Raw genomic sequence first — 55,420 nt, forward strand, 5'->3', positions numbered from 1 at the left:
CGGCGGCCTGGCGGGCGTGGTGCCGCCTGCACCACCGGGCAGCATCTTCGTGCTGGGTGCCACGGGCGGGTTCGCCGCGCCGCCGAGGGACCGCTTCGAGGTCGTGTTCGGCCGCAGGGAACCGGACGTGCACGTGTGTATCGGAGCGGACGACCCGCGCATGAGCCGCCTGCAGGGCAGGCTGGTCTGCACGGGGACGGAGTGGTGGCTGCGCAACGAGGGCAAGCTGCCGATTCGGCTGCCGCAGTCGCGGTTCCTCCTGTCCGGCAACGAGGTGCCGGTGACCGAGGGCTACAGCCCGCTGTTCATCCGCACGTCCAAGCGCCGCGAGCACCTGCTGGAGGTGCGGGTGGTCGGCACGGGCAGACGCGACACGCTGGTCGGTGCGGACGACGAGACGTCCACGGCTGGTGCGGACATGTGGCCGATCGACGACAACGAGCGGATCGTGCTGGCCGCACTCGCCATGCGGTACCTGCGGCAGGAGCCACATCCGCAGCCGCAGTCGTGGAAGCAGGTCGCGGCCGACCTCAACGGTGCGTCCACCACACACTCGGAATGGACGGAGAAGAAGGCCGCGAACGTGGTGCTGAAGGTGCGGCAGCGGTTGGAGCCGTACGTCTCGGGGCTGAGGCTGGAGGACTGGGGCGACCCGGCAGGCAACATGGTCAACCAGCAGCTCATCCACGAACTGCTGCAGTCCGCGACGCTCCGGCCACCCGACCTGCGCCTACTCGACCAGGACGACTGACCTGTGCGCTCGGTCAACCCGCCGCCCCGCGCACGCTCGTCAAGGCGCCCCCGGGAGCCGGCGTCGATGAACGCTAGGCAGGCCCACCCGTGCTCTGCCACCAGGAGAGCATGTCGGCGGCTTCCCACCCCTGGAACGCCATCACCAGGATGTTCGTGCGGTCCGAGGTCCAGAACAGCTGCAGGTTGCCGGGGTTGCTCCGCACCGAAGCGCACGACAGCCGACCCGTGTCCCCACCACGCGAGTAGGGCGCGTCGGCGTGGAAGTCCGGCGGGTTCTGCAGGCAGTCCCGTCCGCTGACGTCCTGCTGCCCCAGGTAGGCGGCGTCCATCGACGCCTTGTCCGGGAACTGGTAGTAGAACACGATCGTCGCGCCGGGCGTCGGGCCACAGACCACCGCGGCAGTGCTCGCCCCGGCCCGGTTCACCTTGATCTGACTGGCAGGCGGGCGCATGCAGTTCTTCCTGGCGTCCTCCGGGATGTGCCCGAGCAACGCCGACTCGGCCACCGTGGGGAACGGCGGCCGCGACTTCTTGTTGGCCGCGTCCACGACCTTCGGCAGCGGGATCCCGTAGGTCTGCTCGAACCAGTCGACGAGGTCCTCCGGCTTGGGCCCCGTCGCGCGAACCATGACGAGCAGCGGCTCGACCGTCCACTCCAGCACCGCCTGGCCGCGTTCGTCCAGGTAGCACAGCATGGTGCCGAGGTCGACACTGCGCAGGTCGTAGGCCCGGTTGCCGAGGAAGTTCGCGGGCAGCGGGGAGTCGATGCACAGCGACCCGCTCGGCGCGTTCACGGCGCGGACGTGCTGGTCGTACGTGCGGCGCATCGCGTCGACGTTGCCGAACCGGTAGTACGACACGGCGTTCGCGCCCTGCTGGGTAGGATCGCAGTCGATGCCTGCCACCAGGTCGCGGAACGACGAGAGCGTGCCCGCCTCCGCGCGGCCGCACCTGGCCAGCTCCACGAGGTCCACAAGGGACTTCTCGCCGTCGGTCGGGTAGGCGGGGATGCCGACCCAGCCCGTCCACGACTGGGCGAGGCGCCGGTCGTCCGCCTCGCGGACCTCGGTCTCGGCGATCGTGCGGTCGCGGTCGTTCGTCCACACGAGACGTGTGGTGCCGCCGTCCGTGTAACACAGGACGCGGCCGACCTGGTCGCCTCCGTTGGGATAGCGGTGTTCCGCGCCGGTGGCCTTCGTGCAGTCGCCGTTGTCCCGTGCGACACCGGACTTCTCCGTCTCGATGGAGTAGGCACTGTCCATAGTGGCCTGGTCGGCGAAGAGACTGAAGCGCACGAGCTGGTCGCCGTCGTGGCACAGCAGTGTTTCCCCTGCGCCGGTGATGTCCGGCGACGGCCCGGTGGAGTCACAGTCGCCCCGCAGTACCGGGGGGACACGGAAGATCGGGCTCTCCGCGTCGTCGGCACCCGTGTTGGTGACCAGGACGACGACGACCGTCGCGACGACCGCCACCGCGGCGGCGATCGCGACGACCGGCTTCCACGGGAGCGCGCGGTGCGGTCGCGTGCGCCGCACACCGCGGACCCGGCCGCCGGTGACCGCGAGCGTCAGCTCGTCGGCGAGTTCCGTGCAGGTGCGGTACCGGTCCTGGGGACGCTTCGCGAGTGCCGTGGCCAGGACCTTGTCGAGTGCCCTCGGGAGTCCGGGCTGTGCCTCGCTGACGGGTCTGGGGTCCTCGTGGCCCTGTGCCCAGAGCAGGGCGCCGACATCGGAGTGCTGGTGCGGTGGGCGGCCGGTCAGGCACTGGTAGAGCACGACACCGAGCGAGTAGACGTCCGCGCGGGGGTCGACGGGGGCGTGGCCGCGGTCGCTGCCGGGGATCAGCTCGGGCGCGAGGTAGCCGGGCGTGCCGACCTGCCTGCCGACCTCGGTGAGCCGCTCGCCGAGTGCCGGGGCGGCGATACCGAAGTCGCACAGCATCACGCGACCGGTGGGCTGGTGGATGAGGATGTTGCTCGGCTTGACGTCCCGGTGCACGATGCCTGCCGCGTGCGCGAAGTCCAGGGCGGACGCCACCTCGCGGATCATGTGGACGGTCCTGGGCAGGTCGATGGGGCCGCCGCGGAGGAGGTCACGCAGGTTGGGACCCTCGATGTAGGGCATGACCAGGTAGAGCAGCTCGCCGTCGGTGTGAGCCGAGTAGACCGGGACGATGTTGTGGTGGCCGAGGTTGGCGGTGCGGAGGATCTCGTGACGGAAGCGCTCGCGGAAGCTGTCCTCCTCGGCCAGCATCGGCGCGATCACCTTGACCACGACGGGCCGGTTGCCGAGATCCTTCTCCTCGGCGAGATAGATGACGCTCATCTTGGTTTCGGACAGCTTCCGGATCAGCCGGAACCTCGGCAGTTTGTCACTGAGTTCCGGCTGGCTGGGAAACTGGTCGTCAGTGATGTCGTGCAACCAGGAACTCCCCGAACTGGATGTCACCGTGCAAACTCATGATGCCAGGCGCCTCGCAGGGGTCGTCGCCTTGTCGGTACTGCTCACCGGATGTACCAACGAGGTGGCAGGCTCGCCGATCGGCACCGGACAGGTGGTCGACTCGAACCCGTCGACGTCGGCGCCGCCGGGGAGTGCGGATCCCGGCCCGCCGCCGACCCAGACGATCCCCAACCTCCCGAAGGCCAAGGACGGCTCGGACGTCACGGCCTGCTACGACGGGACGTGCGAGGTGGAGCTACGCGCGCCGGTGACCATCCCGATGGACCCGGCCACGGGCATCGCGTCGTTCACGCTGGAACGTGTCGACGACGTCGACGGCGCGTACCTCACGGGCGTGACGGCGGACGGCAACGGCACACTGAGCGCCCAGCTGTACGCCGACCCCGGCGGCAACGCGACGGTCGTACTGAACGGCTTCACGATCGCCGCGCTGGCGACCGTCAACGGCATCGCCGTCCTACGAATGTCCCCGCCGTGACCGTGTGCGCCCCGACGTACCGAAGGACTCCTTCCTGACGCCCAGCGTTACGAAGGACGCCTTCGTAACGCTGGGCCCCGGCAGGCCGCGCCAACCGCACTCGTGGCAGCCCAGGCCCCACACGAAGACCGCGCAACCGCACGAATGTCCCCTTGGCTCGACCCCACCAGCGAAAGTTATCCACAGCCCAACGCTGACCAGGGCTTTTGTCATTGCCCCCGAGTAGACTGGCGTGGCGGGGTGCCCCCGGGATCGGGTGGGGGCTGCCCAAGGCGACCATCTGCGTTGGCGTTGATCAAGACGCGTTTTCGCCTGTCGTGACGCGACCGCATTGTCGGCCGCTACCCTTCTGAATAAATCTCACGTTTGACCTTCTCCGGTTGATTGGTTGGCTGTACAGTCAGGCGTCTCCAGAGGCCTCATCACCTACTACTTCCGGGACAAGCAACAGCTCGCCCACGAACTCCTGGCCCGCTACCTCGACGGCATCGCCGTGCTGACGAACGTCACGGGCACCCCCGACGAACGACTCGCCGCGATCATCGCGGCACACTGCTCGCCGTGGACCAGAGCCTCCCGCAGCAGCGCCTGGTCCTCAGCCTGATGACCCACCCCGTCTTCGCGCGGGTCGAGAGCCAGAAGGACACCCACCTGACCGCCGCGGAGGACACCGTGCGTGAGCTGTTCGCCGCCCGCGGCGCCGCCGACCCGGCGCTGGAGGAGGTCATGCTCCGCAGCGTGCTCGGAGGCGTCATCTTCAAGGCCACCGTCTACGCGGACGGCTACCCGCTCGAGCGAATGCGCCGCCGCCTCCACGAGATGTACGACCTGCCCGCGCCCGACCACGCCCTGCTCGACGAGGACCCGCCATCGGTCGGCCGCCTGCGGGCACGAACGAACCCACCGGAGGACAAGTGAACGCTGACGCACTAGCCGCCACACTCGACAACCCGTCGGGCTTCGGGACGGTGATGAGGGGGATGTTCCGCAACGGCAGGGGAAGGAAGGCGCACGCCATCTGGACCTCCGCGCAGCGCAAGGGCGTCTACGAGACCGTGGAGCTGCGCTTCGCCACCCACGACTCCTACGGCTACGCGGTGATGGCCTTCTCCGACAACGGCCCCATCGAACTGCCCACCCGTGAAAGCCTTGCGGCACATGCGGACCGCTTCCCGCTCGGCACGATCCGCTACGAGTCCATGATGTACTCCTCGCTCATGCCGCTCGGCTGGCACCCCAGCTCGTACGACCACGCGGTCGACGGGATCGCCGACCCCTACCCGGGCGTGCGCGTGTTCACCGCGGTCACCAGCCCCAAGGGCGCCGACCGCCCACTGATCGCGCACTGCGTGGTCGACGGCAAGGACTACATCTACCCCGTCCCCGGCGACCGGCTGCGGTGACACGGTGATCGACCAGCTGCGACAGCAGATGGGCGGCATGTTCTGGGTGGTCACGATCGGCGCGCCGGTCATGCTCCTCGTGCTGGTCCTCCAGATCGTGCTCAGTGCCCGCACGAAGGTGAACAAGGTCAGGCAGGTCCTCCGCTCCGGCGCGGTCACGACCGACCCTGCCGCGCCCACGACCGGTCCGCTCGCGTTCGGTCTGGCGTGCGGTGCGCACATGGCGGTCAACCAGGGCGTCGCGTGGAACGACATCGAGGGCACGGCCTTCCCGAGGATGGAGCTGAAGGCCAACCTGGCCGAGATGTGGGGCGTGTACGACCACACCGACTGGCGCCGCGTGACCGAGGCCAAGCTCACGCCGACCACCGACAACCCGGAGCACGTGGCGATCGAGCTGCGCTGCCAGAGCGGCGCGGCGGACTTCCGCCGGGCCATCGACCAGGCGGCGCACAGCGTCCCGGCGCTGATGGCCGCCGCCGAACGGGTCACCCGCTACGAGGACCGCTTCCGCGTGGACGGCCTGATCACGGGCGTGGTGTCGAGCGTCCGCGTGTACGACTGGGGACGCGCGGTCAACCTGGCCCGCTGGGGCCTGCGTGCCGGCTACTGCGACCGCGCCGAGGCGGAGAACGTCGTGCTGCGCGTCGCCGAACTGTGCCGGGCCCACTACGCGTCATGGGCGGACCTGTCGGCGGGCTTCGCCCTCGGCCGTCTGTTGTTCTTCGACGATGAGGACTTCCCGATCCACTACGTGACCGTCCGGGAGACACACCGCAACCTTCTCGAGGACGTGGACAGCCCGTACCGCACAATGCCCTGGCCTGCCGGAATCCGCGCGTGAGTGCCGACCCTCCTCCACTGGCGGGCCACTGGTCAGAGGGCGTACACATAGTACGAAGTGCGCCTGGCAGGCCTGAGGAAACGCAGAAGATGGAATCGGAGAACGACCGTTCGACCCGCAACCTGGGCGAGCTGCTGCAGGAGTTACGCGTCGTGCAGGCGGGCGTGCAGTTCCTGTTCGGCTTCCTGCTGGCGGTGGCCTTCACCGACCGCTACGCGAAGGCCTCCGGCTTCGAACAGGCGGTCCACCTGATCGCGGTCGGATTCGCGACGGTGGCGGTCGCCTGCCTGACCGCCCCGGTCGCCTGGCATCGCCTGCTCTTCCGCAGGGGCCAACGCCCACAGATCCTGAAGGTGGCGAACGTCCTGACGGTGGTGGGACTGGCCTGCCTGGCCGTGGCCATGACAGCCACGGTTCTGCTGCTGTTCGAAGTGGTAGCGGGCCCCACGGCAGCGGCCTTGGTCACGGCCGTGACGGCGATAACCTTCGCAACCCTGTGGTTCGTGCTGCCCCTGAGAACACGCAATGACACATGAGCGCAACTCGAACGGGCCCTGAGCCACGACCTGTCCACAACCGACGAGTAATCCACAACCCACCAGTAACAACCCGCCACCGTCACCCCCCGCCGGTAGACTGGCAAGGCGGGACGCCCCCGGGATCGGGTGGGGGTTGGGCATCGCGCGCGCGAGATTTTCGGCCTGTTCGCGCTCGGGCGGCCCCCGAGATCAGCTCAGCTCGTCGTACCACTCACTGATCGAGTCATGACCCTCGTCCGGCGCGTCCTCCAAGGTGTCGAACAACCCGGAAGCCTCCCCGTCATCGTCCCGACTCTCGTACCCGCCATCCGAGTCGTCAGCCTCGTCGGAATCGGTCGTATCGGGCATATCCCCGGGCGAGCTGTTGTGGTCGGGCGAGTCCCCAGGCAGCTCCCCAGGCACATCGCCGCCGTCCCCATCGTGGTCGTCACTCGTCCCATACGGCTCGTACCCATTGTCGGTCGAGTCGTCAGAACCGTCCGGAGCAGGGTCCTCCTCAGGCCCGCCAGTCGGCCCAGGCGAAGGCTGAGGCGAGGGCGAGGGCGAGGGCGTAGGAGCGGGCGAAGGCCCCGCATCAGGCCCAGCCTGCTGAGCCCCCTGACCATGGGCGTTCCACGTACCCATCCCACTCGGATCGCTGTAAGCGTCCTCAGCAACCCCGTCGTCGTTCTCGTCGAGAAGCGCCGTGTCAGCGACCCCGTCACCATCGGAGTCCCACATGACGTCGTCGACCCGGCCGTCTCCGTCGAAGTCGAGCGCGACACCGTCAGCGACACCGTCGCCGTTCACGTCGACGTCCGCTTCCGAGTGATGAACGTTCGGCGCGCTCTCGCCGGTACCGAACGAGTACTCGATGTCGGGCATGTCTTCCCCCGGGGTGGGTCCTGTAGCTGGAACATAGATGCGCGGGGCGGCGCGATGGTTCCCAGAGGAAGTGTGCCAGCTGCACGTTTGCTCACGCGAAGGAAACTTCCGAGGACCCCGACGAGGCCCTCGGAAGGTCTCAGGCCGCCAAGTGCTGCTGCGCGGTCAGCCGCCGCGTCACACCGATGACCGCGTACGCGGGCGGCAGCCCCCGCGCCGGGCTCGGTGGCTCGATCCAGCGCCAGAGCTGCCCGGACACGGTGTCAGGGCCCGTCGGGATCGGCAGGTGCGCCCCGTGCGGCGCGACGTCGACCCGGACGTGGGAGAGGTCGGCCGCGATGGTGGGCCGAATTCGGTCGAGTGGCTTGGTCAGGAAGGTCCAGCGGCGGCCGTCCGGGTCCGCGAAGACCGGTCCGGACAGCATCGCGATAGTCAGCTCGGCGTGGACGTGCGCCCCGAGCGGTGCCGGCATGGTGACGGCGTCGAGTACCTGGCCGGTCGCGACGATGAGTACCCGGGTGCCCACCTGTACGGAGACCGGCCAGCCGAGTAACTCCTCGTAGGTGTCACGGCCGTGGGCGAGCTCTCGGAGCCACGCCGGCGCCGGCCGGTTCGTGATCGAGATTGTCATGGTAATCCTCGTATGGATTAGGCGGTGCCGAGGCTGGGCCCCGACACCGACCACGTTTCCATGGCGCGGACGACCGCCGGTGGAATTCACGTTGAGTTTCGATTCATGCGCAACCGAAATTCATGCCGGTTCAGTGGGCGAAAGCGGAGTTCAGATCACCGTTCGTCAGCGTGGTGACCGTCCTGTCGTAGGTCCCGGCCCGCAGGATCTCGGTGGCCGCGTCCCGCACGAGCGAGTACGCCGCGGTAGTGATCGCGGGCCCGACGCTGATCCGCCGCACCCCGAGTTCCGCCAGCTCGGCCACCGAAGGAGCCCCGGCCCAGACCATGATGTTGAGCGGCGCCGAAATACGCGAGACCAACTCACGAATGATGTCGGGATCGACGACGCCCGGCACGAAGATCCCGTCGGCTCCGGCGTCGAGATAGCGCCGAGCCCGCTCGACGGTCTCGTCGACCCCGCCGACGCCTTGCAGGAACGTGTCGATCCGGGCATTGACGAAGACGTTCCCGCCTGCCGCCCGGGCGTCGGCGATGCGCTGGACCTGCGCGGTGGCGCCGTCCTCGATGTTGATCCCGACGACCCCGACGTCCACGACCTTCTTCACGGTGTCCGCCGTGTCCCCGTACCCGCTCTCGATGTCGGCCGTGACCGGCAGGTCGACGGCCCTGACGATCCGCGCGACGGCGTCGACGGCGTCGTCGACGGCGAGCCGGTCCCCGTCGGGTACTCCGAGGCTCCAGGCGACCCCGGCGCTGGTGGTGGCGATGGCCTCGGCCCCCGACTGCTCGATGATCCGCGCGCTGGCGGCATCCCAGGCGTTGGGCAGGACCAGCGGTCCCCCGGAAGTGTGACGATCACGAAAGTTCATGGGGAGACCCCATCAGGCACGGGCTCTCCCCATCTGGCCGTTTTCGGACACGTACGTGTGCGTGTCCGAAAACGGCCAGTCAGGATCCCGTGTGGCGGGCAACCTGGACACATGCGGACGCACACGGTGATGGACAGCCCAGTGGGACGGTTGACGCTGGTCGCCACCGACGGAGTCCTGAGTGGCCTGTACATGGACGAGCAACGTCACCGCCCCATGGCGGACCTGTTCGGCACTCGCGACGACACGAAGTCGATGGCGGTGAAGGAACAGCTGGAGGCCTACTTCGCGGGCACGCTGCGGGAGTTCACGGTGCCGATGACGTTCACGGGCACCGTCTTCCAACGTCGGGTATGGACAGAGCTGCGCACGATCCCGTACGGCGAGACCACCACGTACGGGGAGCTGGCGGAGCGCCTGGGCCGGCCGACGGCGGCACGAGCGGTGGGCCTGGCGAACGGCAGGAACCCGATCGGCATCATCGTCCCGTGTCACCGGGTGGTCGGCTCGACCGGCAGCCTCACCGGCTACGGCGGCGGCCTCCCGCGCAAGCGCTACCTGCTGGACTTCGAGATGGGCATCCCGTCGCTGCTGTGACCAGGCTCAGAGATACTGCCCGGTCCCGCGAATCCCGTGACCCTCGGCGGCGGCCGCTTCGGCCGACCCGGGCGGCAACCCGCGCCGCATCTGCTCCAGCTGCGCGCGAGCGGCCATCTGCTGCGCGAAGAGGGCCGTCTGGATCCCGTGGAACAAACCCTCCAGCCACCCGACCAGCTGGGCCTGCGCGATGCGCAGCTCGCCGTCCGACGGCGTGTTCCCCTCGGTGAACGGCAGCGACAGCCGCTCCAGCTCGTCCCGCAGCTCGGGGGCCAGCCCGTCCTCGAGCTCGGCGATCGACCGCTGGTGAATCTCGCGCAAACGATTGCGTGACGCCTCGTCGAGCGGTGCGGCCCGCACCTCCTCGAGCAACTGCTTGATCATCGTGCCGATGCGCATGACCTTCGCGGGCTGCTCGACCATCTCGCCGACCTGCTCACTGCCGTCGGGCAGAGCGGCACCGGCCGGAGTCCCGTCGGGGCCTATTACCACCATCGGCTGCTCGCCGCCCTGGTCAGAGTTCATCTGCACGGGTTCGAGAGTAGCCGTGACCCGCACCCCGCAAACGTGCGCCCCAGGCGCGACCGTACGGTGTGGTGCCATGGCGTTCGACGTCGCTGCGATTCGGGGTTGGTTCCCCGCGTTGGGTGACGGCTGGATTCATCTGGACGCCCCCGCGGGCATGCAGGTACCGGAACAGGTCGCGACCGCGGTGTCCACCGCCCTGCGCGCGCCGGTGTCCGGCCCGGGCGGCGTCTTCCCGGCCTCACAGCGCGCCGAGGCGATCGTCGACGCGGCGCGCCGGGCCATCGCCGACGTCGTCGGGTGCGATCCCGCCGGAGTCGTGCTCGGGCCCAACCCCGCCGTCCTGCTCCAGCGGCTCGCCGAGTCGGTGGGCGCGGCGTGGGTGATCGGCGACGAGGTGATCGTCTCCCGGCTCGACCACGCCCAGAACATCGCGCCATGGCTGCGGGTCGCCCAGCGTGCCGGCGCGACGACCCGCTGGGCCGAGATCGACATCGAGACCTGCGAGCTGCCCGCGTGGCAGTACGAGGGGCTCATCAACCACCGCACGAAGGCCGTCGCCGTCACGGCCGCGTCCGGGGTGGTCGGCACGCGTCCCGACCTGGCCAAGATCACAGCCCTCGCGAAGGAAGCGGGCGCGCTCGTCGTGGTCGACGCGTCCTCGGGTGCGCCGTTCGTGCCGCTCGACATCAAGGCCGTCGGAGCCGACGTCATCGCCGTCAACGCGACCGCGTGGGGCGGCCCGACCGTCGGTGCGCTCGCGTTCGCGGACCCGGCGCTCATCGAACGGCTGCCCGCGTGCTCGCTCGCGCCGAACCAGACCGGACCGGGCAGGCTGGAGCTGGGCCAGCACGCCTACCCGCTGCTCGCGGGACTCGTCGCGTCCGTCGAGTACCTCGCGTCCCTGGACGACGCCGCCACCGGCACCCGCCGCGAGCGCATCCAGACCTCCATCGGCTCCGCGAAGTCCTACCAGGCGGCGATGCTCGGCAAGCTGGTCTCCGAGCTGCGCGGCCTGCTGCACGTCACGGTCATCGGCGACGCGATGCGCCGCATCCCGGCGCTCGCGTTCACCGTCGCGGACATCAAGGCGTCGACCGTGATCGCGCACCTGGCCGACCGCGGCATCTGCGCGTTCGCCGACGACGTGCCCAGCGGCGTGTTCGCCGCGCTGGGCGTCGCCGAGGTGGGTGGCGCGGTCCGCCTCGGCCTCGCGCACTACACGACGTCGGTGGAGATCGACGCGCTCGTCGAGGCCGTCGCGGCGCTGACGTCGATCAGCTGACGCGCATGACGACCTTGCCGTGCACGTCGCCCGCCTCGAGCATGCGGTGCGCGTCGCCCGCGTCCTGGATCGGCACGACCGCATGGGTGATCGGCCGCACGGCGCCGGACTCGACGAGCGGCCACACGTTCGTCACCACCTCGCGGCAGATCGCGGCCTTCTCCTCGACAGGGCGGTAGCGAAGGGACGTCGCCGTCACGGTGCCGTTCTTGGCGAGCAGCTTGCCGACGTTGAGCTCACCCTTCACACCGCCTTGCATGCCGATCACGACGAGCCTGCCGAGCCGCGCGAGCACGTCCACGTTGCGGGGCAGGTACTTCGCGCCCATGTTGTCCAGCACGACGTCGGCGGAAGGCCCGAGCACCTCGACGAAGTCCTGCTCGCGGTAGTTCACCAGCACGTCGGCACCAAGCTCCCGGCATTGTTCGAGCCGCGCCGCGGAACCGGCGGTCACGGCGACCCGCGCGCCGAGCGCCTTGGCGACCTGGATCGCGTGCGAGCCGATACCGCTCGCGCCGCCGTGCACCAGGATCGTCTCGCCCGACCTCAGGCCGGCGACCATCACGACGTTCGACCACACCGTGGCTGCGACCTCCGGCAGGCCGGCCGCGGTCTCGATGTCCACAGTGGACGGAACGGGCATTACCTGACCGGCGGGCACCACGACTTTGGTGGCGTAGCCGCCACCCGCGAGCAACGCGCAGACCTCGTCGCCGACAGCGACATTCGTGACACCTTCGCCCAGCGCCGCGACCCGCCCGGAGCACTCGAGTCCCGGCACGTCGGTCACACCGGGTGGTGGCGCGTAGTTTCCTTGGCGCTGAAGCAGATCCGCCCTGTTCACGGCGGTCGCGACGACATCCAGCACAACCTCGCCTGGGCCGGGCTGTGGATCGAGCTGCTCCGTCCAGCTCAAGACTTCCGGACCGCCTGGCTCCCTGACCGTGATCGCGTACATGGGAAGACGGTAAACGAGCCGGATAACAGTACGTAACCGGGTCTTGACCAGCAGCGTAGTTCGGACAAGGGTGTGCAAGCCGGGCGTGCTGATCGGGGTTCGGGGGAGATCACAGCGCCGGTGTCTGAGCCCGTGAGGAGAGGAACCTTCATGCCGTCCGCCAAGACGACATTCCGAGCCGGTGTCGCGTTACTCGCGGCCGCGACCGGTCTCGGCATAGCGGCTGTGCCAGCGTCAGCGCAGACCGCGTCCCCGATCCCAGACGGTCCGGCCCTGGCCCGTCAGTTGGTCAAGAAGGTCGATGTGGCGGGTACCAACCGTCACCTGATCGCGTTGCAGCGACTGGCCGACCGAAACGGCGGCAACCGTGCCGCGGGCAGCAAGGGGCACAGCGACTCCGCTGAGTACATCGCCACCAAGCTGGAGGCGGCCGGGTACGTGGTGGACCGCCAGGAGTTCTCGTTCGTGTTCGACGAGACCCTGAGTCAGTCGCTCACCGTCAATGGTGTGGCCGTGCCGGTCATCCGGATGAGCTACAGCCAGTCCACCCCGGAGGGTGGCGTGACAAGCACCCTTGCGGTGGTGCCCCCCGACGCCACGCCGGGCTGCGAAGCGGCCGACTACACCGCGGCGGGAGCGGCCGGGAAGGTCGCGCTGGTAAGCCGCGGTTCGTGCCCGTTCGCCCAGAAGGCGGCCGCGGCCGCGGAGGCGGGCGCGGTGGCCGTGCTCGTGTACAACAACGTCCCGGGTGCCGTGAACGGCACGCTGGGCGCGCCGGACGAGAACAGCGCGCCGGCAGGCGGCATCTCGCAGGCCGACGGCCAGGCGCTGGCATCACAGAACGGCGCGCCGGTGACGCTGGACCTGCAGGGCTTCATGGAGGACCGCACCACGTACAACGTGATCGCGGAAACCCAGACGGGCCGGCACAACAACGTGGTCATGGCAGGCGCGCACCTGGACAGCGTCGCCGCGGGTCCCGGGATCAACGACAACGGCACCGGCTCGGCGGCGCTCCTGGAGACCGCACTGCAGCTGGGCAGCTCGCCCAAGGTCAACAACGCGGTGCGTTTCGCGTGGTGGAGTGCCGAGGAACTGGGCCTGGTCGGTTCCGAGTACTACGTGCAGAACCTCGACTTCGAGCAGCAGCTCGACATCGCTCTGTACCTGAACTTCGACATGATCGGCTCACCGAACGCGGGCTACTTCGTGTACGACGGCGACAACTCCGATGGCGTCGGTTCAGGCGCGGGCCCGTTCGGCTCGGCACAGATCGAGAAGGCGTTCACGGACTACTTCGACTACACGGGCGTCCCGACCCGGGGCACGGACTTCGACGGCCGCTCGGACTACGGCGAGTTCATCCTGAACGGCATCCCGTCCGGTGGCCTGTTCACGGGTGCAGAGGTAGTAAAGACGGCCGAGCAGGCCGACCTGTGGGGTGGAATCGCAGGCGAGGCGTACGACAAGTGCTACCACTCGGCGTGCGACAACCTGGGCAACATCGACCGCGTGGCCCTGGACCGCAACTCGGACGCGATCGCGTTCGTGCTCGGTTCGTACGCGATCAGCACGGAGGACATCAACGGCGTCCCACCGCGCGCGGCACGAGCCAAGACCCGCGCGGCGCAGGCCCGCGTGGCACAGCGTTCCGTGGCCGCGGATGACCACCACGGCGCGCTGAGCTAGTACAAGGCGCGTGGAAAGGGGCCCGTACCTCCCCGGTACGGGCCCCTTCGTCGGTAAGAAGTGGTGGTAGGTCCGTTGGTACCCAGACCGGCGTGGATCCCTTCCGGGCATCTCCAGAGAGCTGTCCTGATGGGAGGGATCAACATCGTCGGGGCGTGCCGGATGTGCGTTGTGCGCACGAGCCCGCCCGAACCCTGGTGCTGCTCCGCAGTCGCGACCGAGCCGAGTTCGTCAGCCCACCCGCGGGGTCGCAGCGAACGGCGATCCACCACGTCCTGTCCTTGACATCGCCACGGCACCACCTGCCCCTTCCCGGCTTCGCGTTTCGGTTCAACCGTGGTTCAAGCATGCACCCGTGTGCCCCCGGTCACAACCCCAAAGCAGGGTCCTGAACTGGTGAAACGCACGGTCACTATCCGAAACAGACAGTCTCCGTGAGGCCCCTGTGAGTGGCGTCGACCACCCACACGGGCGCCCCGCCCCCACCCACACGCTACGCTGACACCCGAGGGAGGCGTGGCAGAGCGGCCGAATGCACCTGTCTTGAAAACAGGAGTCCTTCACGGGACCGGGGGTTCAAATCCCTCCGCCTCCGCACAGTCTGACCAGCCTTTTCACGGTCACCCGCGCAGACTCGCGACCCCTGCTCAAGATCATGTGGTCGCGGTGTGGTCGCATCCTGCACCGCCTGCTCTGCGCGGCGCTCCGCGGCGGCAGCGTCCAGGGCGTCGCCCATCGCGTCCGCGGCCTCGGTCGCGACCTCGTGCGTGAGGTGCCCGTACAGGTCCGACGTGATCCCAATCTTGCTGTGTCGCAACATCTTCGACACGATCGCCAGCGGCACACCTGCCGCGATCAGCAGCGTCGCCGCACCATGCCGCAGGTCGTGAATGCGGATCTTGGGCAGGTCGGCGGCGGTCGTGATCGCGCGGAACCGGTTGAGCACCGTCTCGGGCCGCAGCGGTTCGCCGTTCTCCTTGGCGAACACGAGGTCGTCGCCCTCGTACTCGTCGCCCCACTCGGCGCGCTCGACCGCCTGCCGGGCGGCCTGCAGCTTGAGCGCCTCGACCACCCGGCGGGACAGCCCGACCCAGTCCGCCGACGCCATGGTCTTCGGCTCGCTGATCACCAACCGGCCACCGACCACCGACAGGGTGCGGCGGATGTACATCCGGCGGCCGTCGAGGTCGACATCGGACCAGCGCACCGCGAGCGCCTCACCGCGTCGCAGACCGCACCCGGCGATCACCTCGAACAGCGTGCCGAGCCGGTCGCCAGACGCTCCCTCGAGGAAGGCCGCGAGCTGGCCGGCCGACCACGGAATGCGCTCCTCGCTGTCGACGGGCTGCCGCACGACGTGCTCGACGACGTTGTGCGGCAGGCGCCGCTGCTTCACCGCGTCGGTGAGCGCGCTCGACAGGCACGACAGGATGCGGTTCACGGTGACCGCGCCACGGCCGGCCTCGACGAGATCCTCGGCGAAGTCCCGCACGTGATCGTGATCGAGGTGTTCGAGCCGGTGCGGGCCGAGCGCCGGGATGATGTCCTGCTCGACGTACCGACGGTAGTCGTCCATCGTCTTCGCCTTGCGCTGCAAGGCTTTCTCAGTGAGCCAGCCGGTCAGGTAGGCGGCGACCGTCTCGCGGTCGTTCACCTTGACCCGCAGTCGGGTGCGGTCGAGCACGTCGTCGAGCGCCTTCTGCGCGGCCCGCTTGGTCTCGTGGCCACCGCGCCGCAGCGTCTTCCGCTTGCCGTCCACAGTGGGCACATCAACGGCGTAGTACCAGACGCCGTGCTTCGCGTTCGACGCCAGCTGTGGGCACGCCGTGCCGAGCTGCTTCCCGTCCACGCGGCACGCGCACCGCCGGTAGACCCGACCCTTGCCGCTCATCTGCCCAACGCCTCCCTGAGTTCCTGTTCGAGCTGCTGCGTGAAGTTGCGCTGCCGGGACGCGGCACCCGTCGACCCCGGGTCGCCCACGTCGCCGACACGGTCACGCCGTTCCTCGGTCGCGGTCTGGCCGTAGAGGCTCTGCGCCGCCTGGATCACCGTCCGCACGATCTCCCTGTCGGTGGCGTCCAGGCCGAGACGGTCGGCGATCTCAGCCGCGACCGGATCAGCCCTCGCCGGGTCGTCCAGGTTCCAGTCCGGAACCTGGCCCCGCGCCAGGGCGCCTGCGAGGCCATCGCGCGGGATGAACGCGCGCTCGCTGAAGCGGACATCACCGGCGCCCTTGATCAGCTCATGGATCGGTACGACGAGCACGATGGCGAGCTGCACCAACTCGGCGAGCGTCGCCGACTCCCGTTCCCCGCTCTCCAGCGCGAATACCCGCCCCTTGGTCCAGCGGTCCCCAAGGGTGCTGAGCATCCGCGCGAGTTCAGCCTGCGTGACCCCCCGCTCGGTGCGTCGACGGCGGACGACCTCACCGACGGCCGCCCCGATCGAGATGACCGAGTCGTCCGTACCGGCCGCCCCGATCCAGCCGGGCAGCGCTTCCGCGTGCGGAACCTGAATGCCCGTTGTCTTGCCTCGCGCCTTGCCCATGACCGGCACCGTACCGACTCGACAGGCCGGATGGCAATGACCGTAGGGTATGAACTTGACGGTCGGGTTGACACGAACTCTGACGGGTGGCAATCTCAGAGACCTGATCAACCGAACTGTCAGGAGGTGCCGTGCTCACGAAGCTACGTGCGTGGCGCACAGCCCAGGGCTACACACTCGCGGAGGTCGCCGGCCTCACAGGTCTGTCCGAGGCGATGCTCAGTCGTGTCGAGACGAGACAGCGGAACCTTGCCCCGCGCCAGCGGGTCGTTATGGCCCGTCGGCTCGGCGTCCAGGTCGCCGAGCTGTTCGAGGTCGAGCCGCTGGAAGTGTCCGCGTGACCGGCCGGACCGCCGCCGAGATCCTCGCCGACGCGGGCCCCACTGTGTCCATCCCCGAGGCTGCCACCGTGCTCGGGATCTCCCGCGGGCACGGCTACGCGCTCGCTGGCCGCGGCGAACTCGAAGCGGTCGGCGTTCGCGTGCTCCGACTCGGCGCCCGCTGGCGCGTGCCGACCGCCGACCTTCGCCGCGTGCTCGGCGTCGACACGGCGGCCTGACCCGAGATGTCCACACCCCACCACCAACGCAGCACCCGCCGCCCGGCCAGCGGCACCACCAACCAGCACGCCGCCCGACCACATCACCACCGCGGCCAACCAACCCCGGCAGGCTCCCACCCTCCACTGCCCGGGCCACGGAGCAACAAGTGTCCACACGCGACAGAAGGCGCCCCGCTCACACGGGACGCCTTCCGCTGAACCCCACCACACCGCAGCACGACCAACAGGCCCCAACCTACGGAGCGCGTGTCACGGACGACCGCGCCGAGTTCGAGGCACGCCGCGCCGCCGCCATGCCCGCCAGGCACGCGCAGCGGCTCCGCAACCTCGCCGCCAGCCCCGACGCCCGCCAGCGCCTCGCCGACACACCGGTGTTCGCGCCCCTGTTCCTCGAACCCCAGGACGGTGATCGCAGTGAGTGAGATCGCCGACCAGCTCCGCGCCCGCCGCGCCGCCTCGTACCGCCTGCCACCTCTCGCCTGCGGCCACCGAGACCCCCTCGACTGCCCGCAGCCACAGTGGACCGCCGCCGCACGCGCCGCCTGGTACCACCTCAACCGGCTCGGCCTCGTCGACCGGGACGGCTTCGTCACCGCGATCCTGGCGGGCGCCGCATGACCGACTCACCACGCCTCCACGTGATCGACGGGTATGGCGCCCACGACGACCCGATGCCGCCATGGTCCGAGCCTGCGGAGCAAGCCGTGCTCGGCGCCGTGCTGCAGTCCGAGCACGCGCGCGCCGAGGTCGCCGAGATCGTCGAGCGCAGCGACTTCTTCAAGCCAGCCCACGCCGCCATCTACGCCGCCGTCCACGACCTGGCCGGCTCAGGTCGGCCAGTCGACGCCGTCACCATCGTCGACGAACTGGAGCGGCGCGGTGAACTCCGTCGCGTCGGTGGCGCCCCCTACCTGCACACCTGCATCGCTGCCTGCCCCGCGCCGGTGAGCGCAGGCCACTACGCCGAGATCGTCCGCGACAAGGCCGAGGACCGGCGGCTCATCATGTCCGGCCAGCGGCTCACCCAGCTCGCCAGCCGGCCGCCGGGCGACGAACGTCGGCAGGCCGTTCACGATGAGTTCGCCGCGGTGACCACCGCCCTCAGCCGCGGCACGGCGGGCGCGGGGGAGCACCTCGACCACCTGAACCGGTTCGTCGACGGCGCCGCGTTCCTCCTCGACGCACCCAACGACATGCCCGCCGTGTGGGGCAACGGCAACGACGTCCTGTGGGCTGAGGGCGAGGCCCTGATGATCTGCGGCGGCAATGGCGTCGGCAAGACCACCCTCGCCGCACAGCTCGTGCGCTGCCGCCTCAACCTCGACACCGACGTTCTCGGCTACCCCGTGAAGCCCGGCGCCCGCCGCGTGCTGTACCTCGCCATGGACCGCCCCGCCCAGATCCAGCGGGCCCTACGCCGCGCGTTCGACCCCGAGGAACGCCAGGTGCTCGCCGACGCCCTCGTGTTCTGGAAGGGACCGCCGGTCGCCGACATGGCCGAACGGCCGTTCCTGCTCCGCCAGATGTGCGAGCAGGCCGACGCCGACACCGTGATCGTCGACAGCCTGAAGGACGCAGCGATCGGCCTCTCAGCCGACGAGGTCGGCGCAGGCTGGAACCGCGCCCGGCAGGCCGCCGTGTCCTCCGGGATCGAGGTACTCGAGCTGCACCACCTCGTGAAGCGCAACGCCAACGGCGGCCGCCCCGAGTCCATCGAGGACGTCTACGGGTCCGCGTGGCTCACCGCCGGCCTCGGCTCCGCCATCCTGCTCGACGGCGCCCCCGGCGACCCCCTCGTGAAGTTCAAGCACCTCAAGCAGCCCATGAACGAGCTCGGCCCCTGGGAAGTCGTGCACGACCACGACCACGGCGTCAGCAGCATCCGCGGCCAGGTCGACCCGCTGCAGATCCTCCGCGCCCAGAGCAGCATCACCGCGAAAGCCCTCGCCGAGATCATGTTCGACGGCGCCCCCAAGCCCGCGCAGGTCGAGAAAGCCCGCCGCGCCCTCGAACGACTGTCCACCGCGAAGCTCGCGTGGAAGGTCTCCCCAGGCGGCACGCAGCCCGCCGTGTACTACGCCGCCGCCACCCCGGACGTCGACGAACCATGACCCACACACGGCACCTCACGACCTCACGAACGACCTCACGCCCCACCCCGGAGCGTGAACCCTCACGCCACCCAACCCGACCTCACGCCGACAGCAAACCCGCAGGTCCAGACCTCACGCGCAACCTCACGCACCTCACGCCCGCACCACCTCACGCTCTCTCCCCCCTTTAGAAGGGGGAGAGCGTGAGCAGACCCAGCCAGCACCACCAGAGAGGACCCCGCCACCGTGACCGACCGAACCGACGACCCCGACCTACTCGCCCTCTACACCACGCTGGCCGAGCAGCGGGGCGTGTCCATCACCGCGGTTCAGGCTCTGTCTGTCGCCGATATGCACGTCGAGGTGATCCTGCTCCGCGCCATCGCAGCCCTCGAACGCCTCGCCCACAACGACACCAGACCCGGGAAAGAGCCCGCCGCGGTCCTGAGGCAGACCATCGCCCACCTCGAAGCCCTCTCACCCCTGACCCTGCACCAAGCCGTCGAAACCAAGCTTGAACAGTTCCTCGACAACCCGGAACCAACCCGATGACCGACCACCCCAAGGGCGTACGGCGGACGTACGCTTCGCGCGCACATGACGACGATGGGCCCCACGTCGGACCTGCTCAACCCCAGAGGTTGACCCCTGGTGGCGAGCATGAGGGGACGCCGGGGCCGATCGAGCGCCGGTACCTCGCGGACGGGTTCGGCCGCCGCCTGCGGCAGCTACGGCGCCGTGCCGGCCTGACGCAGCAGCAGCTCGCCGACCGGGCGGACCGGACGCGCGGGCACGTGAGCCGCCTGGAGCGCGGGTTGCGGCGCCCGGAGTGGCGGACGCTGCTGCTGCTGTCGCAGGCGCTCGCGCCGACGAGGGCCGAGCAGAAGGCGATCAGGGTCGAGCTGCGCATGCTGGCCGGCGACAGCGCGCGGGAGTGGCGCCGCGGTGGCCGGCACTACGTGGCGTCGGTCGAGGCCGAGCTGCCCGCGGTCATGGCCAAGGTCAACCGGCAGCTCCGGGTCGCGGGGCTCGACGAGATGCCGCCATTGCCCGGCGCCGGAAAGTGACCCGGCTCAGGAACCCGCCAAACCTGCAGGTCGCGCAGGGTGGGTCTGGTCCCACAAGACGGATGTCCTCGGCCGGGCGACCGCCGGTGACCTTCTTGGGGGCGTCCCCAAAAGCACGGCCACGTCGTGTCCGGTGTTTGCGGCGGCAGCCTAGGCGCGGTGGTCGTGTACAGAATGGTTGTTTTGTAGCCGAGTTCGAGGACTGCTGGGATGACCGTCGGCAGCGAGTTTCGGCAGGTCGGCCAGGTTACCGGCGCCGGTAACCTAGACCTTCTCCGGGCACTCGACGTTGGCGGACTTGACGATGCGGGTCTCGCGCTCGAACCGGCTCATCGTCTCCGGCCAGTCGACCCACACGTCGCTGTACACGAGTTCGCCCGGGGTCCATCCCGTGTCGAGCAGGGCACACAGCCGTTCGTTCGAGGTTGGCTCGTTCGACTTCCCGCCGCTCAGGATCGATCCGACGACCACTATGGCCGCGACGACACCGACCAGGGGCAGGAAGACCCGGGCGGGCGTGATGCGGAACTGGCGCTTCGGCGTGCTGGCCGGCTGGTCGGTGTTCGGGTCGCTCATGGTGTCCTTCCGATGTGGTGGCCTATCTGGTGAATGGTCGCGATCGGGGCGCGCACGTTACGGGTCAGCTGGCCGCAGTCCGGGCATCGGAGCGTGTCCGACGTCTCGGGTGACCAGACCCGCACGTACCGGCCACAGACGGCCTCAACGACGAGGACACCGTTGATCACCCGCGGACGCGTGCACCACACCGGCACGTGCGCGATGCGTCGCAGGAACAGGCCGCGCAACCACAGGTCGTCAACGTTCGTCGGCATCGGTGGTCCGTCCTGCGCGGCGCTGCCAGGTGAGGCACTCGGGGCACAGTGTCGATGTCGGCCCTTCCGTGCCGGTCGGGTCGACGGGGATGCCACACAGGCCGCGGTCGGTGTCGGCGTAGTGCACGACGAGAGGCGCGTTGACCGATGGGCGCCACGCACGTTGGGTCATGTCGCTCAGGTCCACCGCTTGTGCCTGACGTCGACGTGCACGTCCATGACGTCCTGTGCCCACTCTTCGGTGGTCCCGGTCCCGAAGCGCTCGATGCGGGCGCAGTTCCACCCTTCCACCGGGCAGGTCAGCCACAGCGTCCCCTCGTACCACACGGTCAGAGGTTCCTTGCAGACGATGCGCCCGGGTGCGGACGCCAGCGCGGGTGCACGTGCAGGCACAGCCATGTGACGGACGCTACGTCTGCCCTGACCTCGCACGTTTCCCCGCAGGAAACTGGGGTAGGTATCGTTCGGGGTATGGCTGACTCGATCGGTTTGACCATCCGCAGGTTGCGCCGCTGGCGCGGGCTCACCCTCGACCAGGCCGCGGGTCTCGCTGGCCTGTCCAAGGGCTACCTGTCCAAGATCGAGAACGGGGTCAAGCCCGTCGACCGGCGCTCAACCCTCGTCGCGATAGCGGGCGCCCTGCGGGTCTCGCTGGCCGACATCACCGGCGACGGCCTGGAGATCCGCGACCCCGACGCGGATAGCACCGTCCCAGCCATCCGGCAAGCACTCCTCGACACCGACCTCGACGGCGCCGACCCGCCCGTCGGGGACCTGGCCGAGCTGACCGCCGAGACCCACCTACTCGCGGCGCTCCGGCAGGCCAACGAGGTCGCCGAGGTCGGCCGGCGCCTGCCTGCGCTCCTGACCGCGCTGCACACCCACGTGCCCGCACCGGACGGCCTCCGCGCCCTCGTCACAACCACCCACACGGCCGCGCTGTTGACGAAGGAACTCGGCGCCCCGGACCTGTCCTGGATCGCGGCGGAACGCGGCTACGAGGCCGCCACACGGCTCGGTGAACCTGCGTGGGTGGCGCTGGCAGAGTTCGCCCGAACGCAGGCGCTGAGCGCTCTCGGTGCGCACGCGCGGGCCGACAAGCTGGCACACCGCGCACTCGACACCGTGCCGGCCGGGGCGACTGCCATACGTGGCGCGCTGATCCTCACGACGGGGCACACGGCGGCCGTGCTGGGCGGCGACCCCTCCGCGCCGCTCGATGAAGCGACCAGCCTGGCCGAGCACGTCGAGGACGCCAACGAGCACTTCCTCCTGTTCCAACCAACCAACGTCGTGCTGTGGCGGATGTCTGCCGCGCTCGAGCGCGGCGACCACGCGACCGCCGCGACACTGGCCGACAGGATCAACCCTGCCGCTCTGGGGATCGACTCTCGGCGAACGACCTTCCTCATCGAGCGTGCCCGCGCCCTGTATGGGCTCCGGCGTCCGGACGAGGAGGTCATCAGCCTGTTGCTGCGTGCGGAGAAGCTCGGCCCCGTCCGCGCACGCGCCAACCCGTTCGCCCGGGAGATCGTGTCCACAATGGTGACTCGCGCTCGCCGCGAGTCCGTCGCCCGGGAGGCGCGCGGCCTGGCGTCACGCATGGGCCTGTTGAGGTCCGCCTAGGGGACCCGCCGCGTGACACGGCGGCCGGACCGTCGGCCGCATGCAGGACTTCGGGAAGGTGCTCGCGCAGGCGGAGCAGGCCATCCGGGCGGCGATGGTGCAGGGCGTGCACGAGTCGTGCGAGGACCTGCTCAGCGTGTCCCGCGACGAGATCCCGTACGACCAGGGCGACCTGTCGAACTCCGGACTCGCCTCGACCGAGTCCACCAGCACCGGCGCGCACGGCGCCGTCGGGTACGACACCCCGTACGCGGTCGTCCAGCACGAGGCGGTTGACTTCCGCCACCAGGACGGCCGCAAGGCCCACTTCCTCGGCGACCCGCTGCGCGAGTACGCCGACCGCTACCTGCAGCACATCGCCGGCACCATCGGGGACGCGCTGAGCTAGGCGCTGACCAGCGGATTCACGCAGGGTGCGTGACACTCGTCCCTGATCGTCTGGGCATGGCTCTCCTGGTCGGTCAACTGCTCGCGGACATCAGCGCGGACGCGGCGAAGTACTTCGCGACGGTGAAGCGCGTCGAGGCCGAGCACGACCGGCTCACCAAGAAGCTCGGCGGCGAGAAGCCGGCCATCGACGCCGACCCGAAGCCGTTCGAGAAGACGTCTGAGAAGGTCGCGAAGTCCAGCAAGGACACCGCGAAGGCGATCGACTCGGCGTTCAACGCCGCGTGGCGGTCGGTGGTCTCCGACCTGCAGCGTGTCGAGAAGCAGGCGTGGGAGTCCGGCGACGGCATCAGCGACGCGTTCACCACCTCCCTCGCGCAGGCCCGCGCAGAGCTGGAACGCCTCCACCGAGAGGGCAAGACCACCGGCGCCGGCCTGGAAACCGAACTCGGCGACGCCCTGCGCAACATCAAAGCCGACGTCAGGGAACTCGGCCCCGCTGGCCGCGAGGCTGGCGCAGAGATGGGCGGCGGACTGCGTGACGGCCTGTCCGAGGCGCTCGGCATGGTCGGCGGCGGGGGCCCAGTCGGTGACCTGATCGGTTCCCTGGGCGGCGGCGGGAAGGCCGGGTTCCTCGGGCTCGGGCTCGCGGTCGGCGGCGCCCTGATCTCCGGTATCCAGCAACGCTGGGCCGAGTTGAAGGTGGGTGCGCTGATCGCCGCGCAGACAGGCGCCGCGGCGAGCGAGGCCGGCCGGCTCGGGTCGCTCGCGGGCGACATGCTCGCCAGCGGGGTCGTCGACTCCCTCGAGGACGCGGGCGCCGCCATCTCGGCAGTGGTCAACGTGCTGATCCCCGCCGACGCCACCGAAGCGGCGATCGGCCGTATCGCGTCGAAGGTGTCGACGCTGTCCACGGTGATGGGCGAGGAGTTTAGCCGGATCTCCCGCTCGGCGAAGACCATGCTGCTCAACGGCTTGGCCGACAACGTGGGGCAGGCGCTCGACATGATCGGGCAGGCCAACGCGCAGGGCTTGAACATCGCAGGTGACCTGCTGGACACCATGGACGAGTACAGCGGCCAGTTCGCGCGCCTCGGCCTGGAAGGGCCGGAAGCGCTCGGCCTGATGTCACAGGCCCTGCAGGGCGGCGCCCGTGACATGGACTTCGCGGCCGACGCGTTGAAGGAGCTGGCGATCAACACGCGGGACCTGTCGCGGCCGGAGACCCTGCGCGGGTTCGAAGCGCTCGGGTTCAACGCCGAAGACATGGCCCGCAAGTTCGGCGCCGGGGGCGACTCCGCGAAGCAGGCGTTGCGGGATGTCCTGAACGGGCTACAGGCCATAAAGGACCCGATCGTCCGCAACACCGCGGCCGTGGATCTCTTTGGTACCAAGGCCGAGGACTTGGGAACGGCGTTGTTCTCGATGGACTTGGACGACGCGGCAAGCCAGTTCGGCGAGTACGCCGGCTCTGTCGAGGACGCCGCGCAGAAGCTGCAGCAGGCGATCCCGTTCACCGAGAAACTCAGCCGCGGGTTCGAGAACATGACGAGCGACGTCATCGAATCGTCCGAGGCGTTCGGCAAGTGGACCGAGTCGTGGAGCGGCTGGGATCCGATGAGCGGCGGCCTGGACGCGGCGCAGCAGAAGATCAACGAGTTCAACGCGGCGATCGACCGCTGGGCGTCCACTGGAGACACGAAGTGGCTTGACGAGCTGAAGAAGAAGTACCCCGAGATGGCGGAGGCGATCGGCAAGTACATCGAGGCCAACAAGGGCGTGGTCAACGCGCAGCATGACGCCGAGGGCGCGTCCGACGACGTGACGGGCGCCTACGCGCAGCAGATCGAGACCATGGACGACCTGATCGACCGGCAGAAAACGTACTCCAACACCTACGTGAACTCCGCCGAAGCGCAGATCAACTACAACCAGGCGCTCGCGGACGCCGCGGAACTGTCGGGGAAGGTCGCAGACGGCCTGAACGACACGAAGAGCGGGTTCGACTTCACCACCGAGGCGGGGCAGAAGGCACAGGGCGCTATCAACGACGTGGTGACCTCCGGTTGGGACATGGTTGCAGCCCTCAGCGCAGACCACGCCTCGACCGCGCAGCTGAACGACGTGATCGCCCAGTCGAACACGAAGCTGTACGAGCTGCTCGTCGCGATGGGCGTGAACTCCGACGCGGCCAAGATCATGGCTGACAGGATGTTCGGCATCCCAGACGTGGACCCGTCGGTCACGTTGGTGGACAACGCCTCGCCGAAGATCAAGGAAGTCACCGACAAGCTCAACGGCCTCGACGGCAAGTGGATCAACACCTACGTCAACACGATCTTCAAGCAGACCGGCACGGCGCCACCGAACTCACCGGCAGGTGGCGGCGGGCTGCTGGGTAGTTCGGCCGGGGGCGCGACGGGCGCGATCGCCGAGTTCTACGCGCAGGGCGGGCTACGGCCGCTTGCGCCCGCAGCTTCGATCATCGGGTCGTGGTCCCGTACTGGGGTCATGCGGGTGATCGGCGACAACGCCAGGTTCGACGAGGCGTACATCCCGCTCGACCGGGCGAGCAGTCGTTCGCAGGCGATCCTCGACGAGGCGATCTCCCGGCTGCGGCCGGAGTGGCTCCGAGGCGGCAACGGCTCTGGTGGCGGCAGCTCGACCTATGTGGACCGCTCGGACCGGTCGCGCTCGATCACGGTCAACGCGGTGCAGGGTGTGCCGACGATCCAGCAGCTGCGGGACCTGCAGCACGAGCAGGAGGTGCTCTATAGCCTCACGTGAGCTGGTGTGGATCATCCCGAACTCGGCGACCACCACGCGACCACATGCACCATAGACCATACGCGATGTGACACCCCCGCCAGACCCTGAACGCATGCCCACGACCAAGACAGCAGACACCATCAAGGCGGCTCGGCAAGACCCCGCCGTCGCGAAGAAGTACCGCACCAGTGCCGAGGCCGCCTTCGCCGATGCCACCGAAGCCGAGAACGACGCCCACAGAGAGGCGACGCGGGCCGCGAACCACGTCGACGAGCTGGAACGGCGCGTCGCCGCCGGAGACCTCACGATCTCCGCGTCCGACCTCGGCGACGCCCGCGAGGGGGCGCGACTCGCCGCGCTGCGCACGCAGGCGTTCCCCGCGAAGACCAGCGAGGCCCAACGCGAGGCCGACCGCGCGAGGCTGTTCGACACCTGCCACGAGCTCGCCGCGCTCGACGCCCGGTGGAACACGGCCCTCGACGAGACCGCTGCGGCGGCCGTCAAGCACCTGACGACGCTGCTGGCCGAGTACTCCGCGGTCACCGACGATCTCCGCGAAGTTACCCGTCACCTCGGTGGCGGCCACGCCGACGACGCTGCCGACGCGCCTGCAGGCACTGTCCACTATCGACCCCGTGAGGGGTTTGTTCCCGCGATGCAGCTGCCCGACATCGACGAACTGATCGGCGAGCTGCTCGCTGCCGCGTTCGAACGCGCATTCGGGCACCTGGGGATCGGCGCGTTCGGCACCACGACCTTGCAGGGCAAGGTGCGGCAGATGACGGGCACCGCCCAGCGGTCTGCGCCAACCGAAACGCTGGACCTCATCGAAGGCCGGTTGGGTCCTCGGCAGGACCCGCCGCAGCCCAGCCGCCACGGGATGCCGAAGTACGTCACGGTCGAGAGGGCCTGAGTCATGACGATACCCACCGCCACCGAACCGGCTCCGATGCCGCACCCCAACGACGACGGCGACTTCGCCGCCGCCCGGCAGGCCCCTGTGGACTATCAGGCCACTGTGGACAGGGTCCGCGAGGACCCGCGGGTCAGTGACCTCGGGAAGGCCGAGAGGATCGCCGAGGCGTACAGCGCGTACATCAGCGCGATGGACGGCGCGTGGGAGCGCCTGCAGGGCCGCCGGCAGGCCCGGCATGACTGGCTCGCCGGGCAGGTGCCGACCGGGCACGGCATCGCCGAGGACGCGTCACCGGCCGACCGGGCGGCGCTGATGGCGGCGTTCCGCGGGCACTATGACCGGGCGTCCAGCATGGACATGAAGGGCCGGGCGCAGATGCTCGACGAGGCTGACCGGTTCGGCGACGAGCCCGCCCGCCGTGCCGCGCTCACGGCCATCGTCGAGAACGGCGAGCACCACACGACACTGCGGAGTCGACCCGACCGCTACGCCACCGTGGTTGCTCACCTCGACGAGTTGGGCGCGCTGCGGGGCAACAGTGCTGCGCGGGGGTTCGAGTGGCAGACGTTCCGCTCACAGCGGGTGAAGCAGCCGCGGGAGATCGACCAGATCCCCGAGTTGCAGGCGGCGCAGGAGGCGCGCCACGCGGCGTGGCGACGTGCAGGGCAGATGCGGTGAAGGTCGAGGTCACTGATCTCGGGTCACTGCGCGGCGGGCCACAGGCCATCGTGGACGCCGCGCAGTGACCGCCGTGCTCGTGCAGCCGGGCCGCATCCCGCGCGAGGTGCCGGACTGGCACGACCAGGGCCGGTGTCGGGACTTCCCGCACCTGGACTTCGTCGACCCCGGCGCCGTCGACGCCTTCGACCGGCCTACCGCGGCCAAACGGCGCGCTGCGGAGTACGCCTGCCGGGTCGTCTGCTCCACCTGCCCTCTCCGCCTCCCGTGCGCGGTGGGGGCGTTGGAACGTGCGGAGAAGCACGGTATCTGGGGTGGCCTCGACTACCAGGACCGGAAGCGGATCGCGGCCCGGTACGGCTACCTGCCGCCCGGCGATCCGCCGCCGCACGGGACGAACGCGCGTCGGGTGAAGTGGGGTTGCGACTGCCCCGAATGCAAGGGCGCGCACGCCCTGTACGAGGCCATGCGCCGCGAGAAGAAGCGGGCCGAGGGGTCCGCGTTCGTGAAGCGTCTCGGCGAGCTTCGGGAGGCGCACGGCTGGTCGTATAAGGAACTGGCCAACCGGGCGGGGCTGACCGTCGACAAGGCGCACAGCGTCGCCGTCAGCGAGACCGCACCGGACGTTGACACGGTGACCGCGCTCGTGCGGGCGTTCGCCGAGGACCCGGCCGACCGCACGCGCCTGGCCGAGGAGCTGCACCAGCTCGCCGGCACCGCGGTCGGTGTCGTCGAGGCGAACGGGCGTCGGCTGCTGGTGATGGCCGGCTCACGGCACGACCTCGAGGTGCAGCATCTGCGGGCGCTCGCGGGCGCTCCGGTGCCGCCGCGGCGGTTGCGTGTGGACCGGGCGGCCTACCGCAGGCGGGTGCGGGCCCGGGTGCGGCGTCGACGCCGCTGACAGACGCGAGAGGGCCCCGACCGGGTGTTGGTCGGGGCCCTTCTGCGTTGGTGCTACTCGAAGGGCAGCGCGTCGAGGTCGATGATCGGGGTGCGGCGCAGCACGCGGGGTTTGCCGGCGCGCGTGCGGCCGTCCGCCGCGTGGCCGATCTCGACGACCTCGTTCGGCCGGACCAGGTACGGGTGGTTGTTCGGGTCGGCCTCCTGCAACGCGATCTGGAGGCACGGGGTGCTGGCGTGCTCGCCGAGCCAGATGGTGTTGCCGTCGAGCACCAGCCGCACGCGAGAGCCGTCGATCTCGTTGGCGCCGATCACTCGCGACCAGTCGTCCAGCGACACGGGCACGATCTGAAGCCCTCGGCGGGCGGCCCGCATCAGCATGGCCGCGAGGTCCGTGGCGGTGGTGGGCTTCTTGGCTGCGTTCCGGGCGGCGCGCCTGGCCTCGGGGGTGGCGGGGGCGGTCATCGGGCATCGCCGGCCAGCTCGGACGCGCGGTTCAGGGCGGTGGCCAGGGAGGCGGCGCCGGCAGCGGTGAACGCGTTCATGCCGACGGGCGTCCCGTCCGAGTTCCACATCTCGACCCGGGTCGCATCGATGGTGCCGTCGGCGCCCAGCCAGCGAACGAGGTTGATCACGATGGGCTGCGCGCCGGTCTCCATCTGCTCGACGGTGTCGACGTAGACGGTGCACGTGTGCCCGGCTTCGCACGGGTCGGCGAGGTCACGCTCGCGGTCGGCCGTGTACTCGCAGTCGGGCAGACAGGGCGCGATGGACGGTAGGGTGATGCTCACGGTCGTTCTCCTCTAGCCAGGGGATCGGTCCCAGGCCCTCGGTCGGTGCGCCAACACCGCCGGGGGCCGTTTGCTTGCTTGCCAACAGTGTTGCACAACTGAGTTGGGGTACACAACAGAGTTGGGCAACTGAGTTGTACAACTTGCTTGCGCAACTCAGTTGTGTCACGATCGGGAGCATGGCCAGCACCCTGCGCGAACTGACCGACGCCTACCGCGAAGCCACCAAAGCCCTCGACGAGGCGCGCGAGGCGCTCATCGAGGGCATCCGCCGCGACCGGGCAGCCGGGAAGCGGCCGGCTGACATCCTGCGCGAGATCGACCACGAGTGGACCAGCGAGTACCTGCGCAAGATCTTCAAGGGGTAGCTGTGGACCCTCATGCCGACCGGCGACAGATACGGGAGCGGCCCCCGGCCAGGTAGCCGGGGGCCGCTCGTTCTCACGCTGCCTGTCTGTTCAGCGCCAGCGGCGGCGCCTGACCCATTCTCAGCACGGCGAGCACCTGGCGAGCCTGGTTCGGCGTGACGCCCAAGTGGCCGGCCAGCGTCTCCCGACCCATCGGGGCGCCCTCCTCCTCGGCTGCTCTCACGAGTTCCTCGGCGGTCTGCAGGAGCTGCAGCGCGGGTGAGGCGAGCGGGGGTTCACCAGGCTCACCAGCCCCGGTGACCTCGTGATCTTCGTCGGGCGCGACCACGAGCGCCACCAGGTGGGCGACCGCGCCGAGCACGGCCGGCGCGACCGCGGCGACCGCCACCACCGTCCACCACGGGGGCACGATCCGGTAGGCGGCGAGCACGTGGTCGACGGCGTTCCCGACGACGGACAGCACGATCGCGCCGAGCGCGATCCGGCGTGCCTGGCGGCGGGCTGGTGCGGGCGCCTGTCGGGCCAGCCACACGCGGGTGGCCACCACGGCGGCGGCGTCGATCGCGACCGGCAGCAGCCACGCCAGCCGCCCGGACGTGCCGCACGCCTCGGCCAGGTGCCGCAGCGACGCGAACGACAGCACCGAGGCGGCGACCGCCACGGCCGCGAGCCCCGCCCACGTGTACCAGCCGAGCTGGACGGTTGGCGCCCGGTCGGGCTTCATGGTTTCGTCTTGCACAGGTCCACTCCTCTGTAGTGGATCAAGGACCCCGGCAGGCGTTGCAGTCGCCTCGCCGGGGTCCGCCTTGTTCAGGATCGGTGAGCCCCGGTAGGGGGGTGATGTGGTCGCATGGTGGTCGCGGACTGCGCGAACTCACGCGAAACCGGTCCGTCCCAGATGGACGTCATACCGGTGCTGACCAGGCAGAACGACATCACGCGTCATTCCCTGGTACATCTGGGTCCTTACTTGAAAACAGGAGTCCTTCACGGGACCGGGGGTTCAAATCCCTCCGCCTCCGCTCTCTGACCAGGGGAAACGGCGGCGAGACCGATCTGGAGTCAGCTCCGCCGCCCTGCCGCAGTCTCATTCGCGATCGTGTAGCGGCCTGCGTGGCGGCGCAGGGCTTCCGTGGCCGGCGAGGGGCTGGCGGACACGAGTGCGCCAAGTCATATTCCGCAGAGCGGAGGTGGTGTTGGCAGTCGACGACGATGCCTGGAGCTCCCGGCCTTTGCGCCAAGAGCTCCAGGTGAAGCTAATCCTCGACGTTCATCATCCTTCTGGCCGTTGCCATCTTAAGAACGAGTTGTTGAGGGGTAATTTTGACTGGCTGAAAGTTGTGCTTGGCGTAGAACGCGGCAGCATTGTCGTCGATAGCGTCTACCACAATGAGTCTCCCGGCATACACTTGTGAGGCTCCTACCAGGCGGCCTACTGCGTCTACAAGCAGTTCGGCACCTAAGCCTTGCCCGCGCAATCTTCTGTCCAGTGCTAAGCGGGCAAGCAGGTAGGCAGGAATCCATCCTGATTGTCCACCTGCTTGGCCGGACGTCAACTCTTCACGGGCAACACGAGTGGGAGCGAACGAGAAATATGCTAAAACGTCGTGCTGTTCGGAGTTTTCCGTCCATACGTATGTCCTGGCAGTATCAGCCCGTTGTGCTCGCATCGCGTCAGTTCGTAACCACGAATTCAGACCTTCGACTCCGCAGTCGAACGAGTCCGCCTTGTGGTCGGCCGTAAGGCTCGTGGAGTGGTACATTATCCTCTCTCAAACCGCCTTGGACGTTCGAATGCCCGCTTGAGTGCGGGTGCGTCGTCAGCGATGTCGAGCGACTCCAGTAACGCGTCAAATTGTTCTGCGGGCATTAAAGTAGAATTGGCTCTTCCAAGTACCTTCTCTGCGCGTCGCAGAGCGGCGGTGCGTGTGAAGTCCGAAACGTTCTCATGCAGTTTCTCGGCCGCGTCCTCGATGAGCTCTCTATCTGTCTTGCTGACGCGCATCTCCAAACGTTCGTTCTTTGTGCTCATGTCTTGTGCCTAGCTCCTCTTCCCCTGGGAGCCACGCTGTACTCTTCTTCGCGGAAGGAGTGTGGTACAGGGTGGTGGTCATCTCGGGTGGTGCGGTATGCAGGAGCGAACCCCGAGGTGGTGGTCTGCGCTCGCCATGCTCACCGGTGCGTCATCTCTTGATGAAGAGGTTTCCGCAGGCCAATTCCTGTACGCATGGATCCTAGTGAGCGTTCTCGGGTGACTGATTTCGGTCCTGACCGTTTGCTAGCCGCCCCTCATCTACTGTCACGTCCTATCGCTCGTACGGCTCCGTCCCGGGTAGTGTACGGCAGTTGTCCGTACGGCGCTACGGCGATGCGCCCGCCCGCCGCACATCGCCTGCGAGTGGGTCTCTAGCGCGAGAGTGCTCTCATCTGGGCGGATCGGCTCTACAGGTGGGCCACGGCGCGGCTTTGTAGGGGTTCTGTCGTGGCGCCTCGGGCATGCACGCTAAGCACGGCCGCAGTCTCATTCGGCGGAGGCCAGCGGCGTTCGCGTGAGGGCACGGCTTAGCTCTGACCTGCAAGAACGGACGTCGACGGAAGCCGGTGAACAGTGTTGCGTAGATCTTGAAAACAGGAGACCTTAACGGGTCCGGGGGTTCAAATCCCTCCGCCTCCGCAGTTCCTGACCAGGCAAAACGCGACGGCGGCTGTCCTATACCTGGCCTCTCGCTGAGGTCGGCAAGCTGGCGTAGTTGGCAGAGGTGGCGGCTGCCGAAGATCGTCCTGACGAGCGTGGTCAGCCGCCACCTTGTGCTAACGGGGCACCAAGGCTTACCGGATGTCGTTACCTCCGTGGGTCGGATCGGTCGTCAGTGCGAACAGGTCGGTTTCGGTTGTGTCCCAGTTGCTCGACCAGCGGCGGCGGCGCTCGTTCGCTTGGACGATCCAGTCCGGGCCCTCGGCTGCAACTGCCTCGAGGACGTGTAGTGCGCTCGCCACCCCTGACGTTTGCAGCGCAAGCCTGGCCAGCTCCGCCTCGTCCTCCAGTTGTGCGTCGCTCAGGTTTCGGAAGTTCTCCATGAGCACAGCAATGTTTTCGCCGCTGACCAGGGTCAGGCGGAACGAGCGGGTGCGCAGGTGCTCGTTCTCCAGGGTTCCGCCGATGGCGGCTGGGGGTACGTTCCCATGGTTCGCGACCCGGACGCCCTTCTCGTTGACGCTGGCCGAGGCCAGTGCCTCGTACCGGAAGGAGTTTCTGCGCTCGTTCCTCGCCTTGCCCTGCAGGAAGTCCAGATCCACGGTGATCTGGCGAACGCCACTCTTGGTTAGCAGGAAGATGTACACCACATAGGTCGAGTACCGGGGCGGTCCGTGTAGTACTCGGGCTCGCATGGCGCCGGGTGCGCCCTCGGTCATCACGATGTGGTCAACCAGGTCATTGTTGGCCAGCCGCAGCCGGTTGAGCGCCGCGGCCTTGAGGAATGCCTTGTCCATCGCCAGCCAGCGGGCCATCTCCGCATCAGTGGGCCGGTCTGCCAGCAGCGCCACCCAGTGCTCGTACGCGTGAAGTTCCTCCTCGTAAAGGCTGTCAGCCTCCGCCTGTGCCATCGCGGTCGTGCGGCGTTGCGCGAGTAAGTCGATCAAGCCCTTGCCCATGTGGAAACCGCCCGCTCCCAGTAGGACGGCGGCCACCGCAGCTCCAGCACCGAGCAGCATCGCCAGGCCTGTCGCGGCTACCACGCCACCCAACACGGCCAGCGCGGTGACTCGGGTGGACACCACGTAGGCAGCGCGATAGTCGAGGAGACTGCCGGCACGCCACTTCTCGGCCGCGCGGTCTGCGTGCCACTTGACCAGCCAGCTGATCGCGGGTGCAGGCACCTCGGCATTGCCGTAGAGATTCAGCAACCGCACCTTCAGGTACGCCCGGACTCCCGAGTTGTCCTGCTGCCAGTTGCCTGCGACATGAGGCCGCGCTTCCTGGAAACGCCTGTCGACGATCGAGTAGAGCTCCTCGACGAACCTCGTCGATACCCAGTGTCCTGGCGAGACCGGGCGCGGCTGTGCGGCCACCGGCATGTGCTCCCGGTCCTTGGCGACGAGTCTGGCTGCTCGTGCCGCACGGTCGACGCTGTTCCGCATCGTCAGGTACCCACCGGCACCCAGCAGCAACACGCCCAAGATCGCGAGGAAGGGCCGGCTCCCGGATGTCGTCAATGAGGTGATCAGTCCGATGGCGAAGGCGAGACCACCGAGTCCTGCTCGCCGTAGTTGGGCCGTGTCGACGGAGTCTGAGCGCACTTCACCCCTTCTCGGCTGTGCAGGGTCGGGTTGGAAGAACTTCCACGCCCGTTCCACCCGTCGGGGTTCCATCCGCTCGGCTATCACCCACCGGGCCCCCGTCTCTGCCAGCCTGTTCTGGACCAGGCCGTTGAGAATTCGGTCGAGATGGCGGGTGATCTCGGACTGTCTGCGCGGCGGCAGCGCGGCGAACTCGGTGAGCGTGCCGTCCATGAGGTGTTGGTCGAGGTGTCCGTCGATCTGTTGGCCCATGCACTGCAGCAACCGCCACACCACTTCCAGCGCGGTGTACCACTCGTCGGGCTGTACGTTGAAGTTCAGATAGGCGCGCTTGATGCTCCCGGCTATCTCGCCATCGATCTCGTCGAGGGATCGGTCGCTCAGCACGGCGAGCACGTAGTAGTACACGCGTTGGGTGGTGATGTGTCCATCCCGCAACAGCGAACGCAGGATCTCCTCGGCATGACGAGGATCCCCTCCATCGAGGTGGTTGACCGCGACGCGGTGCAGCTCGTGCGGGGGAGCGCTCTGGTTGATGTTGTACACGGACTCGTAGCGGTGGAACGCCGCGTCACCGAACACGGCGCCGATCTGCTGCTCGACGTGTGCTTCGTCGCTGGCGACGTTCTGGTTCGCCATGTACTGGTATTCGTCTGGACCGAGGTTCCACGTCATTTGGCCGCTCCGTCCTGCAGGGCGCCCATGTGGACTCCGATCTGCTGTCCGACCCTGGCGTTGTCCCTCGCTGTGTTGGTGTTGCGGATCTGGGGGAGGTGCGGTCGAGAGGTGGCCTGCGGGGGACTGCCCTTCGGGCCCTGGTCCAGTTGGCGGTCGAGCTCACCCGCGAGGGTTACCGCGAACGCCGCGGCGTTGCGTGCCGCGATTCGCTGGGAACCTCCCCGGTCCGCTGCCGCCTTGTGCCCGTCGGCGAGGTCGCTGATGCCTCGGATGGTGGCTGCCGGCACGCCACCGTTCAGATGTCCGGCTAGGGCCAGGCCTGCGCTCTCCATCTCGACGGCCACCGCGTCGTTGTAGTTGCGCCGCAGCTGTTGGCGAAGCGGTGACTTCGTGGAATTGAGCAGCACGTCGCCTGCCGCGATCGCTTCGAAGTGGACGGACGGTGTGACCGCTTCGCCTTCACTGGGGAGCAGTGCGTGCCAACGGTTGCCGCGGGGCAACCGCCGCGCGACCTGGTCGATGGCGTGTGACGTCTCCCATGCACGCGGTCGTGCGAGGAACTCCTCGTCCTCACTGCGGCCACCGTCGTAGGCGTAAACCTTGGTGGCGGCGATGACATCGCCCAGCTCCAGCCATTCGCGTAGACCACCGGCGATGCCGACGAAAAGCACGGCCGAGGGCCTGAACTCGGTGATGGCGCGCTCGGTGAGGGTTGCGGTGGTCAGGCCACCGACACCGATCGTGGCCAGCGCTACCTGGCAGTTCGGCTGGCACTCGAGGTGTCCGACATCGAACAAGGTGCCGGCTGAATGCGGCTGCACCGTCACGTCCACCACGTGTGGACGTACAGCCTCGAACTCGACCGACAAAGCCGTCAAGATCACTATCATGTAAAGCCACTCCATGCGGGAATCAGATGTTGCCGAGGTGAAGCGGGCGGCGACTCCGCGGTGCGGCCGGATCGAGCGGGGTTGGCTGGTGACAAAGCTCGTTACGTGATGCGTGGGGACAGGTTCTGCTCCTGATGGTTCGACGGGTAGGACAGGCGGCCGAACCGTCGGGCGGTCGCCTCCGCGACGATTTCCCTGTGGTCGAAGGCAACCGATGTCTCGGGAGCGAGGAACTCGGCAACCCGGAGCCACCGCGCTGCCTGGGCGTCGCCCGCTCCCCGAACCGCGGGGGCGTCGGCCGTGTACCCGTGGTAGACGACGCTGGCGATCGGGCCGCGTGGGTCACGTCCAGGTTTGTCGTAGAAGCCCAACCGCCGCAGTCGGTTCCGGTGAATTGCGAGCCCGGTCTCCTCGCCCAGCTCACGCACCGCCGCGTCGGGGGTCCGCTCCCCGGGGTTCACGAAACCCCCGGGAAGGGCCAGTGCGGTCCGAAAAGGTTCCTTACCGCGCTCGACGGCGAGGACGAACAGCCTGCCGCCCCGCCTGGTGAAGAGCACGACGTCCACCGTGAGTATGCCGCGGATCAGTCGTGTTCTGTGCTTGTCCTTCATGTTCCACGATTCCCTTCATTGCGTTTCAGCCGAGAAGATCGCCCGGGGGTGTCCGCAAGGCTCCGATTTCGACCATGTGGATAACGAATCTGGCCGCGTTGCACGCCGCCTCCGCCTGGTGTTCGTCCGTCTTGTCGACTCCGAAGTCGCTGATCGCCTTGACCAGAATCCACGGCACGCCCGCGTGTCTGGCGGACGCGTGGAATCCCGCGCCCTCCATCTCACACGCCACGGCTCGCTGGTACCTCTTCCGAAGCTTCGTCACGACCTGCTCGGAGTTCACCAACTTGTTCCAGGACAGGATTTCCCCGTAGTCCACGGCGGCGCCGACCCAGCTCTCCTCGGTCGCGTGGCAACGGCTCAGCAATGTCGAGTTCGGCTGGAGATTCTCGCCCCGGTCCCACTCGACGATGTCGGTGCCGTCGCCGGTGAGACGCACGTGGTCTATGTCATGCACGCGTTGGGAGACCAGAATGTCGCCCGCCTTCTGGGTTTCGGGACGGAGTCCACAACAGATGCCCGCGATGACGGCGTAGTCCGGTTCGAGGTGTCGGATCGCCGAACCAGTCGCGACGATGGCTCCGCCGGGTGCGTTCGGACCCTGCTCACCTGCCTGCACGACGCAGACCTCGGTGCCCGCGATCATGCCGACGTCGTACGTGGTGAAGACGCCCGAGAAGTTCCTGATCGCTGGTTTCTTGGTGATCTCCTCCGCGGCGGCGAGCACCGCCCGGCGTTCCGGAGGAGTTACGGTCATGATCAATACGCGAGTGGCGGTCAATACAGGCCTCATTCTGGCTTCGACAACGTCCAGGGCTGCTTTGTGTGCGCGAATCTGGTTCCTCGCGGCTGTGATTCCGACTATCGCTGTCATGGGAAGCAGGAAATGGATGATCAGACCGAACGTCACGGCCGTGCTGCCGCTGGGAACGAGACCCGGCACGTCCTGCCAGAAGAACTGGAAGGCCAACCAGTGCAACGCCTTGCCGTAACTCGTGAGGGCGGACCCGCACGTCGAACCTCCGCAGGACGATCGCTCGTCGCCGATGACCATCAGCGGGACGATGAACATCACAGCGACGACCGCCAGGCAATACAGTCGGAAGAACGGGACGTGTTCAGTCCGTTTCTCCTCCTGGTCCCGTTGTCTGCCGTCCGCCATCAGCAACACCAGCTCGGCACCCGGACCGAACGGCAGGTGGACCCCCGCCGCCGACTCGACGGCCCGCCGCGCGCTATCGGTCGTGATGCCCTTCACCTGGCACACCAGGGTGTCCACCACCTCCACATCTCGGGTTCGGCCACCGGACTGGACCGCGATGTCGTGGATCTGCGTGGTGATGAGGCGTTTCAGGCGATCGCGAACCAGGTCGAGCAGCACGCCGACCCGATCGTCACCCGCTTCGTGCAGTAGCGGAAGCGACCAGTGGCCACTGGCCATGGAGAGGGTTGCCGCGCGGTCCATGGGCTGCCGACCCGCGGTGACCAGCTGGTAGACGAGCTGGCTGAGCATCACGCTCACCACGTACAGCATGGCGACGAGCACGAGCATGAGCGCCGCAAGGACGGCCGACCAGGCCGCCGCGACCACGATCGCGAACAGTAGGAGCATCGTCGGGGGCACCGTGAACACGACACGACCCCAGTGGCGGTCGAGTATGCGCAGCATGCTGAGCCACGCACGCAGCGCGACCTGGGGTTGTGCGATCGCCGCCGGTGGCTCGAGGACCGCGAAGGAGTCCTGTCCGTGCCACACCAGCCGACCTTCCGCACCGGCGACGTACAGCAGCAGTGCCAACGGTCCCCGGGACCGAGCCAGACCGGTGACATCCCTCGGCCGGATCGTGTTGACGACCTCCGGTGCGCGAGTCGACCGGCGAACGGCCCTGGCCGCTCGCCTGCAGTCCGCCCACGTGGTCTGAGTCAGTGCCATGGCCGCGTCCTTCCAGCGGTGCGAGGCTTGAAATGGTGGGAACTGGTGCGCGCCCTACGGCGACCGTGGTTCCAGCCGCTGGCCGACCAGATCGGCGAGAGTGTGTCCGAACGCGATTGCCGTGCTGTCCGGGTCTGTGCCGTCGAACACTTCCGGCGACGCCGAGGGAAAGGCCACGTTCCACTCCTGCGGGACGGAGATGCCATCGCTCGGGACCAGCAGACGGATGTCGTGGATTCCGTACCGGTTCAGCAGGTCGTTGCCGTCGCCTGACGTCTTCGGCAGGTCCGACAGCTGCGCGTCGGACAACAGCAGGAGCTCGGTGTCACATTTCGACGCCGGGAACGTCGCCACCTGCTCCAGCAACGGACGGAGCAGCGTGGCCGTGCCGTCGGACGTCGACGTCGTCGTGGAGTCGATCCCGTCGTGCGCGGGCCTCGGCGTCGAGCGGGTGGCAGCGTCGAAGGCGAAGTCGACAACCGCCAGTTCGTCCGTCTTCCGAAGCGTCCGCGGCTCCCGGGACCAGACGACCAGCTGCGTGAGTGCCTGGTTCCGCGGCTGGGCGAAGGACTGCATCGAACCGGACACGTCCATTCCCACGACCACACGCACGCAGCGCGGTCCCCGTGGTCCGTTCAGGACGTAACCGCGCAGCTCGTCAGGGCTGTCGCTCGACTCTGGGAGCAACAACCAGCCGATGAGCAGGAGCGTGGTCATCGCGGCGAGGGCGAGTAGCCACCGGCGTCGCCTGGCCGGCGGGCTCAGGGTGGGGAGCGGACCCAGGCGCGGGCCTGGGGTCAGCATGACGGACATCAGTGCTCTCCCGGTGTGTCACCGCTGCCGTTCGACAGCGCGTACGGCCGGGTGGGAGCTTCGGGGCCGTGGCTGCCGTTGGGCGGACGTGGTCCTTGCTCGTCGTCGTCGCGGGGCGGGCTCTCGCCCTGGTGGAGCTCGCGCCAGTAGGTGTCGATCTCGCGGCGAAGGGAGTCCTGGTCGAGTGGGAGCCAGACGGCGAGATCGTTGACAGCGCCGTCCAGTAGCGGCTGCGGCACCTGCCGCGGCGACTGGCCGAGCGAGACCATCGCCTGGTTCGCCGGAATCCACAGATCCGACGGGTCCTCGTCAGGGATGGGCCGAAGTGACGAGTCCGGAACGGCGATCATCCAGCTGTGGTCCCTGCGGTCCCACTGCGCGGCGGCGTCCGTGACCAGCCCGATGCCGACTGTCGCGATCCGGCCGAGCTGCCCGCGGCGGTACTGCACGGAGGTCCGCAGGGCCATCCACCGCTGGGTGTGGATCTTGTTGGCACGCACGACCTTTCGTTCGAGCTTCTCGAACGTCCGCACCGTCCGGCGGTACTGCTCGTGCGACTCCGATGCGAGCACCAGGCGTGCGCACATGTCGACCAGCATCACCGCACCGAACACACAGGCCATGGGGAGCGGTGACGCAATCTGGTTGGCCCCGAACTGCTGCTCGGCGGCGTCGAACCGGTCGAACACCAACCAGCTGACGGCCGTCAGCACCAGCACGAAGACGAAGGCGCCGACGAAGATCCCCAGGTGCCTGCGGCGGCTGATGCCGGGATAGGCCATGAACCACCGATGGCCAAGCTTGCCGAGCAGCCAGGCCGCGTAGATGCCGACGAACGGAATGAGCAGCGCCAGAAGTACGGCACCGATTCGTTCGGGGGCGTACCACGGATCCCTGCGGTCGATCGCCTCCGAGAAGGTCGAGTACCAGAAGAAGATCTCGACCACCAGGAAGGTGATCTCGAGCAGGAGCAGGACACGCGCCGAGACCAAGGGGCGGTAGGCGTCGAACCACCGTGCCTTCTCACCGTCGGACGGCGTCCCCACCTCCACCGCTTGCGTCGTGGGTCGGATGGCGCGCTCCCGCAACGGTAACTTCTTGAGCTTCTGTAGGGCCGCGAGCGCGTCGTGTGCTGAGCTGACCAGTTTCTCGCTCAGCTTCTTGAGATCAGTGCGTGCACGCTGGTCTTCCCGGAGCTCCTCGTGTATGACCCGGTTCTGTACGGCGGCTTCCGCATCCGACAGGTCGGGCGGCGTCCTGCGTGCGGTCGTGCCACGCTCGTGCGAGATCTTCAGGAGCCCGGTCAGGTCCCGTTCGACTCGCCCCGAGCCGGGGCGCGGGCGTCGGGAGAACATTCTCGACAGAGTGGGGAACTTCACGACTGGCAACCCTCTGGTCCGAGAACGATCTCGACGCGGCGGTTGCGTGCGGCGGCGCCCTCGTCGTGCAGGCCGCCGGGGAACTCGTCGACGAGTGGTTCACTGGCGCCGAGCGCCTCGGGGCGCAGGCGCGACTGGTCCATGCCGAGCGCCACGAGCCGCTGTGCGACCGCGTCGGCGCGCTCCCGTGATTTCTGTTGTTGACCCGCGGTGCTTCCGTAGGCCGCCGCGTGCCCGACGATTCTGGCCGACCAGGTCGGATGCTGATGTAGCTGGTCCGCCACGCGCTGGAGCGTCACGTCGGCGTCCGGTTGCAACAGGGCACTGTTGCCCGCGAACAGCAACCCGCCCGGCACGCTGATCTCGACGGCACAACCCGCGGTGACCGTCGTGATCTCCGGGACCTGAAGCTGGTCGGCCGGCCGCTGGTCCTGTACATCTCGGTGTCGGCCCGACCTGGAGTCGAACGTCACCTTGGCGCCGGCCGTCTTCAGCGCGGCGGACCACATCTCCTGCAGGTTCGCGCGCAAGGGCTGGGGCAGTGGCGGATTGGTCTCACCGAGTCCCGTCCACAGGATGGTGGCGTCATGAAGTTCCGGGGCGAGTGCACCCGCTGCCTGCAGGTTCTTCGCAAGGGCCTCGGCGTCGGCGTCGAACCGGAGCTCGTTCGCGTCGAACGGCGGGACGTTGTTGACACCGTCGGACACCACCACGATCTGCACGGGCTTCTGTCGTGCTGCCATCTGCACCGCGTCGAGCACCGCGCTGCCGGGGCCGGTCGGCAGCATGTTGGACTGTCCGGCCCAGAGACCGACACATTTGATCATCATGGGCCGCGCCCTGTCGGCGACGGCGGTGTCCTCACCTGGATAGGGATCGAGGGCGATCTCGCGGACGATCCTCTGCGGCCGTCCCGCCCCTTCCACGGGGACGAGGAGCACCTGGTCACCGCGCTTCTGGGCGACCTCGAGTGCTGCCTCGGCGGCTTGCGGCAGCCCGTCGGTGGCGGACGACCGCGTGTTGTCCACGACGAGGGCGATGGCCTTCGCGTTGGGGGCAATGGTCGTGCCCGGGGCCTTCAGACAGTCCGCGGCGCCGACCGCGCCCGGCTCTCCTGCGTCGGCGTCGGTTCCACAGGCTGTCAGGGGAAGGACAGAAAAGAGGAGCACGAGCAGGACCAGGAGCCATCGTGGCATGACGGATCCGCGGGTGGGGAACTTCAACTGTCGGAACATGCTCACCTTCGACTGGGAGGAACGGGCTGACGGGTGGCGCCGCAGCACCGGAATCGGCTTCAACACATTTAATGTCAGTATGACTATAAGAAGGAGCGGTCTTTGTGTCAATCTGACTTTTATCAGGGGTCTACATGCTGGTGGACGCGACGCACCGCTGTGGCTCCATGCTGATGTTGGGGATCATGCGTGAGGATGGGCAGAAGCGTGGCTCATTGCGAACAGGCGATCCAGGACATCATCTGTCACCTCTGTCGCCGTTTTCACTCTCCTGGTCGATGGTTATTGATACTGGGAGTGATGAACGGACGAGTAAAATCATCTATTGGGGGATGGTGATCAATTGTCAGAAGTGCCGCGCGAGCGCTGCTGTCGGCAGTTGATCCTTTCTCTGGTGCTGCGCATATTGATTTGATGGCGCCGAACGTCGGGTATGATGGCTCACTCGTTGGCCTGAGGCACTGGAAGATGTTCATGGAGAGTGTTCATTGGCGCAGCAACGAGATGAAATCGACAGTCTTGTCGGAGAACTTCACAACCTTCGGCAGCGGGAAGGCCTGCGAAGCAAGGATCTTGACGCACGAGCAGTACCCGAACTGCGAAAACGCTGCGACGCCGACGATCTGGTGGGAGACGAGTTCCGGGAGCGGCTTGGTCAGTTTATTTCCGAGGTGATCGTCGAGCTCCCCGCTTCGGAGCGCGATGTGGTCAAATACATACTGAACATGGGGTCCGTCGACAAGCCGCCGCTGCCGACGAAGCGAATGAATGATCTTGCCGACGACCTCAAGGTCGATCCGCGCACGGTGCGTCGGAAGACCGAAGCCCTGTTCGGGAAGATGGCGGACATCATCCTCGCCGGAACCTGGGCTCGGGACGGCGACGGACATCACGGCAGCGGCTGGTACGTCGAGCTGCTGGATGTCGTGTTACGCCTGGACGTCGAGCCGATGCAGTCCATAGAGCGGCGGACCATCGTGGCTACGAGGGACGGGTTGGAGGAGGTCGTGAACTCGGTCGACCTGGTGCCCCGTAAGGCAGATCCGTTGTCCGGTCAGGGTGTTCCCCGAACGGAAGTGACCTTCGGTGCGGTGGCCGGTCCTGACGACACCATCTCGGGTGTGAATCTCCAGTCCCGGATCATGCTGCCGCGTCGGCTCGCGATGGGTGAGCGGCACACCTATGGTGTCGTGATCACCAGCACGCCCACCGCGCCGCACTACGTGTGTATCCCGTTGCGTCGGTTCAACCGCTTCAGGCTGACGGTCCGGTTCGACCAGCGACACCTGCCGTCCACCATCTGGGCGCTCGACGGCGTGACCAGTCGGCAGATCGACCTGCGGCAGCCGTCCGACGTCCTGCTCGCGCCCGACCGCGCGGGGGAAGTGGCGCGCTCGTTCGACGGCCTCCGTCGTGGAGTCGCATACGGCATCCAGTGGCTGTCCATGACCAGCGAAGCAGGCTGACACACAGTTTGTGTCTTCCGGACGCTAAGCCTAGAGTTGACGGGTGCCCACCAGGAGTCGTGCCCGGGAGACTGTCCAGATCACCGCTGATCTGGCTGTTCTCACCATCCGCCAGGGTGAGCTGCGCGTCCTGGTCGTCAACCGTGGCAAGGAGCCGTTCAAGGGGATGTACGCGCTTCCGGGCGGGTTCATGCGTCCCGGTGAGACGCTCGACGACACGGCGCTTCGCGAGCTCCAGGAGGAGACAGCGATCGAGGGCGGGACGCTCGGCCTGGAGCAGGTGCATGTCTACTCGACGCCCGAACGGGATCCCCGTGGACGGATAGTCACCTGCTCGTACCTCGCGATCGCTCCCAACCTGCCGGAGCCGACAGCGGACAGCGACGCCGCGGCGGCGAGCTACGTCAACGTCGCCGGCCTGCTCGACGGCAGCGTGCCACTGGCGTTCGACCACCGCGAGATCCTCGAGCGGGCGGTCGAACTGGCCAGGGCGAAGTTGCAGTACACGACGATCGCGACGTCCTTCTGCGCGCCGGAGTTCACCATCAGCGAGCTGCGTGAGGTGTACGAGACGGTCTGGGGCGTGGAGCTCGACCGGGCCAACTTCCACCGCAAGGTCAGGGAGTCGCCCGGGTTCGTGGAGCCGACGGGTAACAAGCGTTTCACGTCAGGCAGGCCGGCGGCGTTGTATCGGCAGGGTCGGTCACGTTCTCTGGACAGACCCCTGTTGATCCCGTCTCACGACGAGATGGAGATCTGACGGTCAGGTCGGACGAGCGCTCGCCCGACCTGACGTTCACCGCGTCTGGCCACCTCGTTCGTCGCGCTCGTGAACGATGGCCACTAGGATCGGTGTGCTCGCGGTAGCGGGCAGAGACGGTGGGAGCATGTGGTCGGCCAACCTGAAATGCTCCTTCCGTCTGCTCGTCAACCGCCCAGGAGCACGATGAGCGCTGCGATCACGCTGTGCGTCTCCACGTGCGACCCCTCCTTCCAAGTTCCTGACTGGGCAGGCTCTGGCTGTCGGTGCACATCCGCTCTAGTTATTGTCGAGCGGACACTAACCGCTGTGAGGCCAGGTTAGGCGGTCGCGTGTATAGAGTCAAGATGACAATAAGCGTCGAGTCCTGTCCGTCGATGCCGACGTGTCCGCGCAGCAGAGTCACCCCGGCTGCTCGGGGCGGTTGATCGACGGCGCGTTCGCGCACGCCAAAAAGGCGGTGCAAGGTGTGAACCTTGCACCGCCTTCTTGGGGATCTGTTTACTCCTTGACGAAGTCCGGCGGCGGGCTCAGTTCCAGCTTCGCCAGGTTTTCGTCGTTTCGGGGTAGCCAGTCGTAGTCGCTGGTCATCACGGGTTTGGCGGGGCCGTCGATCACGGTCGAGGTCTCGCGTACCGGTAGGTAGGACGTGCTGTCCACCCACAGGTCGATCTGGTAACCGCGCTGTGTGGCGAACAGGCGCAGGTGGTGGGTCTCCCTGTCACCGACCGTTTCGGTGCCGATCAGCTCCATCCTGCCCTCGTCGATGGCCTGTTTGAGGGCGTTCGCGTCGAGGATGTCGGGGACCTCGAGGGGCGGTGGCTGTGAGGTGTCGTGGTCGGTGTGCCACGTCTTCCGTTCGAAGTCGACGGAGACGTAGTGCATGTCGCCCGGTGTGCCTGTGCCGGCGATGGAGTGGGTCAGGTGCAGCGGGCCGGTTTCTGGCTGGGTGCCCCCGGCTCTGTTCTTCGAAGGTGATCCCTGGGGCGGTTGGACGAGGGTGCTGTACGAATCCGCGCGATAGCGGTGGGTCGAACGGTCCGTCCAGTACTCGAGGTAGCCGGATTCCAGCACGTTCTTCTCGTGGATGACGTACTCGTTCACCGAGCCCAGCGCCTTCAGCGTCATGTCCTGTACGTGCGCGAGGTTCTCCACGTGTAGCGGGTTCGGCGGCGCGGCCTGTGTGTCCGAGTCGCGTGCGGGGGTGGACCCCGCGGTAGCCGCCACCACCGCTACGGCTGCCGCGGCGGCGACCAGCGGTGCGCCGATCGAGGCCCGGATCGTCCAGGTTCGCCGGGACTGACGCCTGCGTACGGCGCCGGCCAGCTCACGGTCGGCGTGGATGTCGGATACCTCGTGGCGCAGGCGATCACCCACCAGGCGCCCGAACTCCTCATCGGCGGACATCGGTTGTCTCCTTCTCGTTCTGTGGGCCGTGGAAGTCGGCCAGTAGTTCACGCAGCCTGGTGAGTGCGCGGGAGGTCTGTGACTTGACCGTTCCCTCGGAGCAGCGGAGCAGATCGGCGGTCTGCTCCACCGACAGGTCCTCGACGAAGCGCAGTACGACCACCTGCCGTTGCCGGGGCGGCAACTCCGCCAGTGCCTCCAGCACCACGCGACGGTCGGTGACCCGGTCGTAGCCTGCGTCGACGGCCGGGAGACCGGTGACGTCCGGCGGCAGCTCCGCCTCCGGTGGCCGTCGGCTCCGTGCTCTCAGGCGGTCCTTGGACAGGTTGACCAGCACCCGCCGCGCGTAGGCCTCCGGCGCCACACGCGCCTTGGCCCAACGTTGCAGGGTGCGCAACAAACTCGTCTGCAACAGGTCCTCCGCATGCCCACGGTCCCCCGTGAGCAGGAACGCGGTGCGCAGCAGTGCGGTGGACCTGTCCTCGACGAACTCGTCGAAGCTCGCGAACATCCGCATACCCGTTAGAACTCCGGGCCGCGCCGGACGGTTGTCACTCCCTACGTCGTCGTTCGGCGCCAGCGGGAGGTGACCAGGCGTTCCACCGGGCCGGTGAGGAACATCAGGAGGAACGCCCAGTAGTTGACCGTGTGGGCGAAGGTCGCGCCCACGACCGTCGCCAGTAGTTGGGCAGCGAAGACCGTCGTCGTGCCCAGGACCTCTTCGCGAGTCGCTCGGGGGCGGTCGTCGCTCATCTCCGGGTGGCGGTAGACCAGCAGCGCCAGCATGGTCAGCGAGCCACTCGTCAGGACCAGGGTGCCGCCGTACATGGCCACACTCGCCGGTGACGGGGAGTACGCGGTGATGATCGCGGTCGGGATCGGCATCAGCACGATGCCGAACGTCCACAGGCCGCTCCACGCCACCAGCGACGGCCGCAGCGTCGCCACGTGCTGGAAGACGCGGTGATGGGACCACCAGAAGCGGAAGATCACGGCGAAGCTCAGCACGAACGCGCCGACCTGCGGGAGGTGCTCGTGCACCAACTCGCCGAGCCGGTGCTCGCTCGAGTCCTCGGTCACCGTCTCCACCAGTGGCAGGACGAGCAGAGTCAGGGCGATCGCCGCCACCGCGTCGGTGAAGAGGACCAGACGTTCCGGTGTGGACCTTGCCGGTTCGCTCATCGTGACAGTATGCGTGACACGTTGTGGACAGTGCGAAACCCCGACATGGCAGGAGAGTCCTTGCCGCATCGGGGTCGTCGGACCTGGACCGACACGAAACCCCGGCCAGGACAAAGCCCGACCGGGGTTTCTGCGGCGAAACTGTCAGGGAACCAGCGTCACCCGGTCCGCAGGCGGCGGGGACACGTTCGGGTGTGCCGTCAGGTACGCGGTGAACGCGTCCAGATCGACGGGACCCCCTGCCAGGTCCGTGCCCTTCGTGAACTCCGCGAAGCCGTCACCGCCCGCGGCCAGGAAGTTGTTCACCGAGACCCGGTACGTCGCCGTGTCGGTGACCGGCGTGCCTGCGACCGTCAGGTTCGAGACCTTCGAGCCGATCGGTGCCGACTGCGACCACGTGTAGTGCAGGCTCGACGAGATCTGCAGCATCTTGACCTGCACCGACCCGTCCGGCTGCGGCTGCCACTGCTGCTCGAGCACCCTCTTCAAACTCGCGCCGGTCAACGTCACCGTCTGCATGATGTTGCTGAACGGCTGCACCGCGAACGCCTCGCCGTAGGTCACCACGCCGTCGCCCTCGCCGGCAGGCGAACCCGCGTACGTCAGGTCGGTACGGATGCCGCCCGGGTTCGTGATCGCGATCTGGGCGTTGTTCGACGCGGTCGACTCCAGCTGTGCGTCCGCGATGACATCACCCAGCGGCGACTCGCCCGACGGGGGTGCCGCACGGACCAGGTCCGCGGTGATGCTGCCTACCTGCTCGTTCGCGATCGGGGCGGCCTTCGTGCGGGCCTCGTCGGCCAGGGCCTGCGCGGTGGGGTCCGGGGTGACGTCGCGGGTCACGATCTCGTTGTGCGCCTTCGTCGCGGAGCGCACCACGTCACGGGTGCGCTTGTCGACCTTGACGTCCACGACCGACAGCAGGCGGCCGAACGACGCGCCCTGGATGACCGTGCGCGGGTTGCCCGCCGGGTCGTTGATCACGCAGTTGTACTGCTGGTGGCTGTGTCCGGTGAAGATCACGTCCACCGACGGCGACGCCGCCTTCGCGATGGTCGTGGCCGGGCCGGGGACCGTGCGGCAGTCGTCGGGGCCGCCGCCCTCGGTGTTGTCGCCCTGGTGCAGCAGCACGACCTGCGTCCTGATGCCCAGCAGGTCCAGCAGCTTCGACGTCTGGTTGATCGCCCTGACCTCGTCGCCGAACCTCAGGCCCTTGATGGCCTCCGGCGTCACCACGAGCGGCAGGTCCTTCAACGTCACGCCGATGACACCGACCGGCACCCCGCCGGACAGCGTGACCGTGAACGGCAGCGCGGCAGGCAGGCCGTTGTCGAACGTGACGTTCGCGCCCAGGATCGGGAACCTGGCGCCCCGGTAGCTGTCGCGGAACACGCAGCCATCGGTCGGGTGGCAGCCGCCCAGCTGCATGCGTTGCAGCTCCCGGTAGCCCTCGTCCAGCTCGTGGTTGCCGATGACCGACGCGGACACGCCGAGGTCGTTCAGCAGGTCCATGGTCGGCTCGTCGTGGAACAGCGCCGAGTCGAGCGGCGACGCGCCGACGTTGTCGCCCGCGGACAGGACGACCGAGTTGCGGACCTGCCCACGCAGCTGCTTCACGTGCGTGGCCAGGTAGGCGGCACCTCCCGCGTCGACGGCCGTGCCGTCGGGCAGCGTGACCCGGCCGGACGAGCCGGCGGGCGGCTGCAGGTTGCCGTGGAAGTCGTTGAACGCGATGAGTCGAACGTCGGTGGTGTTGCTCGGCGCGGCGGCGGCCGGGCCGGCCGCGAGCCCCGCTGTGATCACCGCGGCCACCGCGGCGATGGTCAGTACCCTCATGATCCTCCGTCCAGGACGCCCCGTGCTCCCGTGGGGACGCGGCGTGGAGTGTGCACTTTCCACGACGGCGCGCGCCAGCCCCGAAAGGTGCACGATCTAGGCTTAGTAGGGTGACCGCGATTACAGACGACCCGCGCTGGCTGGACGACGGCGAGATGCGGGCGTGGCGCGCGTACGTGATCGCCAGCGAGCTGTTGCGCAAACAGCTCAACCGCGAGCTCCAGGAGGGGCACGGACTGGCCCTCGCGGACTACGAGGTACTGGTCCGGCTGTCCGAATGCGACGGCGGGCGGATGCGGATGGCCCAGCTGGCAGGCGAGGTGGCCTCGTCGAAGAGCCGCCTCTCCCACCAGATCGCCCGCATGGAGACCGCGGGCCTGGTCCGGCGCGTCGAGTGCGGCGACGACGCCCGCGGGGTGTTCGCCGAGGTCACGGACGCGGGCCGGGCGCGGCTCGACGAGACGGCACCGACGCACGTGGCCGGTGTCCGCGCCCACCTGATCGACCTGTTGGGCGCGAGTGACCAGCAGGCCCTCGCGGACATCTTCGAACGCGTGCTGTCACACCTGGGGCACCCGGCCTGACCTCACGGCTTCCGGTAGACCGAGACGTGTAGCTCGGACCTGGCCGTGAAGGGCGCGCGTTTCCAGTCGCCCCAACGGTTCTCCAGTTCCAGGCCGGCGATCCGCGCCATCAGGTCCATCTCGAAGTGAGAGACCTCGCGGCCGAAGATCGGGAAGAACTTCGGGCCGTCCGCGTCCAGGCTCAGCCACATACCCTTGTGACGGCCCGTCACGGGGTCGCTCTGGCCGCCCACCAACATCACCCGATCCGGTTCGATGTCGGCTACGGCCAGTCGGCCACGGTCGGGTGACGGCGGTCGGATCACGACCGTCTCCAGGGCGAACCGGCCGCCGGGGCGCAGGTGGGCAGCCGCGTTCTCGAACAGGCGGACCTGGGCGTCCTGGCTGTCCAGCACGAAGATCGAGTTGAACACGACGTACGCCAGCGAGAACTCGCGGTCGAGCCGCACGGTCGTCATGTCGCCCTCGACCGCCGTGACGCCCGACGCCTTCTCCCGCAGTTTCGCGAGCATCTCCGGGCTGATGTCGACGCCGACGACCTCCGTCCCGAGCTCCGCGAGCGGCACGGCGACCCGTCCCGTGCCGACACCGAGCTCGAGGACCGGGCCGCCGTCCGCCAGCTCGTGGAGTGCGGCCGCCGCGCCCTCGGTGTCCATCATTCCCGTGTGGAACTCGTCGTAGTTGTCCGCCCAGCGCGCCCCGTACAGGCGCGGATCGAAGTTCTCCATGCGACCAACGTGGCGCAGGGAACCTGGCCGTGCCAACTGTTTCGGCTCAGGACGTAATGCGTCGCGGCCCGGAAAACGTCACGTCCGACACGCTCCTGGCCGAGCATGCCGTTCGTCTCGGTGACCAGGCGATAGCCACGGGGGCTACGCATGAGGGCGCCTTGCCGTGGACCGGGGAAACCGCCCGTGCGCAGGACGTTCTCGGCACGCCGGTGCCGGTGGTCGTCGTGGACGGGCGGGTGCGCCGGGAAGGCTCGGATACAGCTGTTTTCATAACGGTTCGACCTGTCGGTTTCCCGTCGTGGGCTGATACTCTCGCTCAGCTTCATGTGTCTGGATCCCGTGGGGCGGACGTGGGGGGACAGGATTCGTGCACCAGGGCTGCTCGGCCTGCGCAGTGTTCGGCGGCAGGCTCGCCGCGAGGCGGGTGTGAGATTCGGTGAGTTCGCGCGTTATCCCAGATGACACGGCGGAACCGGACTCGGAGCGTGGGCGGGAAACCGACATGACGGTGACTGAGCTCGCTGATGCGCCCGCACTGCCGTTCGAGCAGGTGTACCGCGACCACGCGGCCAGGGTGTTCCGGTACTGCCTGTCGCAGGTGAGCAACCGCGGTGACGCGGAGGACCTCGCCTCGGACGTGTTCGCCGCCGCGTTCCACGCCTTCGGGACGGCCGAGCTGACACCGGGGAACGAGCTGGCCTGGCTGCTGCGGATCGCCCGCAACGCGGTCATCGACCACCGGCGCAAGCACACGCGGCGGTCGGCGCTGCTGGCCAGGTTCTTCGGCGGCGAGACCGAGGCGGACCCGAAGGCGAACGTGGAAGGTGTGGTCGTGTTGCGGGACGAGGTGCGCCGCGCGATAGCCGCGATGGCACACCTGTCGGACAAGGACCGCGCGGTCATCGGTCTGCGGATCGCGGCCGGCCTGCCCTACGCGGAGGTCGCGGCCGTGCTCGGGGTGTCGGAGCACGCCGCGACGATGGCGTGCAAACGAGCGCTCGCCCGCCTGCAGCGGCACCTGGGGGAGCCCTGATGAGCCGCATCGACGAGAACGAGCTGCGGACGCTGTTCGAGGAGATCGAGGCGCCGCCCGGCCTCGACCGCTGGCGCGAGCGCATCGCCGACGTCGACGCGGAGGCGGTGGAACAGGCACGCCACGACCTCGAAGCCACCGAGGACGAGGAACACGAGTCCCATGACGCCGTCGTCGTGCCACTGCCCGCGGACGGGGGTTTTCGGCCGAGACACCGCAGGCGGTCGGTCGCGGTGGCCGCGGCCGCCGCGGTGGTCGTGGGGCTCGGTGGCCTCGTGGTCACGACCCAGCTGTTCAGCGACTCGCCGCCCGCCGATCCCCCCATGATCATCGACGCACCGGACCGGACCGACACGACCGCACCGCCGCCGACCCCGCGGACCTCCGGAACGTCGGAGGGCGTGTCCACGCCGCCGTCCGGCCCGGGGTCGAACCAGAGTCAGCCGCCTCCGGCCGGTCCCGGCGGCGTGACGACCGGAGGTGGTGGCGGCCCGGTCGGCAACGACCAGCCGATCGGGAGCGAGCCGGCCTGGCCGGCCATGGTCGGCGACCCGACGGCGGCCAACACCGGTGTCCCCCTCGGCGCCTCCCTCGGCGACCGCAACGGTGACCTGCGGATCACCACCCCCAACCAGGTCGTCAGCGATCTTCGGGTGAACGGCTCGGTCATCGTCGACGCGCCCGGCGTGACGCTCAAGCGCGTGCTGATCGTCGCCCCCTACGGTGTGCCTGCCGTCCGCCAGAACGCGACCGGCCTCACGATCGTCGACAGTGAGCTGTCCGGCGGCACCGCGCTCACGCAGGGCGCCGCCGGCCTGACCGTCCGCCGCAGCAGACTCGAGGCCGGTGTCACCGTCACCAGCGGCGCGCAGGTCGTCGACTGCTTCCTCGACGGCGGCAACGTCATCGTTCCCTCTGGTTCGACCAGCGTTCTGTTGCGGCACAACACGTTCGGCCAAGTCACGATGAGCGACCTCGACGCGCCGATCCGCGGCGTCACCATCGAGAACAACCTCCTGGCCCAGGTCGACGCCCCGACGGGTGCGGGCTCGGCAAGCATCTACGTCACCGGCAACAGGTTCCACGGCACCGCCCCGAGCACCGGCTGGAACTCCTCGGCGACGGACTACCGCTGGTCGGGCAACGTTTTCGCGGACAGCGGTGCGCCGGCCCAGCCGTGACCCCCGTCGGGGACGACCCCGGGCCGGCCCACCGCCTGCCCGGGGTCAGACCGCCATCGACACCGCTGTGGCGTCCCCCACGCCCAGTGCCGCGAGCAGCCGGACCAACACCTCCTCCGGGTCGGCGGTCGTCGCCAGGCCACGAAGGTCCACCGGCTGCCACCCCTCGCGGCCTGCCTGCACCACGAGCTGGCGGAGGTTGTCCGCCACCGTGATCGTCATCGTGACCTGTACCCCTCGGTGCGACGCCGCCTCCGTTATCGGAGTCGGTGTACCGAGCCTGGCCGCGTGCTCGAACTCGGCACGCGTCCGGCCAACGAGCCCGAGCGCGTCCGCGAGTAGCCGCACCGAGTCCCGGCGTGGCCTGCTGACGCGTCCGCTCTCCAGGTTCTGGATGCTGCGGGGACTCAGCCCCGAGCGCTCCGCGAGTCCTTCCTGCGTCAGGCTCGCCGCGTGCCGCCACCGCTGCACGAGCGCGGCGAACGTCGCCCCCGACGGATCCACCCCGGCTACCTCGTCCCCTGCCATCGCGCCCCTCCGTACCGCCGAGAACCACCCTGCACCACGGAAAACGCGCGAGCCGGCAAAACCTCACACCTCAGATTGGGGCCGCCCGTGACCCGACTCGCCGCTGTGCTCGTCGTCCTCGTGGCACTCGCGAACGCCGCACCCGCGCTCGCCTCCGCGGAGCCTGCCGCTGTGGACGTCGCCGTGACCGTGTCGTTCGACAAGCAGGCCTACCTGGCGTACGAGGAGATCACGGCAACGCTCGTGGTCACCAACAACGGCACGGCGCCTGCCAACCGGGTCACGCTCGTCCACGACACGAACGGGCCGTTCCAACCGGACCAGTGGCACGGCTTCGCCCCGGACACGGGCGGGATGACGCTCCAGCCCGGCGAGCGGGTCGTGTGGCCGATCCCCGTCCGGCTGCAGACACTCGTCGACGTGCTGCGGCTGTCCTTCGAGGCACACACCAGCGACCCGGAGACGGACACGGCGAACAACACGGCGAGTGCCGAGGCGGTGATCACCGCCCGCACAGCCGACGTCGTCGGCACGCTCTACGGCGACCGCGACGGTGACCGGCAGTTCGACCAGGGCGAGGCGTTGAGCGGGGTCCTGGTCCAGGGCAACGGCGGAATGCCCTACGGCGAGTTCACGACCCGCACCGACGCGGGTGGCCGGTTCGTCGCCGAGGACGTGCCCGAGGGCTCGTACGCGCTCACGCTCAGCCTGCCCGGCGGGTGGCAGCAGGACGAGTCGGCGATCGTCGACGCGGTCGTCGGCGGCGAGCCCGCGCTGGTGCGCGCCACGCGGGACTCCTCGGCGCTGCGCGGGTCCATCACGTTCGACAAGGGCACCTACCACGTCGGCGAGGTCGTGCACGAGCGCGTCACGCTGACCAACACCAGCGGCACGGACCTGTCCGGCGTGACCGCGCGGTGCGTCGAGGGTGCGGGCCCCAACACGCTTTCCGGGCTCGGCTGGGGCGACCTCGTTCACTACGAGGCGGCCGGTGTGGCCGTGCGGGCGGGCGAAACCAGGACGTGGGACTTCACCGACGTGGTGCCCTCCGGCGGACACCTGTACGGGTTCATCACGATCACCTGCTGGTTCAGCACCGCGTTCAGGTACGACGACGGGCCCGCGGTCACCGCACGTGCCGAGGTGCCAGGTGGGCGTGGCTCGACCGGCGGGGTGCTCTACGTCGACCGCGACGAGGACGCGGGGCCGGATCCCGGCGAGGCCGTGCCGGACGTGAAGGTGTACCTGGTCGACGGGACGGGCGCGATCGTCGCCAGGACCAGGTCCGACGCGACCGGCCACTTCCTGTTCCGCGACCTCCCGGCCAACCAGTACGCGATGCGGCTCGTGGGGCCGTGGCGGGCCAGGGGCGGCGTGGACGTGCGGCTCTCGATCTTCGCGGACGCGTTCATGGGCGAGCTCGCGTTCGCGGTCGAGCCGGGCCCCAACCAGCTCGACATCGACGCGCCGGCGCCGGGAGCGGTCCCGACCGGTGACGTTCCGCCCGAGCCGGTACCGCAGGCGTCGGCCGTACCCCACCCGCCGACCCTCGCCGACACGGGCGCGGACGTTGCCGAGCTGACCGCGTTCGGCTTCCTGCTCCTGGTGGTGGGCATGTTGCTGGTGTCGAGGAGGAAGAGGTTCTCGTGAGACGCCTACTCGCCGCGGTGGTCGCCGTCCTGCTGGCCCTCGCCTGCCCGGCGCCCGCCTCGGCCGACGACGGGTACGTCGACGTGTTCGTGCAGGTCAACTTCGACCAGCCGGCCTACCTCCCGACCGACACGGTCGTGATGACGATCTGGGTGGGGAACAAGGGCACGGCCACCGCGACCGGAGTGACCGCGACGACCACCGGCGACCTGGACTTCGGGTCGCTCGGCAAGCTGGACCCCTCCGGCGGAGGCGTCGAGCTGAAACCCGGCGCGCGGGTGGTGGTCGCGGTCAAGGCCGTGCCCGCCGACACCGGCGCGGGCATGCGCCAGCAGGTCGAGGTCAGCTCCGTCGAGGAGGACGGCGACCCGACGGACAACCGGGCGTCGGTGGACGCGTTCGTCACCGCGAAGCGCTGCGACCTGACGGTCAACGCGTACACCGATCTGGACGGCGACCACGTCATGGACCCCGAAGAAGCCAAGCAGGGCATCGAGGTCGCGCTCATGGGAGGCCTCGAGCGGGTGACGGTGACGGCCCGCACCAACGCGGACGGCGTCGCCGAGTTCCCCGACATCGTCGGTGGGCAGTACGTGGTGGGAGTCGGCTTTCCCGGCGGCTCGCTCTACGACCGGACGCAGCGCATCCAGCTCCGGCCCGGGCGCAACGAGGCCACGGTCCGCGCGTGGCCGGTCGACATGTCGAAGCTGTCCGCGCAGGTGTCCGTCGACCGGACGTCGTACGCGGTCGGCGACACCGTCCGTGAGCACGTCACCCTGACGAACACGGGCACCACCGACTTCGAAGGTCTGATCGCCCAGTGCGGCGAGTACACGATCGGCGGCACCGCGGAGAACTTCCTGTTCGCCGTCGGCTGGGCCGACCTCGAGCCGGGCGGCGCGGGTGCCGTCCTGCGGGCCGGCGAGACCAGGACGTGGGACTTCACGGACGTGGTGACGCAACGGATGTGGGAGTACGGCTTCCTTTCGCTGCGCTGCGAGTTCATGGTGCAGGGGTTGCTGAGGGGCGCGTTCGCCGCCACGACGGCGGCGGTGCCCGGCGGGAGGGGCACGCTCGGCGGGACGGTCCTGCGGAACGAACAGCCCGCGCCGGGAATCACGCTGCGCCTGCTCGACATGGACGACGGCACCGAGGTGTCCAGGGTGACGACCGACGACGCCGGACACTTCGACTTCCCGGAGATCCCGGCGAACCAGTACGAGCTACGTCCCCTCGGCCCGTGGCGGCTGGCCGATCGCACGTTCCCGGTGCATGTCTACGCGGGCACGCACTACGAGTTCGACCGTGTCGAGCTGTTTCCGGGGCCGGTGTTGGAGGACCCACTGGCGCCCACGAGCCCACCCCCGGTCACGAGGTCCGTGGAGCAGGCCGCCCCGCAGGCCAGACCAGTACCGAGTCTGGCCGACACGGGCGCGAACGTGGCGGAGCTCACGGCGCTGGGGTTCCTGTTCGTGGTGGCCGGTGCGCTCCTGTTGCGTGTTCGCCGGCCGCGACGAACCTGAAACTGCGTGTAGTAGTTCGTGGTCCGGCCGTCAGCCGGTTGCCAGACTGTCGGGAAGAGGACGTCTTCGCCCTGGGGGTACGTGTGTGGGTCGGCGTCGCGCTCCGGTGACGCCGGCCCACACACGACGTTCGCTGGGTTATGGTGCCGCGCGTGCAAAAGGTGCAGATCAGTCGCCGAGCAGTGCTGGCCGGCGCCGCGGCCGTGGTTGTCGCGTTCGACCCCGTCAACATCGGCTGGCTGACCGCAGCCGACGCCACGCCAGG

The 55,420-nt window shown here is 68.5% G+C and carries 61 protein-coding genes, 1 tRNA gene and 1 pseudogene (2 of these 63 cut by a window edge); 34 read left to right on the forward strand and 29 right to left on the reverse strand.

The features are described from left to right. Positions 1–751: the 3' portion of an FHA domain-containing protein gene (locus CLV71_RS41935; protein ID WP_208297997.1), read on the forward strand. The gene continues 35 nt to the left of window position 1, outside the view; the window shows 751 of its 786 coding nt (coding positions 36–786); its start codon lies beyond the left edge, outside the window; it ends in the stop codon at positions 749–751. 73 nt (positions 752–824) lie between these two features. On the opposite strand, the gene CLV71_RS41940 is transcribed toward CLV71_RS41935, so the two are convergent. After that, on the reverse strand, positions 825–3,173 hold the full coding sequence (locus CLV71_RS41940) for a serine/threonine-protein kinase (protein WP_133908530.1): 2,349 nt from the start codon (positions 3,171–3,173) through the stop codon (positions 825–827). Between the two features lie 70 nt (positions 3,174–3,243). Between CLV71_RS41940 and CLV71_RS41945 the strand changes: the two genes are divergently transcribed. The 6 genes from CLV71_RS41945 to CLV71_RS41970 all read left to right on the forward strand — a co-directional run bounded on the left by CLV71_RS41945 (position 3,244) and on the right by CLV71_RS41970 (position 6,476). Beyond that, entirely contained in the window at positions 3,244–3,693 is a 450-nt protein-coding gene (locus CLV71_RS41945) for a hypothetical protein (RefSeq protein WP_133908531.1), read from the forward strand. Between the two features lie 388 nt (positions 3,694–4,081). Beyond that, positions 4,082–4,297, forward strand: a complete 216-nt coding sequence (locus CLV71_RS41950; RefSeq protein WP_133908532.1) for a TetR family transcriptional regulator C-terminal domain-containing protein — start codon at positions 4,082–4,084, stop codon at positions 4,295–4,297. Next, positions 4,255–4,611: a hypothetical protein gene (locus tag CLV71_RS41955; RefSeq protein WP_133908533.1), complete on the forward strand. Its 357-nt coding sequence runs from the start codon at positions 4,255–4,257 to the stop codon at positions 4,609–4,611. The genes CLV71_RS41950 and CLV71_RS41955 overlap by 43 nt, the downstream gene beginning before the upstream one ends. Beyond that, complete coding sequence (locus CLV71_RS41960) at positions 4,608–5,096, forward strand: hypothetical protein (RefSeq protein WP_133908534.1); 489 nt, start codon at positions 4,608–4,610, stop codon at positions 5,094–5,096. The genes CLV71_RS41955 and CLV71_RS41960 overlap by 4 nt, the downstream gene beginning before the upstream one ends. Positions 5,097–5,100: 4 nt before the next feature. Continuing rightward, complete coding sequence (locus tag CLV71_RS41965; RefSeq protein ID WP_133908535.1) at positions 5,101–5,940, forward strand: DUF1266 domain-containing protein; 840 nt, start codon at positions 5,101–5,103, stop codon at positions 5,938–5,940. Positions 5,941–6,029: 89 nt separating this feature from the next. Beyond that, on the forward strand, positions 6,030–6,476 hold the full coding sequence (locus CLV71_RS41970; RefSeq protein ID WP_133908536.1) for a DUF6328 family protein: 447 nt from the start codon (positions 6,030–6,032) through the stop codon (positions 6,474–6,476). Between the two features lie 192 nt (positions 6,477–6,668). Here the strand turns inward: CLV71_RS41970 and CLV71_RS41975 are convergent, their stop codons facing one another. The 3 genes from CLV71_RS41975 to CLV71_RS41985 all read right to left on the reverse strand — a co-directional run bounded on the left by CLV71_RS41975 (position 6,669) and on the right by CLV71_RS41985 (position 8,845). Beyond that, a complete protein-coding gene (locus CLV71_RS41975; RefSeq protein WP_133908537.1) occupies positions 6,669–7,343 on the reverse strand; it encodes a hypothetical protein in 675 nt (224 codons plus the stop codon). Positions 7,344–7,482: 139 nt separating this feature from the next. Next, complete coding sequence (locus CLV71_RS41980) at positions 7,483–7,974, reverse strand: hypothetical protein (RefSeq protein ID WP_133908538.1); 492 nt, start codon at positions 7,972–7,974, stop codon at positions 7,483–7,485. A gap of 130 nt (positions 7,975–8,104) precedes the next feature. Continuing rightward, entirely contained in the window at positions 8,105–8,845 is a 741-nt protein-coding gene (locus CLV71_RS41985; RefSeq protein WP_133908539.1) for an isocitrate lyase/PEP mutase family protein, read from the reverse strand. 111 nt (positions 8,846–8,956) lie between these two features. Between CLV71_RS41985 and CLV71_RS41990 the strand changes: the two genes are divergently transcribed. After that, a complete protein-coding gene (locus tag CLV71_RS41990) occupies positions 8,957–9,442 on the forward strand; it encodes a methylated-DNA--[protein]-cysteine S-methyltransferase (protein WP_133908540.1) in 486 nt (161 codons plus the stop codon). A gap of 6 nt (positions 9,443–9,448) precedes the next feature. Here the strand turns inward: CLV71_RS41990 and CLV71_RS41995 are convergent, their stop codons facing one another. Next, complete coding sequence (locus tag CLV71_RS41995) at positions 9,449–9,967, reverse strand: bacterial proteasome activator family protein (protein WP_133908596.1); 519 nt, start codon at positions 9,965–9,967, stop codon at positions 9,449–9,451. Between the two features lie 76 nt (positions 9,968–10,043). On the opposite strand from CLV71_RS41995, the gene CLV71_RS42000 reads away from it, so the two are divergent. Further along, on the forward strand, positions 10,044–11,252 hold the full coding sequence (locus CLV71_RS42000) for a cysteine desulfurase-like protein (protein WP_133908541.1): 1,209 nt from the start codon (positions 10,044–10,046) through the stop codon (positions 11,250–11,252). Here the strand turns inward: CLV71_RS42000 and CLV71_RS42005 are convergent. Next, positions 11,245–12,210 (reverse strand): NAD(P)H-quinone oxidoreductase, encoded by a 966-nt coding sequence (locus tag CLV71_RS42005; RefSeq protein ID WP_133908542.1) that lies wholly within the window; start codon positions 12,208–12,210, stop codon positions 11,245–11,247. The genes CLV71_RS42000 and CLV71_RS42005 overlap by 8 nt on opposite strands. A gap of 150 nt (positions 12,211–12,360) precedes the next feature. On the opposite strand from CLV71_RS42005, the gene CLV71_RS42010 reads away from it, so the two are divergent. Beyond that, entirely contained in the window at positions 12,361–13,899 is a 1,539-nt protein-coding gene (locus CLV71_RS42010) for a M28 family metallopeptidase (protein WP_133908543.1), read from the forward strand. Between the two features lie 510 nt (positions 13,900–14,409). Beyond that, positions 14,410–14,494: transfer RNA gene (locus tag CLV71_RS42015), tRNA-Ser, on the forward strand. 231 nt (positions 14,495–14,725) lie between these two features. Here the strand turns inward: CLV71_RS42015 and CLV71_RS50820 are convergent. Both CLV71_RS50820 and CLV71_RS50825 read right to left on the reverse strand, forming a co-directional pair. Next, positions 14,726–15,790 (reverse strand): annotated as a pseudogene (locus CLV71_RS50820) (tyrosine-type recombinase/integrase); the annotation flags it as partial. Continuing rightward, the gene (locus CLV71_RS50825) at positions 15,787–16,455 is read right to left on the reverse strand and encodes a hypothetical protein (RefSeq protein WP_133908544.1); all 669 of its coding nucleotides are present in this window, start codon (positions 16,453–16,455) and stop codon (positions 15,787–15,789) included. The gene CLV71_RS50825 and the pseudogene CLV71_RS50820, both read right to left, overlap by 4 nt. 122 nt (positions 16,456–16,577) lie before the next feature. Between CLV71_RS50825 and CLV71_RS42035 the strand changes: the two genes are divergently transcribed. The 7 genes from CLV71_RS42035 to CLV71_RS42065 all read left to right on the forward strand — a co-directional run bounded on the left by CLV71_RS42035 (position 16,578) and on the right by CLV71_RS42065 (position 20,168). Beyond that, on the forward strand, positions 16,578–16,787 hold the full coding sequence (locus CLV71_RS42035) for a helix-turn-helix domain-containing protein (RefSeq protein ID WP_166664478.1): 210 nt from the start codon (positions 16,578–16,580) through the stop codon (positions 16,785–16,787). Continuing rightward, positions 16,784–17,005 (forward strand): helix-turn-helix domain-containing protein, encoded by a 222-nt coding sequence (locus tag CLV71_RS42040; protein WP_243867320.1) that lies wholly within the window; start codon positions 16,784–16,786, stop codon positions 17,003–17,005. Before CLV71_RS42035 ends, CLV71_RS42040 begins: the two co-directional genes overlap by 4 nt. A 149-nt stretch (positions 17,006–17,154) precedes the next feature. Then, entirely contained in the window at positions 17,155–17,430 is a 276-nt protein-coding gene (locus CLV71_RS42045) for a hypothetical protein (RefSeq protein WP_133908546.1), read from the forward strand. After that, positions 17,423–17,626, forward strand: coding sequence for a hypothetical protein (locus tag CLV71_RS42050; RefSeq protein WP_133908547.1), 204 nt, complete (start codon positions 17,423–17,425; stop codon positions 17,624–17,626). The genes CLV71_RS42045 and CLV71_RS42050 overlap by 8 nt, the downstream gene beginning before the upstream one ends. Continuing rightward, complete coding sequence (locus tag CLV71_RS42055; protein ID WP_133908548.1) at positions 17,623–19,119, forward strand: DnaB-like helicase N-terminal domain-containing protein; 1,497 nt, start codon at positions 17,623–17,625, stop codon at positions 19,117–19,119. The genes CLV71_RS42050 and CLV71_RS42055 overlap by 4 nt, the downstream gene beginning before the upstream one ends. Positions 19,120–19,347: 228 nt before the next feature. After that, positions 19,348–19,653: a hypothetical protein gene (locus CLV71_RS42060; protein WP_133908549.1), complete on the forward strand. Its 306-nt coding sequence runs from the start codon at positions 19,348–19,350 to the stop codon at positions 19,651–19,653. Positions 19,654–19,742: 89 nt separating this feature from the next. After that, positions 19,743–20,168 carry a helix-turn-helix domain-containing protein gene (locus tag CLV71_RS42065; RefSeq protein WP_208297998.1) on the forward strand — a complete coding sequence of 142 codons (426 nt, stop codon included), beginning with the start codon at positions 19,743–19,745 and terminating at the stop codon, positions 20,166–20,168. A gap of 264 nt (positions 20,169–20,432) precedes the next feature. Here CLV71_RS42065 and CLV71_RS42070 read toward each other — a convergent pair whose 3' ends face one another. The 4 genes from CLV71_RS42070 to CLV71_RS42085 are packed head-to-tail and all read right to left on the reverse strand — an operon-like array spanning position 20,433 to position 21,400. Further along, on the reverse strand, positions 20,433–20,744 hold the full coding sequence (locus CLV71_RS42070) for a hypothetical protein (protein WP_133908551.1): 312 nt from the start codon (positions 20,742–20,744) through the stop codon (positions 20,433–20,435). After that, positions 20,741–21,001, reverse strand: coding sequence for a hypothetical protein (locus CLV71_RS42075; RefSeq protein ID WP_133908552.1), 261 nt, complete (start codon positions 20,999–21,001; stop codon positions 20,741–20,743). Before CLV71_RS42075 ends, CLV71_RS42070 begins: the two co-directional genes overlap by 4 nt. Beyond that, positions 20,985–21,173: a hypothetical protein gene (locus CLV71_RS42080; RefSeq protein ID WP_133908553.1), complete on the reverse strand. Its 189-nt coding sequence runs from the start codon at positions 21,171–21,173 to the stop codon at positions 20,985–20,987. Before CLV71_RS42080 ends, CLV71_RS42075 begins: the two co-directional genes overlap by 17 nt. Before the next feature lie 5 nt (positions 21,174–21,178). Beyond that, the gene (locus CLV71_RS42085) at positions 21,179–21,400 is read right to left on the reverse strand and encodes a hypothetical protein (RefSeq protein ID WP_133908554.1); all 222 of its coding nucleotides are present in this window, start codon (positions 21,398–21,400) and stop codon (positions 21,179–21,181) included. Between the two features lie 72 nt (positions 21,401–21,472). On the opposite strand from CLV71_RS42085, the gene CLV71_RS42090 reads away from it, so the two are divergent. The 6 genes from CLV71_RS42090 to CLV71_RS42115 all read left to right on the forward strand — a co-directional run bounded on the left by CLV71_RS42090 (position 21,473) and on the right by CLV71_RS42115 (position 28,278). Next, on the forward strand, positions 21,473–22,627 hold the full coding sequence (locus CLV71_RS42090; protein ID WP_133908555.1) for a helix-turn-helix domain-containing protein: 1,155 nt from the start codon (positions 21,473–21,475) through the stop codon (positions 22,625–22,627). A gap of 40 nt (positions 22,628–22,667) precedes the next feature. Then, positions 22,668–23,015 carry a hypothetical protein gene (locus CLV71_RS42095; RefSeq protein WP_133908556.1) on the forward strand — a complete coding sequence of 116 codons (348 nt, stop codon included), beginning with the start codon at positions 22,668–22,670 and terminating at the stop codon, positions 23,013–23,015. 56 nt (positions 23,016–23,071) lie between these two features. Next, a complete protein-coding gene (locus CLV71_RS42100) occupies positions 23,072–25,801 on the forward strand; it encodes a phage tail tape measure protein (RefSeq protein ID WP_133908557.1) in 2,730 nt (909 codons plus the stop codon). A 94-nt stretch (positions 25,802–25,895) separates the two neighbouring features. Beyond that, a complete protein-coding gene (locus CLV71_RS42105) occupies positions 25,896–26,696 on the forward strand; it encodes a hypothetical protein (RefSeq protein WP_133908558.1) in 801 nt (266 codons plus the stop codon). A 3-nt stretch (positions 26,697–26,699) separates the two neighbouring features. Further along, positions 26,700–27,377, forward strand: coding sequence for a hypothetical protein (locus CLV71_RS42110; RefSeq protein WP_133908559.1), 678 nt, complete (start codon positions 26,700–26,702; stop codon positions 27,375–27,377). A 64-nt stretch (positions 27,378–27,441) separates the two neighbouring features. Beyond that, positions 27,442–28,278 carry a WhiB family transcriptional regulator gene (locus tag CLV71_RS42115; protein ID WP_133908560.1) on the forward strand — a complete coding sequence of 279 codons (837 nt, stop codon included), beginning with the start codon at positions 27,442–27,444 and terminating at the stop codon, positions 28,276–28,278. A 53-nt stretch (positions 28,279–28,331) separates the two neighbouring features. On the opposite strand, the gene CLV71_RS42120 is transcribed toward CLV71_RS42115, so the two are convergent. Together CLV71_RS42120 and CLV71_RS42125 are read right to left on the reverse strand one after the other, a co-directional pair. After that, entirely contained in the window at positions 28,332–28,742 is a 411-nt protein-coding gene (locus CLV71_RS42120; protein WP_133908561.1) for a hypothetical protein, read from the reverse strand. Continuing rightward, positions 28,739–29,068 (reverse strand): hypothetical protein, encoded by a 330-nt coding sequence (locus CLV71_RS42125; protein WP_133908562.1) that lies wholly within the window; start codon positions 29,066–29,068, stop codon positions 28,739–28,741. Before CLV71_RS42125 ends, CLV71_RS42120 begins: the two co-directional genes overlap by 4 nt. A 179-nt stretch (positions 29,069–29,247) precedes the next feature. Here CLV71_RS42125 and CLV71_RS42130 point away from each other — a divergent pair, with 179 nt between their 5' ends. Beyond that, positions 29,248–29,436, forward strand: coding sequence for a hypothetical protein (locus tag CLV71_RS42130; protein ID WP_133908563.1), 189 nt, complete (start codon positions 29,248–29,250; stop codon positions 29,434–29,436). 73 nt (positions 29,437–29,509) lie between these two features. On the opposite strand, the gene CLV71_RS42135 is transcribed toward CLV71_RS42130, so the two are convergent. From CLV71_RS42135 to CLV71_RS42180, 9 genes are all read right to left on the reverse strand, one after another. Next, the gene (locus CLV71_RS42135; protein WP_133908564.1) at positions 29,510–30,175 is read right to left on the reverse strand and encodes a DUF2637 domain-containing protein; all 666 of its coding nucleotides are present in this window, start codon (positions 30,173–30,175) and stop codon (positions 29,510–29,512) included. Positions 30,176–31,198: 1,023 nt separating this feature from the next. Further along, positions 31,199–31,468, reverse strand: coding sequence for a type II toxin-antitoxin system TacA family antitoxin (locus tag CLV71_RS42145; RefSeq protein WP_133908566.1), 270 nt, complete (start codon positions 31,466–31,468; stop codon positions 31,199–31,201). Positions 31,469–32,265: 797 nt separating this feature from the next. Further along, a complete protein-coding gene (locus CLV71_RS42150; RefSeq protein ID WP_133908567.1) occupies positions 32,266–34,410 on the reverse strand; it encodes a hypothetical protein in 2,145 nt (714 codons plus the stop codon). Next, positions 34,407–35,297: a 5'-methylthioadenosine/S-adenosylhomocysteine nucleosidase family protein gene (locus tag CLV71_RS42155; protein ID WP_243867328.1), complete on the reverse strand. Its 891-nt coding sequence runs from the start codon at positions 35,295–35,297 to the stop codon at positions 34,407–34,409. Before CLV71_RS42155 ends, CLV71_RS42150 begins: the two co-directional genes overlap by 4 nt. Positions 35,298–35,404: 107 nt before the next feature. Then, the gene (locus tag CLV71_RS42160; protein WP_133908569.1) at positions 35,405–35,914 is read right to left on the reverse strand and encodes an NUDIX domain-containing protein; all 510 of its coding nucleotides are present in this window, start codon (positions 35,912–35,914) and stop codon (positions 35,405–35,407) included. Between the two features lie 25 nt (positions 35,915–35,939). Beyond that, positions 35,940–37,505: a 5'-methylthioadenosine/S-adenosylhomocysteine nucleosidase family protein gene (locus tag CLV71_RS42165; protein WP_166664479.1), complete on the reverse strand. Its 1,566-nt coding sequence runs from the start codon at positions 37,503–37,505 to the stop codon at positions 35,940–35,942. A 396-nt stretch (positions 37,506–37,901) separates the two neighbouring features. After that, positions 37,902–38,660 (reverse strand): vWA domain-containing protein, encoded by a 759-nt coding sequence (locus CLV71_RS42170; protein WP_133908571.1) that lies wholly within the window; start codon positions 38,658–38,660, stop codon positions 37,902–37,904. Further along, positions 38,660–40,015 (reverse strand): hypothetical protein, encoded by a 1,356-nt coding sequence (locus CLV71_RS42175; RefSeq protein WP_133908572.1) that lies wholly within the window; start codon positions 40,013–40,015, stop codon positions 38,660–38,662. The genes CLV71_RS42170 and CLV71_RS42175 overlap by 1 nt, the downstream gene beginning before the upstream one ends. A gap of 20 nt (positions 40,016–40,035) precedes the next feature. After that, the gene (locus CLV71_RS42180) at positions 40,036–41,385 is read right to left on the reverse strand and encodes an OmpA family protein (RefSeq protein ID WP_133908573.1); all 1,350 of its coding nucleotides are present in this window, start codon (positions 41,383–41,385) and stop codon (positions 40,036–40,038) included. Positions 41,386–41,408: 23 nt separating this feature from the next. Between CLV71_RS42180 and CLV71_RS42185 the strand changes: the two genes are divergently transcribed. From CLV71_RS42185 to CLV71_RS42195, 3 genes are all read left to right on the forward strand, one after another. Further along, positions 41,409–41,657 (forward strand): hypothetical protein, encoded by a 249-nt coding sequence (locus CLV71_RS42185; RefSeq protein ID WP_133908574.1) that lies wholly within the window; start codon positions 41,409–41,411, stop codon positions 41,655–41,657. A gap of 105 nt (positions 41,658–41,762) precedes the next feature. Next, entirely contained in the window at positions 41,763–42,740 is a 978-nt protein-coding gene (locus CLV71_RS42190) for a hypothetical protein (RefSeq protein WP_133908575.1), read from the forward strand. A gap of 43 nt (positions 42,741–42,783) precedes the next feature. Continuing rightward, a complete protein-coding gene (locus CLV71_RS42195) occupies positions 42,784–43,500 on the forward strand; it encodes an NUDIX hydrolase (RefSeq protein WP_208297999.1) in 717 nt (238 codons plus the stop codon). A gap of 501 nt (positions 43,501–44,001) precedes the next feature. Here the strand turns inward: CLV71_RS42195 and CLV71_RS42200 are convergent. From CLV71_RS42200 to CLV71_RS42215, 4 genes are all read right to left on the reverse strand, one after another. Next, positions 44,002–44,907, reverse strand: a complete 906-nt coding sequence (locus CLV71_RS42200) for a hypothetical protein (RefSeq protein ID WP_133908576.1) — start codon at positions 44,905–44,907, stop codon at positions 44,002–44,004. Beyond that, on the reverse strand, positions 44,894–45,424 hold the full coding sequence (locus CLV71_RS42205; protein WP_243867322.1) for a SigE family RNA polymerase sigma factor: 531 nt from the start codon (positions 45,422–45,424) through the stop codon (positions 44,894–44,896). Before CLV71_RS42205 ends, CLV71_RS42200 begins: the two co-directional genes overlap by 14 nt. 41 nt (positions 45,425–45,465) lie before the next feature. After that, positions 45,466–46,089, reverse strand: coding sequence for a TMEM175 family protein (locus tag CLV71_RS42210; RefSeq protein WP_166664480.1), 624 nt, complete (start codon positions 46,087–46,089; stop codon positions 45,466–45,468). 144 nt (positions 46,090–46,233) lie between these two features. Next, positions 46,234–47,925, reverse strand: a complete 1,692-nt coding sequence (locus CLV71_RS42215) for a bifunctional metallophosphatase/5'-nucleotidase (RefSeq protein WP_133908578.1) — start codon at positions 47,923–47,925, stop codon at positions 46,234–46,236. Between the two features lie 119 nt (positions 47,926–48,044). Between CLV71_RS42215 and CLV71_RS42220 the strand changes: the two genes are divergently transcribed. Then, the gene (locus CLV71_RS42220) at positions 48,045–48,509 is read left to right on the forward strand and encodes a MarR family winged helix-turn-helix transcriptional regulator (protein WP_424923953.1); all 465 of its coding nucleotides are present in this window, start codon (positions 48,045–48,047) and stop codon (positions 48,507–48,509) included. A 2-nt stretch (positions 48,510–48,511) separates the two neighbouring features. On the opposite strand, the gene CLV71_RS42225 is transcribed toward CLV71_RS42220, so the two are convergent. Next, positions 48,512–49,237 carry a class I SAM-dependent DNA methyltransferase gene (locus CLV71_RS42225; protein WP_133908580.1) on the reverse strand — a complete coding sequence of 242 codons (726 nt, stop codon included), beginning with the start codon at positions 49,235–49,237 and terminating at the stop codon, positions 48,512–48,514. Between the two features lie 505 nt (positions 49,238–49,742). On the opposite strand from CLV71_RS42225, the gene CLV71_RS42230 reads away from it, so the two are divergent. Then, complete coding sequence (locus CLV71_RS42230) at positions 49,743–50,273, forward strand: RNA polymerase sigma factor (RefSeq protein ID WP_133908581.1); 531 nt, start codon at positions 49,743–49,745, stop codon at positions 50,271–50,273. Next, complete coding sequence (locus CLV71_RS42235) at positions 50,273–51,454, forward strand: right-handed parallel beta-helix repeat-containing protein (protein WP_133908582.1); 1,182 nt, start codon at positions 50,273–50,275, stop codon at positions 51,452–51,454. Before CLV71_RS42230 ends, CLV71_RS42235 begins: the two co-directional genes overlap by 1 nt. A 45-nt stretch (positions 51,455–51,499) precedes the next feature. Here the strand turns inward: CLV71_RS42235 and CLV71_RS48945 are convergent, their stop codons facing one another. Then, complete coding sequence (locus tag CLV71_RS48945) at positions 51,500–51,982, reverse strand: helix-turn-helix domain-containing protein (protein WP_208298000.1); 483 nt, start codon at positions 51,980–51,982, stop codon at positions 51,500–51,502. 87 nt (positions 51,983–52,069) lie between these two features. Between CLV71_RS48945 and CLV71_RS42245 the strand changes: the two genes are divergently transcribed. The 3 genes from CLV71_RS42245 to CLV71_RS42255 form a co-directional block, all read left to right on the forward strand. Further along, positions 52,070–53,632: an LPXTG cell wall anchor domain-containing protein gene (locus CLV71_RS42245; RefSeq protein ID WP_133908583.1), complete on the forward strand. Its 1,563-nt coding sequence runs from the start codon at positions 52,070–52,072 to the stop codon at positions 53,630–53,632. Further along, positions 53,629–55,155: a transthyretin-like family protein gene (locus CLV71_RS42250; protein ID WP_133908584.1), complete on the forward strand. Its 1,527-nt coding sequence runs from the start codon at positions 53,629–53,631 to the stop codon at positions 55,153–55,155. Before CLV71_RS42245 ends, CLV71_RS42250 begins: the two co-directional genes overlap by 4 nt. 152 nt (positions 55,156–55,307) lie before the next feature. After that, positions 55,308–55,420: the 5' portion of an FAD-binding protein gene (locus tag CLV71_RS42255; RefSeq protein ID WP_208298001.1), read on the forward strand. 1,315 nt of this gene lie beyond the right edge of the window; 113 of the gene's 1,428 nt are visible here — the first part of the coding sequence; it begins with the start codon at positions 55,308–55,310; the stop codon falls past the right edge of the window.

The organism is Actinophytocola oryzae, from assembly GCF_004364325.1.
Lineage (GTDB): Bacteria > Actinomycetota > Actinomycetes > Mycobacteriales > Pseudonocardiaceae > Actinophytocola > Actinophytocola oryzae.

What these genes read in the sequence shown, in the direction of transcription:
- CLV71_RS41970 (WP_133908536.1), top strand. Translation starts at nt 6,030, where the DNA reads ATGGAATCGGAGAACGACCGTTCGACCCGCAACCTGGGCGAGCTGCTG.
- CLV71_RS41975 (WP_133908537.1), bottom strand. Translation starts at nt 7,343, where the DNA reads ATGCCCGACATCGAGTACTCGTTCGGTACCGGCGAGAGCGCGCCGAAC.
- CLV71_RS41980 (WP_133908538.1), bottom strand. Translation starts at nt 7,974, where the DNA reads ATGACAATCTCGATCACGAACCGGCCGGCGCCGGCGTGGCTCCGAGAG.
- CLV71_RS41985 (WP_133908539.1), bottom strand. Translation starts at nt 8,845, where the DNA reads ATGAACTTTCGTGATCGTCACACTTCCGGGGGACCGCTGGTCCTGCCC.
- CLV71_RS41990 (WP_133908540.1), top strand. Translation starts at nt 8,957, where the DNA reads ATGCGGACGCACACGGTGATGGACAGCCCAGTGGGACGGTTGACGCTG.
- CLV71_RS41995 (WP_133908596.1), bottom strand. Translation starts at nt 9,967, where the DNA reads ATGAACTCTGACCAGGGCGGCGAGCAGCCGATGGTGGTAATAGGCCCC.
- CLV71_RS42000 (WP_133908541.1), top strand. Translation starts at nt 10,044, where the DNA reads ATGGCGTTCGACGTCGCTGCGATTCGGGGTTGGTTCCCCGCGTTGGGT.
- CLV71_RS42005 (WP_133908542.1), bottom strand. Translation starts at nt 12,210, where the DNA reads ATGTACGCGATCACGGTCAGGGAGCCAGGCGGTCCGGAAGTCTTGAGC.
- CLV71_RS42010 (WP_133908543.1), top strand. Translation starts at nt 12,361, where the DNA reads ATGCCGTCCGCCAAGACGACATTCCGAGCCGGTGTCGCGTTACTCGCG.
- CLV71_RS42055 (WP_133908548.1), top strand. Translation starts at nt 17,623, where the DNA reads ATGACCGACTCACCACGCCTCCACGTGATCGACGGGTATGGCGCCCAC.
- CLV71_RS42070 (WP_133908551.1), bottom strand. Translation starts at nt 20,744, where the DNA reads ATGAGCGACCCGAACACCGACCAGCCGGCCAGCACGCCGAAGCGCCAG.
- CLV71_RS42075 (WP_133908552.1), bottom strand. Translation starts at nt 21,001, where the DNA reads ATGCCGACGAACGTTGACGACCTGTGGTTGCGCGGCCTGTTCCTGCGA.
- CLV71_RS42080 (WP_133908553.1), bottom strand. Translation starts at nt 21,173, where the DNA reads ATGACCCAACGTGCGTGGCGCCCATCGGTCAACGCGCCTCTCGTCGTG.
- CLV71_RS42085 (WP_133908554.1), bottom strand. Translation starts at nt 21,400, where the DNA reads ATGGCTGTGCCTGCACGTGCACCCGCGCTGGCGTCCGCACCCGGGCGC.
- CLV71_RS42090 (WP_133908555.1), top strand. Translation starts at nt 21,473, where the DNA reads ATGGCTGACTCGATCGGTTTGACCATCCGCAGGTTGCGCCGCTGGCGC.
- CLV71_RS42095 (WP_133908556.1), top strand. Translation starts at nt 22,668, where the DNA reads ATGCAGGACTTCGGGAAGGTGCTCGCGCAGGCGGAGCAGGCCATCCGG.
- CLV71_RS42100 (WP_133908557.1), top strand. Translation starts at nt 23,072, where the DNA reads ATGGCTCTCCTGGTCGGTCAACTGCTCGCGGACATCAGCGCGGACGCG.
- CLV71_RS42105 (WP_133908558.1), top strand. Translation starts at nt 25,896, where the DNA reads ATGCCCACGACCAAGACAGCAGACACCATCAAGGCGGCTCGGCAAGAC.
- CLV71_RS42110 (WP_133908559.1), top strand. Translation starts at nt 26,700, where the DNA reads ATGACGATACCCACCGCCACCGAACCGGCTCCGATGCCGCACCCCAAC.
- CLV71_RS42120 (WP_133908561.1), bottom strand. Translation starts at nt 28,742, where the DNA reads ATGACCGCCCCCGCCACCCCCGAGGCCAGGCGCGCCGCCCGGAACGCA.
- CLV71_RS42130 (WP_133908563.1), top strand. Translation starts at nt 29,248, where the DNA reads ATGGCCAGCACCCTGCGCGAACTGACCGACGCCTACCGCGAAGCCACC.
- CLV71_RS42145 (WP_133908566.1), bottom strand. Translation starts at nt 31,468, where the DNA reads ATGAGCACAAAGAACGAACGTTTGGAGATGCGCGTCAGCAAGACAGAT.
- CLV71_RS42150 (WP_133908567.1), bottom strand. Translation starts at nt 34,410, where the DNA reads ATGACGTGGAACCTCGGTCCAGACGAATACCAGTACATGGCGAACCAG.
- CLV71_RS42160 (WP_133908569.1), bottom strand. Translation starts at nt 35,914, where the DNA reads ATGAAGGACAAGCACAGAACACGACTGATCCGCGGCATACTCACGGTG.
- CLV71_RS42170 (WP_133908571.1), bottom strand. Translation starts at nt 38,660, where the DNA reads ATGTCCGTCATGCTGACCCCAGGCCCGCGCCTGGGTCCGCTCCCCACC.
- CLV71_RS42175 (WP_133908572.1), bottom strand. Translation starts at nt 40,015, where the DNA reads ATGTTCTCCCGACGCCCGCGCCCCGGCTCGGGGCGAGTCGAACGGGAC.
- CLV71_RS42185 (WP_133908574.1), top strand. Translation starts at nt 41,409, where the DNA reads ATGCTGGTGGACGCGACGCACCGCTGTGGCTCCATGCTGATGTTGGGG.
- CLV71_RS42200 (WP_133908576.1), bottom strand. Translation starts at nt 44,907, where the DNA reads ATGTCCGCCGATGAGGAGTTCGGGCGCCTGGTGGGTGATCGCCTGCGC.
- CLV71_RS42205 (WP_243867322.1), bottom strand. Translation starts at nt 45,424, where the DNA reads ATGCGGATGTTCGCGAGCTTCGACGAGTTCGTCGAGGACAGGTCCACC.
- CLV71_RS42210 (WP_166664480.1), bottom strand. Translation starts at nt 46,089, where the DNA reads ATGAGCGAACCGGCAAGGTCCACACCGGAACGTCTGGTCCTCTTCACC.
- CLV71_RS42215 (WP_133908578.1), bottom strand. Translation starts at nt 47,925, where the DNA reads ATGAGGGTACTGACCATCGCCGCGGTGGCCGCGGTGATCACAGCGGGG.
- CLV71_RS42225 (WP_133908580.1), bottom strand. Translation starts at nt 49,237, where the DNA reads ATGGAGAACTTCGATCCGCGCCTGTACGGGGCGCGCTGGGCGGACAAC.
- CLV71_RS42230 (WP_133908581.1), top strand. Translation starts at nt 49,743, where the DNA reads ATGACGGTGACTGAGCTCGCTGATGCGCCCGCACTGCCGTTCGAGCAG.
- CLV71_RS42235 (WP_133908582.1), top strand. Translation starts at nt 50,273, where the DNA reads ATGAGCCGCATCGACGAGAACGAGCTGCGGACGCTGTTCGAGGAGATC.
- CLV71_RS48945 (WP_208298000.1), bottom strand. Translation starts at nt 51,982, where the DNA reads ATGGCAGGGGACGAGGTAGCCGGGGTGGATCCGTCGGGGGCGACGTTC.